The sequence below is a fragment of the Achromobacter sp. Bel genome, from assembly GCF_012928505.1.
Taxonomy (GTDB): Bacteria; Pseudomonadota; Gammaproteobacteria; order Burkholderiales; family Burkholderiaceae_B; genus Achromobacter.
In genome coordinates, this window is record NZ_JABBJN010000004.1 from 56,106 (window position 1) to 112,983 (window position 56,878).

Annotated in this window: 50 protein-coding genes and 1 pseudogene (2 of these 51 only partly in view); 21 read left to right on the forward strand and 30 right to left on the reverse strand. The window is 64.8% G+C overall.

The window, feature by feature from the left end:
• From HG262_RS03900 to HG262_RS03915, 4 genes are all read right to left on the reverse strand, one after another.
• Positions 1–711, reverse strand: partial view of an ATP-binding protein gene (locus tag HG262_RS03900; RefSeq protein ID WP_169269796.1) — the 5' end (the start) only. The gene continues 726 nt to the left of window position 1, outside the view; the window shows 711 of its 1,437 coding nt (coding positions 1–711); it begins with the start codon at positions 709–711; its stop codon lies off the left edge, out of view.
• Between the two features lie 57 nt (positions 712–768).
• Positions 769–1,932: an HPP family protein gene (locus tag HG262_RS03905; protein ID WP_169269797.1), complete on the reverse strand. Its 1,164-nt coding sequence runs from the start codon at positions 1,930–1,932 to the stop codon at positions 769–771.
• Between the two features lie 87 nt (positions 1,933–2,019).
• The gene (locus tag HG262_RS03910) at positions 2,020–2,460 is read right to left on the reverse strand and encodes a MarR family winged helix-turn-helix transcriptional regulator (protein ID WP_169269798.1); all 441 of its coding nucleotides are present in this window, start codon (positions 2,458–2,460) and stop codon (positions 2,020–2,022) included.
• A 175-nt stretch (positions 2,461–2,635) separates the two neighbouring features.
• A complete protein-coding gene (locus HG262_RS03915; RefSeq protein WP_169269799.1) occupies positions 2,636–3,532 on the reverse strand; it encodes a LysR family transcriptional regulator in 897 nt (298 codons plus the stop codon).
• Between the two features lie 136 nt (positions 3,533–3,668).
• Between HG262_RS03915 and argC the strand changes: the two genes are divergently transcribed.
• The gene (gene argC, locus HG262_RS03920) at positions 3,669–4,601 is read left to right on the forward strand and encodes an N-acetyl-gamma-glutamyl-phosphate reductase (RefSeq protein WP_169269800.1); all 933 of its coding nucleotides are present in this window, start codon (positions 3,669–3,671) and stop codon (positions 4,599–4,601) included.
• A gap of 52 nt (positions 4,602–4,653) precedes the next feature.
• Here the strand turns inward: argC and HG262_RS03925 are convergent, their stop codons facing one another.
• Both HG262_RS03925 and HG262_RS03930 read right to left on the reverse strand, forming a co-directional pair.
• Positions 4,654–5,538: an MBL fold metallo-hydrolase gene (locus HG262_RS03925; protein ID WP_169269801.1), complete on the reverse strand. Its 885-nt coding sequence runs from the start codon at positions 5,536–5,538 to the stop codon at positions 4,654–4,656.
• Between the two features lie 111 nt (positions 5,539–5,649).
• Complete coding sequence (locus HG262_RS03930; protein ID WP_348984359.1) at positions 5,650–6,555, reverse strand: LysR family transcriptional regulator; 906 nt, start codon at positions 6,553–6,555, stop codon at positions 5,650–5,652.
• A gap of 132 nt (positions 6,556–6,687) precedes the next feature.
• On the opposite strand from HG262_RS03930, the pseudogene HG262_RS03935 reads away from it, so the two are divergent.
• The 4 genes and pseudogenes from HG262_RS03935 to HG262_RS03950 form a co-directional block, all read left to right on the forward strand.
• Positions 6,688–8,283, forward strand: a pseudogene (locus tag HG262_RS03935) (ATP-dependent acyl-CoA ligase); the annotation flags it as partial.
• A 54-nt stretch (positions 8,284–8,337) separates the two neighbouring features.
• The gene (locus HG262_RS03940; RefSeq protein WP_169269803.1) at positions 8,338–9,651 is read left to right on the forward strand and encodes an MFS transporter; all 1,314 of its coding nucleotides are present in this window, start codon (positions 8,338–8,340) and stop codon (positions 9,649–9,651) included.
• Positions 9,648–10,796 (forward strand): thiolase family protein, encoded by a 1,149-nt coding sequence (locus HG262_RS03945; protein WP_169269804.1) that lies wholly within the window; start codon positions 9,648–9,650, stop codon positions 10,794–10,796. The genes HG262_RS03940 and HG262_RS03945 overlap by 4 nt, the downstream gene beginning before the upstream one ends.
• Positions 10,793–11,116 carry a hypothetical protein gene (locus tag HG262_RS03950; protein WP_169269805.1) on the forward strand — a complete coding sequence of 108 codons (324 nt, stop codon included), beginning with the start codon at positions 10,793–10,795 and terminating at the stop codon, positions 11,114–11,116. Before HG262_RS03945 ends, HG262_RS03950 begins: the two co-directional genes overlap by 4 nt.
• A gap of 7 nt (positions 11,117–11,123) precedes the next feature.
• On the opposite strand, the gene HG262_RS03955 is transcribed toward HG262_RS03950, so the two are convergent.
• Genes HG262_RS03955 through HG262_RS03990 form a run of 8 tightly spaced genes read right to left on the reverse strand, consistent with a single transcriptional unit; the run spans position 11,124 to position 16,723 of the window.
• On the reverse strand, positions 11,124–11,951 hold the full coding sequence (locus tag HG262_RS03955; RefSeq protein WP_169269806.1) for a TlpA disulfide reductase family protein: 828 nt from the start codon (positions 11,949–11,951) through the stop codon (positions 11,124–11,126).
• A complete protein-coding gene (locus tag HG262_RS03960) occupies positions 11,948–12,274 on the reverse strand; it encodes a hypothetical protein (RefSeq protein WP_169269807.1) in 327 nt (108 codons plus the stop codon). The genes HG262_RS03955 and HG262_RS03960 overlap by 4 nt, the downstream gene beginning before the upstream one ends.
• 55 nt (positions 12,275–12,329) lie before the next feature.
• Positions 12,330–12,740 (reverse strand): RidA family protein, encoded by a 411-nt coding sequence (locus HG262_RS03965; protein ID WP_006223047.1) that lies wholly within the window; start codon positions 12,738–12,740, stop codon positions 12,330–12,332.
• 47 nt (positions 12,741–12,787) lie between these two features.
• A complete protein-coding gene (locus HG262_RS03970; RefSeq protein ID WP_169269915.1) occupies positions 12,788–13,513 on the reverse strand; it encodes an amino acid ABC transporter ATP-binding protein in 726 nt (241 codons plus the stop codon).
• A gap of 14 nt (positions 13,514–13,527) precedes the next feature.
• On the reverse strand, positions 13,528–14,487 hold the full coding sequence (locus tag HG262_RS03975) for an agmatinase (RefSeq protein ID WP_169269808.1): 960 nt from the start codon (positions 14,485–14,487) through the stop codon (positions 13,528–13,530).
• Between the two features lie 32 nt (positions 14,488–14,519).
• Positions 14,520–15,191 (reverse strand): amino acid ABC transporter permease, encoded by a 672-nt coding sequence (locus HG262_RS03980; protein ID WP_169269809.1) that lies wholly within the window; start codon positions 15,189–15,191, stop codon positions 14,520–14,522.
• Positions 15,181–15,861 (reverse strand): amino acid ABC transporter permease, encoded by a 681-nt coding sequence (locus tag HG262_RS03985; RefSeq protein ID WP_169269810.1) that lies wholly within the window; start codon positions 15,859–15,861, stop codon positions 15,181–15,183. The genes HG262_RS03980 and HG262_RS03985 overlap by 11 nt, the downstream gene beginning before the upstream one ends.
• A gap of 10 nt (positions 15,862–15,871) precedes the next feature.
• Positions 15,872–16,723: a transporter substrate-binding domain-containing protein gene (locus HG262_RS03990; protein ID WP_169269811.1), complete on the reverse strand. Its 852-nt coding sequence runs from the start codon at positions 16,721–16,723 to the stop codon at positions 15,872–15,874.
• 148 nt (positions 16,724–16,871) lie between these two features.
• Between HG262_RS03990 and HG262_RS03995 the strand changes: the two genes are divergently transcribed.
• The 10 genes from HG262_RS03995 (at position 16,872) to HG262_RS04040 (ending at position 32,831) form a co-directional block, all read left to right on the forward strand.
• Positions 16,872–17,783: a LysR family transcriptional regulator gene (locus HG262_RS03995; RefSeq protein ID WP_169269812.1), complete on the forward strand. Its 912-nt coding sequence runs from the start codon at positions 16,872–16,874 to the stop codon at positions 17,781–17,783.
• Positions 17,784–17,932: 149 nt separating this feature from the next.
• Positions 17,933–18,724, forward strand: a complete 792-nt coding sequence (locus HG262_RS04000) for an amino acid ABC transporter substrate-binding protein (RefSeq protein WP_169269813.1) — start codon at positions 17,933–17,935, stop codon at positions 18,722–18,724.
• 24 nt (positions 18,725–18,748) lie between these two features.
• Entirely contained in the window at positions 18,749–19,402 is a 654-nt protein-coding gene (locus HG262_RS04005; RefSeq protein ID WP_006223039.1) for an amino acid ABC transporter permease, read from the forward strand.
• 37 nt (positions 19,403–19,439) lie between these two features.
• Positions 19,440–20,192: an amino acid ABC transporter ATP-binding protein gene (locus HG262_RS04010; RefSeq protein WP_169269916.1), complete on the forward strand. Its 753-nt coding sequence runs from the start codon at positions 19,440–19,442 to the stop codon at positions 20,190–20,192.
• 895 nt (positions 20,193–21,087) lie between these two features.
• Positions 21,088–27,390, forward strand: a complete 6,303-nt coding sequence (gene avs3a, locus HG262_RS04015) for an AVAST type 3 anti-phage nuclease/ATPase Avs3a (protein WP_348984363.1) — start codon at positions 21,088–21,090, stop codon at positions 27,388–27,390.
• A complete protein-coding gene (avs3b, locus tag HG262_RS04020; RefSeq protein WP_169269815.1) occupies positions 27,356–28,051 on the forward strand; it encodes an AVAST type 3 anti-phage proein Avs3b in 696 nt (231 codons plus the stop codon). The genes avs3a and avs3b overlap by 35 nt, the downstream gene beginning before the upstream one ends.
• 663 nt (positions 28,052–28,714) lie before the next feature.
• Positions 28,715–29,638 carry a LysR substrate-binding domain-containing protein gene (locus tag HG262_RS04025; protein ID WP_169269816.1) on the forward strand — a complete coding sequence of 308 codons (924 nt, stop codon included), beginning with the start codon at positions 28,715–28,717 and terminating at the stop codon, positions 29,636–29,638.
• Complete coding sequence (locus tag HG262_RS04030) at positions 29,631–30,245, forward strand: ABC transporter ATP-binding protein (RefSeq protein WP_211186949.1); 615 nt, start codon at positions 29,631–29,633, stop codon at positions 30,243–30,245. The genes HG262_RS04025 and HG262_RS04030 overlap by 8 nt, the downstream gene beginning before the upstream one ends.
• Positions 30,236–31,063 carry an iron export ABC transporter permease subunit FetB gene (gene fetB, locus HG262_RS04035; RefSeq protein ID WP_169269817.1) on the forward strand — a complete coding sequence of 276 codons (828 nt, stop codon included), beginning with the start codon at positions 30,236–30,238 and terminating at the stop codon, positions 31,061–31,063. The genes HG262_RS04030 and fetB overlap by 10 nt, the downstream gene beginning before the upstream one ends.
• A gap of 193 nt (positions 31,064–31,256) precedes the next feature.
• A complete protein-coding gene (locus HG262_RS04040; RefSeq protein ID WP_169269918.1) occupies positions 31,257–32,831 on the forward strand; it encodes a glycosyltransferase family 39 protein in 1,575 nt (524 codons plus the stop codon).
• A gap of 39 nt (positions 32,832–32,870) precedes the next feature.
• On the opposite strand, the gene HG262_RS04045 is transcribed toward HG262_RS04040, so the two are convergent.
• Entirely contained in the window at positions 32,871–33,740 is an 870-nt protein-coding gene (locus tag HG262_RS04045; RefSeq protein WP_169269818.1) for a LysR family transcriptional regulator, read from the reverse strand.
• Positions 33,741–33,878: 138 nt separating this feature from the next.
• Here HG262_RS04045 and HG262_RS04050 point away from each other — a divergent pair, with 138 nt between their 5' ends.
• Positions 33,879–35,054: a multidrug effflux MFS transporter gene (locus tag HG262_RS04050; protein WP_169269819.1), complete on the forward strand. Its 1,176-nt coding sequence runs from the start codon at positions 33,879–33,881 to the stop codon at positions 35,052–35,054.
• Between the two features lie 116 nt (positions 35,055–35,170).
• On the opposite strand, the gene HG262_RS04055 is transcribed toward HG262_RS04050, so the two are convergent.
• Positions 35,171–37,399: an NADP-dependent isocitrate dehydrogenase gene (locus tag HG262_RS04055; protein ID WP_169269820.1), complete on the reverse strand. Its 2,229-nt coding sequence runs from the start codon at positions 37,397–37,399 to the stop codon at positions 35,171–35,173.
• A 644-nt stretch (positions 37,400–38,043) separates the two neighbouring features.
• Here HG262_RS04055 and ilvA point away from each other — a divergent pair.
• Positions 38,044–39,639, forward strand: coding sequence for a threonine ammonia-lyase, biosynthetic (ilvA, locus tag HG262_RS04060; protein ID WP_211186950.1), 1,596 nt, complete (start codon positions 38,044–38,046; stop codon positions 39,637–39,639).
• 27 nt (positions 39,640–39,666) lie between these two features.
• On the opposite strand, the gene HG262_RS04065 is transcribed toward ilvA, so the two are convergent.
• From HG262_RS04065 to HG262_RS04085, 5 genes are all read right to left on the reverse strand, one after another.
• Positions 39,667–40,581, reverse strand: a complete 915-nt coding sequence (locus HG262_RS04065) for a hypothetical protein (RefSeq protein ID WP_248293230.1) — start codon at positions 40,579–40,581, stop codon at positions 39,667–39,669.
• A 75-nt stretch (positions 40,582–40,656) separates the two neighbouring features.
• A complete protein-coding gene (locus HG262_RS04070) occupies positions 40,657–41,439 on the reverse strand; it encodes an ABC transporter ATP-binding protein (protein ID WP_169269822.1) in 783 nt (260 codons plus the stop codon).
• Positions 41,440–41,441: 2 nt separating this feature from the next.
• Positions 41,442–41,897: an azurin gene (gene azu, locus HG262_RS04075; protein WP_169269823.1), complete on the reverse strand. Its 456-nt coding sequence runs from the start codon at positions 41,895–41,897 to the stop codon at positions 41,442–41,444.
• Between the two features lie 31 nt (positions 41,898–41,928).
• Positions 41,929–43,020, reverse strand: coding sequence for an iron ABC transporter permease (locus tag HG262_RS04080; protein ID WP_169269824.1), 1,092 nt, complete (start codon positions 43,018–43,020; stop codon positions 41,929–41,931).
• A gap of 7 nt (positions 43,021–43,027) precedes the next feature.
• Positions 43,028–44,176 carry an ABC transporter substrate-binding protein gene (locus HG262_RS04085; protein ID WP_169269825.1) on the reverse strand — a complete coding sequence of 383 codons (1,149 nt, stop codon included), beginning with the start codon at positions 44,174–44,176 and terminating at the stop codon, positions 43,028–43,030.
• A gap of 208 nt (positions 44,177–44,384) precedes the next feature.
• Here HG262_RS04085 and HG262_RS04090 point away from each other — a divergent pair, with 208 nt between their 5' ends.
• The 4 genes from HG262_RS04090 to HG262_RS04105 all read left to right on the forward strand — a co-directional run bounded on the left by HG262_RS04090 (position 44,385) and on the right by HG262_RS04105 (position 48,748).
• A complete protein-coding gene (locus HG262_RS04090; protein WP_169269826.1) occupies positions 44,385–45,068 on the forward strand; it encodes a response regulator transcription factor in 684 nt (227 codons plus the stop codon).
• Positions 45,061–46,353, forward strand: coding sequence for a HAMP domain-containing sensor histidine kinase (locus HG262_RS04095; RefSeq protein WP_169269827.1), 1,293 nt, complete (start codon positions 45,061–45,063; stop codon positions 46,351–46,353). The genes HG262_RS04090 and HG262_RS04095 overlap by 8 nt, the downstream gene beginning before the upstream one ends.
• A 131-nt stretch (positions 46,354–46,484) precedes the next feature.
• Positions 46,485–47,657 (forward strand): heparan-alpha-glucosaminide N-acetyltransferase domain-containing protein, encoded by a 1,173-nt coding sequence (locus HG262_RS04100; RefSeq protein WP_169269828.1) that lies wholly within the window; start codon positions 46,485–46,487, stop codon positions 47,655–47,657.
• 8 nt (positions 47,658–47,665) lie between these two features.
• Positions 47,666–48,748 carry a porin gene (locus tag HG262_RS04105; protein ID WP_169269829.1) on the forward strand — a complete coding sequence of 361 codons (1,083 nt, stop codon included), beginning with the start codon at positions 47,666–47,668 and terminating at the stop codon, positions 48,746–48,748.
• A gap of 8 nt (positions 48,749–48,756) precedes the next feature.
• Here HG262_RS04105 and HG262_RS04110 read toward each other — a convergent pair whose 3' ends face one another.
• The 9 genes from HG262_RS04110 to HG262_RS04150 form a co-directional block, all read right to left on the reverse strand.
• A complete protein-coding gene (locus tag HG262_RS04110) occupies positions 48,757–49,728 on the reverse strand; it encodes an ABC transporter substrate-binding protein (RefSeq protein ID WP_169269830.1) in 972 nt (323 codons plus the stop codon).
• 28 nt (positions 49,729–49,756) lie between these two features.
• A complete protein-coding gene (locus tag HG262_RS04115) occupies positions 49,757–50,605 on the reverse strand; it encodes an ABC transporter permease (RefSeq protein WP_169269831.1) in 849 nt (282 codons plus the stop codon).
• Complete coding sequence (locus tag HG262_RS04120) at positions 50,602–51,438, reverse strand: ABC transporter ATP-binding protein (protein ID WP_248293231.1); 837 nt, start codon at positions 51,436–51,438, stop codon at positions 50,602–50,604. The genes HG262_RS04115 and HG262_RS04120 overlap by 4 nt, the downstream gene beginning before the upstream one ends.
• Complete coding sequence (locus HG262_RS04125; protein WP_169269832.1) at positions 51,413–51,982, reverse strand: carboxymuconolactone decarboxylase family protein; 570 nt, start codon at positions 51,980–51,982, stop codon at positions 51,413–51,415. The genes HG262_RS04120 and HG262_RS04125 overlap by 26 nt, the downstream gene beginning before the upstream one ends.
• 163 nt (positions 51,983–52,145) lie before the next feature.
• Positions 52,146–52,886, reverse strand: a complete 741-nt coding sequence (locus HG262_RS04130) for an amino acid ABC transporter ATP-binding protein (protein WP_169269833.1) — start codon at positions 52,884–52,886, stop codon at positions 52,146–52,148.
• Positions 52,887–52,923: 37 nt separating this feature from the next.
• The gene (locus HG262_RS04135) at positions 52,924–54,027 is read right to left on the reverse strand and encodes an amino acid ABC transporter permease (RefSeq protein WP_169269834.1); all 1,104 of its coding nucleotides are present in this window, start codon (positions 54,025–54,027) and stop codon (positions 52,924–52,926) included.
• A gap of 1 nt (position 54,028) precedes the next feature.
• Positions 54,029–55,192 (reverse strand): amino acid ABC transporter permease, encoded by a 1,164-nt coding sequence (locus tag HG262_RS04140; RefSeq protein WP_348984364.1) that lies wholly within the window; start codon positions 55,190–55,192, stop codon positions 54,029–54,031.
• Between the two features lie 30 nt (positions 55,193–55,222).
• Complete coding sequence (locus tag HG262_RS04145) at positions 55,223–56,431, reverse strand: aminotransferase class I/II-fold pyridoxal phosphate-dependent enzyme (RefSeq protein WP_169269836.1); 1,209 nt, start codon at positions 56,429–56,431, stop codon at positions 55,223–55,225.
• A gap of 2 nt (positions 56,432–56,433) precedes the next feature.
• Positions 56,434–56,878: the 3' portion of an amino acid ABC transporter substrate-binding protein gene (locus tag HG262_RS04150; RefSeq protein ID WP_169269837.1), read on the reverse strand. It continues 572 nt past the right edge of the window; only the last 445 of its 1,017 coding nucleotides appear in the window; its start codon lies beyond the right edge, outside the window; its stop codon occupies positions 56,434–56,436.

A 56,878-nucleotide genomic window follows, 5' to 3' on the forward strand; every position in this document is an offset into this window, starting at 1 on the left:
CGCGTCGGCGCGCGACCGTTGCCACGCTACCGCCCCGGCCACGAGCAGCCCACTGGCCACGGCCCATGCCAGCCACGCCATCCAGGGCCACGCATCCGGTGTCAGCGTGCGCGTGCTGCGCATCGGGAAAGGCTGGCTGGCCGCGCCCAGCGGCTTTTGCAGCGTCATCGTCAGGCCCGGCGCATCCCCCGGCTGCTTGTCCAACAGCGGCAATGGCGCGCGGTCTACCGTCAGGCTCAGGTTGGCCAAACCAGGCGGAAAGTCGGCGGCAGGCACCAGTTGACGGGCGTCCAGCAGCAGGCTCCAGCTGGATGGCGCGATCAACCAGTAGCGTGCGGGGTCTACCGGCAAGGTGACGGGCCGCCCCAGCTGGCGCGCGCGCTCCAGCGCAGCGGACAGGCCCGGCGGCGCGGCCAGGCTGCCGGCCCAGGCGCCGTCGGCCAGATAGCCCAGGCCCAGTAACTGTGGCAAGGCCGGTTGCAGGCTGGGGTACAGGCGTTCAGGCGCGGGCGGGTGCGACAGCGCCGCCAACGTGGCCAGCACGGCTTCGTGTTGCACCGTTTTCTGGCTCAGCATGCGTTGGGCGATGCTGGTGCTTTGGAAAAAGCGGTCGTACTGGTCGACGTATTCCTGGCGGGCGATCCAGGCGGCGCCCAGGCAGAACAGCAATAGCCAGCAGAAGAGGGCGCGCGTGCGCGATAAAGGGTTCACGCCTGAAATTATGCCTTGCGGCCAGTGCGGACAGGAATCCGTAGGGCTACGGAGGGCTCAGGCGACGCGCTTGCCCGCGTCCGCGCCCGCAGCCGCCTGCGAACTGGCCGACACCGCCATCTGGTACAGGGCCGCCACCAGGTCGGACTGGGTAATCAGGCCATGCAAGTTGCGCGACGCGTCCAGCACCGGCACGCAGTGCAGGCTGTCCGACATGGGGCGCGCCAGTTCGATCACGGGCAGCCCCGGCGTGGCGAAAGGCACTTCGCTGCGCATGCAGTCGGCCACCAGCAGGTCGGAGGCGGGAACGCCGTCGACGGTGGCGGTCACGAGCCGGCTCTTGCGCGCCAGCACGTCTCCCTGCGCCAGCATGCCGGCGTAGCGGCCGGCCGAATCCAGCACCGGCAGCGCCTGCAGCCGGTGCTTGTCGAATAGCCGGATCGCATAGTCCAACGGATCCTGCTCTTGCACGGTGACGACGTCGCGCGACATGATGTCGGCGCAGGACACGTCGCCGAAGCGGCGCAGGCTGGCGCGCAGTTCGGCGGCCAGCACGATGTCTTCCAGGTCTTCCTTGCTGATGTCCAGCAGTTCGCCGCGTTGGGACAGGGCTTCGTCCAGGTCGGCGCGGCTGAAGCCCAGCCGCGCGCTGGGAGCGGCGTCGCGGGTGTGGTGGCCCGGGGCCGGATCCGCGTGGCGGCGTGGGTAGTTGCGCTTGAGTGCGCCATTGAATGCCACGGCGATGCACAGGAGGATCAGGGAGTTCAACCCGACCGGCCACAGTACGAAGCCGTAGCTCAGGCTGGCGACGGAAGGTCCGCCCAATACCGCGGTCAACGCCACGGCGCCGCTGGGCGGGTGCAGGCACCGCAGGCTGAACATGGCGCCGATGGCCAGCGCCACGGCGACGGCGGCGGCCACGCCCGGCACCGGAATCATCTGCGCGCAGAAAACGCCGATCACGGCAGACACCAGGTTGCCCGCCAGGATGGACCACGGCTGGGCCAGCGGGCTGGCGGGGGCGGCGAACAGCAACACGGCGGACGCGCCCATCGGGGCGATGAACCACGGGTTGGCGCTGCCCAGCGCATGGCGGCCCACCCATTCCGTGCAGAACAGCCCGACAAGCGCGCCCAGGACGCCGTACAGCTTCTCGCGCCGGTTGACGCCGACGGGCGCCGGCGCGAACGCGCTCAGCCAGCGCTTGATTGCCACACCCAAAACGATCTCCTCGCGTGCTTCAAATATGTCGGGGGACGACAATTTATCACGTGGCGGCGGTGCGCCGCGAAACGCCAGCGAGGGACTTCAGGCGGGGTCGCCGCCGATGCGCGTCAGCAAGCGCGCCAGCAAGGGCCGCATGGCGCGCAGTTCCTCCAGGTGCGAAGCGGACAGGTCTTCCAGCACGCGTTCGGCTTTCGGGGTCAGCACGACCTCGACGCGGCGGCCGTCTTCAGGGTCGGCCTCCCGGCTGACGAGGTCAAGGCGGGCAAGCCGGCCGACCAGTTCGGCCGCCGTGTGCGGGCGGATCAGCAGGCGGTCGGCAATTTCACCCACGTACAGGCCGCGCCGTCCCGAGGGGCTTTTGCGCGTGCCTTTGATGGCCAACAAGGTCTGGTGCTGCTGCGGGGTCAATGCCAATGCCGCGGCGGCGCCTTCACTGAAGGCGGCGAACGTGCGCAATGCGTAGCGGAAGTCGGCCAGCAGTTCGTAATCGGCGGGCGACAGCGGAGTGGGGGACGGAGACATTTTCACATGCCGATTCTAATATATATCGTTAGGCGATATAAATGACCCGGCGCAAACCCGGGTGCACTCCTTCTGCTGTTTCCTTGATATCCCGCATCCACATGTCTACCTATCCTGCGTCAGCGCCGGCTGAGTCCGCGTCGACCCCCGTGCCGGCGGCCTCCCGCCTGGGCCCTTATCCGCCGCCGCTTGCCGCCCGTAGTTCCCACAGCACGTCCAGTACGTGCCGGGTCGCCTGTTCCACCTTCTCGGCGCGGTGCGCGATGCCAAGCGGGCGCCATAGCGCGGGCCGCAGCGGGCGCATGGCGATGCGCGGATCGGGTTGCGGCGCGGTCGCTTCGTGCGGCAGCAGCGTGGCCCCGTAGCCGGCGGCCACCAGGCTCTTGATCGCGTCGTTGTAGTTCAGCTGGATACGGGCGCGCGGGTTCAAGCCGGCGCCGGCGAACCATTCGCCGGTCTGGCGCGACAGCCGCGTGGTGGCGTCGTTCAGGATCAGCGGCCGGTCCGCCAGCCAGGCCGGGGTGACGCGCGCGGGCGCCGGCCAGCCGGCGGGCAGGAACGCCATGACGGGGTCGCGGCGCCAGGGCTTGAGCACCAGGCCATCGATCGGCGGCTGCGGCAACGCCACCAGCCCCACATCCAGCGTGCCGTCATGCAGGCGCTGCAAGGTTTCCTGAGAGGTCAGTACCGCGACCTGCACATCGATACCGGGGTGATGGCGGCCCAGCGACTCCAGCGCTTGCGGCAGCAGATGGGCGATGGCGCCGGTGGACGCGCCCAACCGCACGCGACCGGACAGGCCCTGCACCTGCCGTTGCACGTCGTCCAGGGCCTGGTCGGCCTCGGCCAGGAGGCGGCGCGCGCGTTCCAGCAGCGTTTCGCCGATGGTGGTCGGCCGCACCTGGCCGCGTTTGCGGGTCAAGAGCGGTGCGCCGATGCGGGCCTCAAGATCGGCCACGTGCAGGCTGACAGTGGGGGGCGCCAGGTGCAGGGCGCGGGCGGCATCCGCGAAAGAGCCCAGGTCGGCAATGGCCACCAGGGTGCGCAAGCGGTCAAGGCTGATTTCGCGCATGGGCGTTTCATTCAGAAAAGATGAATTCAACGGTCATGATATTCGACTTTTCTTATGTTCGGCGCAGATCGATGATACGAACTCGGTAGTACCCCTCAGCCACAACCCCCACCTCCCGACCGGGACGGAGCACGTCATGACCCATCCTCTTGTCTTTATCGACGGCGACCAAGGCACCACCGGCCTGCAGATCCACGAACGCCTGAACGGCCGGACCGATCTGCGCTTGCTGACGTTGCCCGAGGCCGAACGCAAGGATCCGCAGCGCCGCGCCGAAGCCATCAACGCCAGCGACGTGGCCATCCTGTGCCTGCCGGATGAGCCGGCCCGCCAGGCGGCGGCGTCCGTCGTGAACCCGAAGGTGCGAGTGATCGACGCCAGTTCGGCGCACCGTACGACGGCGGGCTGGGTGTACGGCTTTCCTGAAATGGAAGCGGGGCAGGCGGACAAGATCGCCCATGCCAAGCGCGTCAGCAACCCGGGCTGCTATCCGACGGGGGCCATTGCCTTGCTGCGCCCCTTGATCCAGGCCGGCCTGGTGCCTGCCGACTACCCGGCCGTGGTGCACGCGGTGTCGGGCTATTCGGGCGGTGGCCGCGCCAGCGTGGACGCCTATGAAGGGGCGGATGGCGCGAAAGGCCCGGCGTTCCAGCTGTACGGGCTGGGCCTGGCGCACAAGCACACGCCCGAAATCGAAGCGCATGCCGGGCTGACGCAACGGCCCGCGTTCGTGCCGGCGTATGGCGCGTTCCGCCAAGGCATCGTGTTGACGATTCCGCTGCATCTGCGTCTGTTGCCGGCGGGCGTGACCCGTCAGCAATTGCATGACTGCCTGCAGCGGCACTATGCCGGCACGACGCATGTGCAGGTGGTGGACCGTGAGGAAGCTGGAGGCCACACGCATTTGGATCCGCAGGCGCTCAACGGCACCAACGATTTGCGTCTGGCGGTCTATGGCAACGACCAGCATGGCCAGGTGCTCTTGACCGCGGTGTTCGACAACCTGGGCAAGGGCGCCTCCGGCGCGGCGGTGCAGAACCTGGACCTGATGCTGGCGGCAATGGGGTAGCGTATAGCAGGAGCAGGCGGCAAAGGGCTCCCCTAGCCACCTGCGCTGCCTGTCACCACTTCATTTCGCCCTTGGCGACTTTGGCGCTGAGGTCCAGCGACGCGGCCGCGCCCGCTTTGGGGTACTGCGCCGTCATGGCGGCGATCAGTGCGGCGCTGTCGGCGGCCTTGGCGGCTTGCGTGTCGAAGGCGCGGATGTAGCCTTGCGTGTAGCGGACGGATTCCAGGTTCAGCGGGGCGCCCGGGGCATAGTGGCCGGGAATGACGGTGACGGGGGCCAGCTTTTCAATGCGCGCCAGCGTGGCCAGCCAGTCCTTGTGCGATTGCGGCGTTTGCGTGTCGGCCATCCACACGTGCAGGTTGCCGAATACCACCACGCCGCCCACCACGGCCTTGAGCGACGGGATCCACACGAAGCTGCGGTCCGGCTGCGGGCCGTCCAGTCCGGTGATTTCCAGCGTCTTGCCTTCGAGCGTCAGCGTGCGGCCTTGCAGCACCTGCGGGATGACGGCCTTGGTGGGGGCATCGGCGCCCAGCTTCGGGCCCCAGAACGCGATCTTGCCGTCCACGGTTTCTTTGATGTGCCGCACGGTCGGCTCGGTGGCCACGACGCGGGCATCGGGGAAGGCCGCCAGCACCGTGTCCAGGCCGAAGTAGAAGTCGGGATCGCCGTGGCTGATGTAGATGGTGGTCAGCTTCTTGCCGCTGGCGCGCACCATGTCAACCACCTTTTCGGCTTGCGATTTGCCGAACTGGGCATCGATCAGGATGGCTTCGCGCTGGCCGCTGACCAGCACCGAAGACACTTGGAAAATGGCGTCGTTGCCCGGATTGAAATGGGTCAGCGCAAGGTCGGTGCCGGCGGCGTGGACCGGGGCGATCATCATGGCAAGCGCGGCGGTCTGCAGCAGGCGGCGCAGGGAAGGAAGAAGAGACATGGCGGGCTCCTGGACGGAATAGCTGGAAGGGAAAGTGGAGCCAGTCTAGTTGCATGAACCGCGCGGATCTATCCCTGTGCATGCCAGAGTCTTTTGCATAAATCGATCTAATTACGTCGGCTTCCGGTCGGCCAGGGTCGCTTCGACAAGATTGCGCAGCCACATCGTGCCGGGGTCGCTTTCGAACCGCGCATGCCAGTGCACCGTGACGCACAAGGGCGGCAGCGTGATGGGCAAGGGGCGGACCTCGAAGGCGTTGTCGCGGTTGAACCAGATGGCCGCCCGGTGGGGCAGGGTGACCGTGAGGTCGGTGCGGCGCACGATCTCGGCGGCGGCGGAAAAATGCGGCAGCGTCAGATAGGGCTGGCGGTGCAGGCCGGCTTCGCCCAGCACGTCGTCCAACAGGCGGTGCGCGCTCGCGCGCGCGGCCACCAGGATATGGTCCAGGCGCTTGAACTGGCCGCGCGTCAGCCCGGCCGACAGCACCGGGTGGCCGCGCCGGCCCATGCAAGCGTAGCGCTCGCTGAACAGGTCGGCGTGACGGGTGTGGCGGCCCAGTCCCGCCAGGTTGCCGATCGCCAGGTCGACCTCGCCATCCTTCAGCGCCTGCGGCAGTTGCTCCAGCGGGATCTCAAGCACTTCGACCTGCAAGCGCGGGGCCAGCGCATGCACGCGTTCCATCAGCAGGGGCAGGAAGACCATTTCACCGATGTCGGACATCGACAGCCGGAAACGGCGGGTGCTGGTGGCGGGATCGAACCGCTGTCGCAGGTTGACGGCTTCAGCAAAGCTGTTCATGCCGCGTTCGATGGGGCCGGCCAGCGCAAAGGCGATCGGCGTGGGCTGCATGCCCGTGGCGGTTCGCACGAACAGCGGGTCGTCGAAACGCTCGCGCAACCGGGCCAGCGCATAGCTGACGGCGGGCTGCGTCAGATTCAGGCGCTGCGCCGCGCGGGTGACGCTGCGTTCATGCAGAACCGTCAGGAAAACCCGCATGAGATTCAGGTCGAAGTCCACGCATGCCCTTGATATCAGTCTGATTTATAAGATAAATAATACCCATAAATTTGACACATAAATAGTTGATTCCTAGACTAATTCCACAGAGCCGCGCCCCTTGAGCAGCGGCCGCACAACTGGGGAAGCGTCGCCATGCATGCGTTGACATTGCCGTCGTTGTTGGTGGAGCAGGGCGCCCGTCTGGGCGACCGCCTGTGGGTGCAGGCGCCGGGCGGCGCCTTGCGCTTCGGCGAGGCGCCGGCGCATGCCGCAAGCTGGGCCGCGCGGCTGGCGTCGGCCGGCGTGGGGCGCGGCGACCGCGTGGGCCTGATGGCGGGCAACCGGCACGAGTTCCTGTCCGTGGTGCTGGGTTGCGGCTGGCTGGGCGCGGTCGTGGTGCCCATCAACACCGCGTCACGCGGCATGCAGCTTCGGCATATCCTGGCCAATAGCGGCTGCGTGCTGCTGGTGGCGGACGCGGCGTCCTGTCCGGCGCTATCGGCCCTGGCTGCGCTGTCCGCCACGGAACCGGCTGCCGGCCTGGCGTTGCGCGCCATCTGGTTGCTGGACGAGGCTGCGCCGGTCGACGGTCTGCCCGCGCCCGCCGGTCCGCCGCCGCCGCCACCCGATGCGCCGCTGCCCCCGGCGGCGGACATCCGCCCCGGCGACATGCTGGCCATCCTGTACACCTCCGGCACATCGGGCCTGTCCAAAGGCGTTTGCTGCCCGCATGCCCAGTTCTATTGGTGGGGGGCAATCGCGGCGCGCAATCTGGAAATCTCCGATGCCGACGTGCTCTACACCAGCCTGCCGCTGTTCCATACCAATGCGTTGAACGCTTGTTTCCAGGCGCTGGTGACGGGCGCTTCCATCGTTTGCGACGAGCGCTTTTCGGCCAGCCGGTACTTCGATCGTCTGGAGGCCACCGGCGCCACCGTGACCTATCTGTTGGGCGCGATGGTGCCGATGCTGCTGGCGCAGGCGCCCGCCGCGGCGGAACGCCGGCACCGCACGCGCATCGCCTTGGCGCCCGGCGTGCCCGAACGTTTCCATGCCGCCTTCACGGAACGCACCGGCATCGCGCTGCTGGAGGGCTACGGGTCCACAGAAACCAATTTCGCCCTGGGCGGGACCCTGGCCGAACAACGGGCCGGCACGATGGGCCGCGTGGCGCCCGAGTTCGACGCGATGGTGGCCGACGAGCACGACGCGCCCGTGCCGGATGGAGAACCGGGCGAACTGCTGCTGCGCGCGACCCCGCCGTTCGCGGTGGCGACCGGCTACTTCGGCATGGACGACAAGACGGTCGAAGCTTGGCGCAACCTGTGGTTTCACACAGGCGACCGCGTGGTCCGCGATGCCGACGGCTATTTCAGGTTCCTGGATCGCATGAAGGACGCCATCCGCCGCCGCGGCGAGAACATCTCGTCCTATGAGGTGGAACAGGTGCTGCTGGCGCATCCGGCCGTGGCCGTCGTGGCGGTCTATGCGGTGTGCTCCGAACTGGCCGAAGACGAAGTGATGGCGGCGGTGGTCTACAAGCCCGGGCAGTCGTTGACGCATGCGGCCCTGCTGGATTTCTGCCAGCCCCGCATGCCGTATTTCGCGGTGCCGCGCTATCTGCGCGTGCTGGACGATCTGCCGCGCACCGAGAACGGCAAAGTCCGCAAGTTCCGCTTGCGGGAAGAAGGCATCACCGGCGACACCTGGGACCGGGACGCCGCCGGCTATCGCGTGGCGCGATAGCGTGAACCGGCGCTTCTCGCGCCATTAATCCATTCGATAATTCAAGGGGCGGCAATGACGATGGCATACAAGGGGGCGGCGTTGTCCGCCGGCGACGAGGCGAATAGAAAGCGGACTCGGCGCGTGGTGATGGCCTCGGTCGCGGGCAACGCGATGGAGTGGTACGACTTCTTCATCTACGGCACGGCCGCGGCGCTGGTGTTCGGCGAGCTCTTCTTTCCCAAGGGTACCGACCCGCTGCTGGGAACAATGGGCGCCTTCGCCGGTTTCGCCGTGGGCTTTCTGGCGCGCCCGTTGGGCGGGGTGGTCTTCGGACACATCGGCGACCGCTATGGCCGCAAGCTGGCGCTGGAATGGACGCTGGGGCTGATGGGCGCAGCCACGTTCCTGATCGGCCTGTTGCCGACATACGATCAGGTCGGTTTCTGGGCGCCGGTGGCAATGGTGGTGCTGCGCATCTTGCAGGGCGCGGCCGCGGGCGGGGAATGGGGCGGCGGCGTATTGCTGATCAGCGAGGCCGTGGGCGGCAAGCGGCGCGGGTATTTCTCGTCGTTCAGCCAATTGGGCGTGGCGGGCGGATTCGTGTTGTCGTCGGCCGTCTTCATGCTGGCCCAGCAACTGCCGCAGGAGGCATTCATGAGCTGGGGCTGGCGTTTGCCGTTCCTGCTTAGCGTGCTGATCTTCGGCGTGGGCCTGTACATCCGCAAGCACATCCCTGAAAGCGAAGAATTCGTGCAGGCCAAGAAGACGGCCAAGCGCGGCATGCCCGCCGTGGAGGTCTTGCGCCGCTATCCGCGCCAGGTGCTGACCGCGATGGGCCTGCGCGTGGCCGAGAACGGCGGCTCGTACATTTTCCTGGCGTTCGCGCTGGCCTACGGAAAATTCCTGGGTATTCCCAATGACGTCATGCTGGGCGGCGTGCTGGCGTCGATGTTCATCGAATTGGGCACGCTGGTGTGGTTCGGGCACCTGTCCGACCGCATCGGGCGCCGCGCGGTGTACCTGATCGGTTCGGCCGGCCTGGTGCTGGTGGCGTTCCCGTTTTTCTGGCTGGTGCAGACGAAGGAGCCGGTCTGGATCTTCCTGGCCTTCTTCCTGGGCAACACGGTCTGCCATGCCGCCATGATCGGCACGCAACCCGCGTACTTCGCCGAACTGTTCCCGGCCGAAGTCCGCTATACCGGCCTGGCGCTGGGGCATGAGCTGGCGTCGGTGTTCGCGGGCGGCTTGTCGCCGTTGATTGCGATGGCGCTGCTGCGCAAGTATGAATCCGCCACGCCGGTCGCGTGGTTCCTGGTGGGCATGGCCACCATCACGGTGATCACCTTGCTGCTGACGCGCGAGCCGCCGCGCGAGGACACGGAATGAACGTGGACCGCCGCCCGGGCATTGTCAGCGTGGGGGAAACGCCGGCGCTGCGGCATCCCGACGCGTCGTGCAGCACCGCCGGGTTGATGGCACAGGCCGTCGGCCAGGCCCTGCGCGGGGCCGGCTTGGCGCCCGCGCAGGTGGATGGGCTGGGCGTGGCGTCGTTCACGCTGCGGCCGGACCGCGCCATCGATCTGGCTTGGCGCCTGGGCCTGCGGCTGAATTGGTGCATGCAGGACGAAATGGGCGGCGCCAGCGCGATCAACCTGCTGCGCCAGGCGTGGTTGGCGCTGGAGGCGGGGCAGGCCGACACCATCGTGCTGGTCTCGGGCGACCACTTTACCGGCGCGGATTTCGCCGGGCTGGTGCGTGGCTACAACCGCAGCGCGCAAGAATATCTGAGCCCCCTGGGCTGCGAAGGGCCGAATCCCTTGTTCGCCATGCTGACTCAGCGGCAAATGGCGCACACCGGCCTGCGACGCGAAGATTATGGGGCGTTGTGCGTGGCGCAACGGCAATGGGCGGCGGACAATCCGAACGCGGCCTATCGCCAGCCGCTGACGCTGGCGCAATACCTGGACGCGCCCGTCGTGGCGCCGCCGCTGGGCCGGCTGGACTGTGTGCCTGTCGTCAGCGGGGCCAGCGCGCTGGTGCTGCGGGCGCGGCCGCAAGGCGCCAGCGTGCGCTTGATCGCCAGCGAGGCCCGCTACAACGACGACCAGCAGGAAGGCGACGGGTTGGTGACCGGCATCGCGGCCGTTGCGCCGGCGCTGTGGCGCCGGGCGGGGGTGGGGCCCGATGACATGGACGTGATCAGCGTGTACGACGATTACCCGGCGATGGCGTTGGCGCAATTGTGCGATCTGGGCGTCGCCCGTGCAGATGACCTGCCGGGTTTCATTGCCCGCCGCATCGCGACAAGGGCTTTGCCCGTCAATACGGCCGGCGGCCAACTGTCGGCGGGACAGGCGGGCACGGCGGGCGGCATGCATGGGCTGGTCGAGGTCACGCGGCAATTGCTGGGCCAGGCGGGCGCGCGCCAGTTGCACGGGTTGCGGCATGGGGTCGTCACCGGCTATGGCATGGTGCAGCTGCGCTACGGCATGTGCGCCAATGCGGCGGTGCTGACGGCGGAGGGCGCATGAGCGTGAACGTTTTTCAATGCCATGCCTGCGGCCACCGGGTCTATCCGGCGCGTCTGTGGTGCCCGGTGTGCGGGCAGGATCAGGGCCCGGCGCGGCAAGTCGCGGTGGAAGATGCCGAGGTGCTGGCGTGGACCGCGATGCCCGCCAAGCCTGGACAGGCGGGGCCGGCCGTTGTCGCCACCGTGCGCGCCTTGCCCGACGGTCCGATGATGGTGGTGCGCCTGGAGGCGCCGCCGACCCATGTCGGCCAGCGGCTGCATCTCTTTGAACGGACGATGCAGGGGCTGGCCTTGCCGTGGGCAAGCGCCGCGCCACACTGATGATGCGTTAGCCGCCGTCCGCTTCCTGGATGGCTTCCAGGCGCTGCGCCAGCGACGCCGTGGACAGTTCGCCCACGCGCAGGTCGACCAGACGGCCCTGCGCGTCCAGGAACAGCGTGGCCGGCAGGCCGCGGTTGCTGAGCGTGCGTGAGGCCTCGCCTGCCGGGTCCAGCAAGACATTGCGCAGGGAGGGCGCATGCTGCTCCAGGAATTTCGCAACCTGGGGTGGGGCCTCGCCCTGGTTCAGGAAGACGAAATTCACGTCGGGATTCGCCGCCTGCGCGTTGGCGAAAGCCGGCATCTCGCGCCGGCACGGCGGGCACCAACTGGCCCACAGATTGATGACGGTGGGCTTGCCGTGGAACGCGGACAACGCGGCGGGCGCGCCGTCGATGCGCTGAACGGCCAGGGCGGCCAGTTCGGGCTGCGCCTGCGGCGTAGGCGCGAGCCAGCGGCCGCCACCGAACCAGACGAGGCTTGCCAGCGCCACGGCGCCTAGCAAGGCGGTGCGCGGCGCGTGGCGCCGGACCACTGCGAACAACACGTACACCCAAGCGGCGGCAAGACCCACCAGCCCCGCCCAGCCGCCGTCGCGCAAATCCAGTATCTTGATCGGGTCGGGCAGATAGTGCTCGCGGTATTGCCAGACGAAACCCAGCCGGGCCACCAGCAGGCCGATCAGCATCGCGCGCCACAAGGCCGTGCCCAGGACATTGGCCTCGCTGCGTTGGCGGTTCAACAGGCGCGCGGCCAGCAGGCCGACGGCCGCCGCGACGATCAGTACGGCGAATTCGGAGGGGATGACCAGGGGCCCGATGCGGATGGCCGGCGTCATGCGTCGGCCTTCTCGCCAGCGGGCGGCTTCAAGCGAAAACTGACGCCGTGGCTCGTGATCGCCAGGGCTTCAAGGGGCGCACTGGTGGGCAGCGGCAAGGGGCCTTCGGCACGGAAGCCGTGGCCGTCGATGTCCCGTCGCAAGCGGTCAGCCTCTTGCCCGGTGGCGTCAGTGGCAGCCTGTTCCAAGGCGAGGAACAGGGGCGCGTAAGGAGCGAACTGCGGGGTGGGGGCAAAGCTGCCCGCCATCAGCGCGTTCGTGCCGGTCTGCACATCCGCCACGCCGATGCGTTGGCCCTTGCGGTCCTTGATGTTGAATTGCATGCTGGTTTCCCGGGTTAACGGGAAAGCCTAGCATGCCGCGGCAATGGTCCGATATTCAACCGGGGATGACGGCCGTCACGTCGATCTCGACCAGCCATTCCGGCCGGGCCAGCGCCGACACGACGATGCCGGTGGACACCGGGAACACGCCCTTGAGCCAGCGCCCCATGACGCGGTAGACGGTTTCGCGGTAGCGCACGTCGACAAGATAGACGGTCAGCTTGCAGATGTGCGAGAGCTCGCTGCCGCATTCTTCAAGCAGCATGGCCACGTTGGCCATCGCCTTCTCGGCCTGCGCGGCCACGTCGCCCACGCCGACCGATTCGCGGGAATCCAGGTCCTGGCCGATCTGGCCCCGCAGGAACACCAGGTTTCCTGCCACGACGGCCTGGCAAAGGTCGTTGTCCAACTGCTGTTCGGGATACGTGTCGCGGGTATTGAATTTACGGATGCGGGTGTGCGCCATGATGGGTGTCTTGTCGTAAGGCCGGCGCGCCCGGGCGCCGGGCCGGGTCAGTGGGGAAGGATCTTGGAAAGGAAGCGCTGGGCCTGCGGGCTGGCGGCGTCGCGGAAGAAACGGTCGGTGGGGCTGTCTTCAATGATGGCGCCATCTTCCATGAAGACCACGCGATTGGCCACGCGCCGGGCAAAGCCCATTTCGTGCGTCACGACCATCATCGTCATGCCTTCTTCCGCCAACTCCACCATCACGTCCAGCACCTCGTTGACCATTTCAGGGTCCAGCGCCGACGTCGGTTCGTCAAACAGCATGGCCATCGGGTCCATCGACAGGGCGCGGGCGATCGCCACCCGCTGCTGCTGCCCGCCGGACAACTGGCCGGGATGCTTGTGGGCATGCGCCGACAGGCCCACGCGCGCCAGCAATGCGGCGGCCTTGGCGCGGGCGGTGTCGATGTCGCGCCCCAGCACGATCTGCTGGGCCAGCGTCAGGTTGCGCGTGATGTCCAGGTGCGGGAACAGCTCGAAGTGCTGGAACACCATCCCGACCTTGGTCCGCAGCTTGGGCAGGTCGCGGGACGCGGTGACCGAATCGCCGTCGATCAGGATGTCGCCCTTCTGGATGGGTTCCAGTGCGTTGACGGTCTTGATCAGGGTGGACTTGCCCGAACCGGACGGCCCGCAGACCACCACGATCTCGCCCTTGGCGACGCGGGTGGAGCACTGCTTGAGCACGTGGTGGCTGCCGTAGTACTTGTCCACCCCGCGGATTTCGATGATGGGTGCGGTAGTGTTCATTTGTCGTAGTGCCCCGCGCGGATCGAGGCGCCGATCAGGTTCAGGATCAGACGGCCGGCGGTGATGCAGGAGATCTGGTTCAGGTCTTTCTCCGGCTGGATCTCGACGATGTCCATGCCGACCACGCGGCCCTTGCGCACCAGCCCATGGATCAGCTTGCGGGCCTGCACGAAGGTGACGCCGCCAGGCGCGGGGCCGGCGACGGCGGGCATGGTGGCCGGGTCCATGCCGTCGGCATCGATGGTCAGGTAGTAGTTGCCGCCGTCGGGAATGCGTTCCAGCACGGCGTCCATGCCCACATCGTGCAGCTCGTAGGCGGTGACGAGCTCGGCGCCATAGGCGCGGGCGGCCACCAGTTCTTCCGGCCGGCCGCTGCCCTGGGCGCGCAGGCCGATCTGGATGATGCGGTCCACGTGCGCCATTTCGGAGGCGCGGCGGATGGGGCTGGACAAGCCGTCGCGCACGCCGTTGACGTCGTCGCGCCAGTCCAGGTGGGCATCGATGTGCACCAGCGTGATCGGGCCTTTCTGGTCCAGGCCGCGCAGGATGGGCGTGGTGATGCCATGGTCGCCGCCCAGCACGATGGGCACGGCGCCGGCGGCGGCGATTCGGCGCACGGCGGCTTCGGCGCGCTCATAGTGTTCGCCGCGCGGTTTGGACAGGTCGGGGATGATGTCGCCGCAGTCGACGAAGCGAATGTCATCGCGGCCCTGAAGCAGCGGGCCGTCGATGTCGAAGTCGTAGTGCCCCGGGCGGCGCACGACGCGGTCGGTGGCCTGGCGGATGGCGGTGGGCGCGTTCGTCTGGTCGTTGCTGAAGTCGGCGGCGGAATAGGGCGACCCGTAGGGCATGCCCAGGACCGCGATGTCGGCCTGGAGGTTGTCCAGGTCCAGCGCCAGCGTCGAATACAGCAAGGTCGGGTGGCCGGTGCGGGGAGGGACGGTATAGGTGCTCATGTCTGGATTCCTTCAAAAGGCGGTTAAGGGGATCAGGCCTGGGCCTTCGACGAGGCTCGGCGCCGCGCCACGGATTCCAGGCGGCGGCCGATGCTGGCCATCAGCACGCTGCACAGCCAATAGATCAGCGCGGTCGTGCCCAGCACTTCCAGGTACGCAAAGGTGTTGGCCGTCAGCAGATTGCTCTGGTAAGTCATTTCGGGCAGGCTCATCACCGAGAAGATCGCCGAGTCCTTGAACATCATGATGACCAGGCTGGTGGTGGGCGGAATCAGGTAACCGAACAGCTGCGGCACGACGATGTGGCGCTGCGTCTGCCAGTACGTCATGCCCAGCGACAGCGACGCGCTGGTCTGCCCGCGCGGCACGCTTTGCAGGGCGGCGCGCAGGATTTCGCAGAAGTAGCCGCCCGTGTAGAACGCCGTGCAGCCGATGGCGACCGACATGGCGGAAGCCGGCACGCCCAGCTTGGGCAGCCCGAAGAACGACAGGTATACGAGGATCAGGTACGGAATGTTGCGCACCAGCTCCACGTAGCCCAGCGCCAGCGGGCGCAAGGGCGTGCGCGACTGCGCCGCGTAGGCGGCCAGGGTGCCGATCAGCATGCCCAGGGGGATGCCGATCACGCTGACCAGCGCGGTGATCCGCAGACCCTTGAGCAGCACGGGGATGGATTCCCCGACGATGGACAGGTCAATGGGCATGGGGCAGCATCCTCGATACGCGCCGCTCGCACAGCCTTGAGACGGCCGACAGGCAGAACAGAATGATGAAATAGACCACCGCCGTCACCGTGAACACCTGCAGGGGCAGGTCGCTTTGCAGCGTGGCGTTGCGCGCGACCGTGGCCAGTTCAGGCACCGCGATGATGGACATCAGCGACGACGCTTTCAGCAGAATGGTGAGTTCGCTGGTCAGCGGCGGGATGGCGCGATAGAACACCTGGGGCAGCAGCACATAGCGCCAGATCTGCCGGTGCCGCATCCCCAGGGCGCGGGCGGCGGCCACCTGTCCGCCGGACAGCGTGCCCAGCGCGCCGCGAAGGATCTCGACGATGTAGGCGCTGGTGTTACAGGCCAGCGCGCCGATTCCCGCCGCGATGGGGGACACCGAGATGCCCAGCAGCGGCGGCACCACGTAGTAGGCGATCAGCATGTGGATCAGCGCGGGCGTGCCCCGGATGGCGCTGACCCACAGCATGACCAGGCCGCGCAAGGGCGCATAGGGCGACATCCGCGCCAGCAGCAGCACGACGCCAAGCACGATGCCGATGGCGAAGGCCGCCGCCGATGCCGCGAGGGTGATGGCCGTGCCCGAGACGACGCCGTCCAGGAACGGCGCCAGCGCGCCGTTCTGATTCAACCATTCCAGCATGGCGGCGCGCTCAGATGGCGCCGGCGGGCAGGTAGTTGGCGCGCGGAATGTCCATCGGCGCCCCGAACCACTTCTTTTGCAGTTCCAGCAGCTGGCTGGATGCGCGCAGTTCATCGAATGTGTCGTTGACGAACTGGCGGATCTCCAGGTCCTGCGGATTGGCGACCCAGGCCAGCAGCTTGGCTTGCCCGATTTCGCCTGCGATGCGGAACGCGCCCGGCTGTTTGCGCATTTGCACGGCGGCGATGTTGGAAGGCATCAGCGCCACGTCGACGGTCTTGTTGGCCAACGCGTTGGACACGTCCGGGTAGGCCTGGAACAGTTTGGTGTCGGCATAGCCCTTGGCGCCGGACTCCTTCAGGCGCTTTTCGAATTCCTCGGCCACCGGCTGCGACGACGACCCCATCTGGGTGCCGATGATCTTGCCCGCGATGTCCTTGTCCTGCTTGATCGACGCGTCGTCCGCCCGCACCATCAACACGGACCGGACCACGCCCACCGGCTGGGTGAACGCGAAGCGCTTGGCGCGTTCCGGCGTGATGCCCACACTGGTCGCCACCAGGTCGAACTTGCGCGACATCAGCCCTGGCAGCAGGCCCTGGAAGGGCAGGTTCATCTGTTCCAGCTGCACGCCCAGCTTGGCGGCCATCAGTTGCAGCACGTCGTGGCCATAGCCCACGACCTTGCCGTTTTCAACGAATTCGAACGGTTCGTACGCCGCCTCGGTGCCCACGGTCAGCTTGCCGCGCTTCTTGATGTCGGCCAGTGAGCCGCCCTCGGCAAACGACAGCGCGGGCAGGGCCAACACGGCCCCGGCCGCGAGGGTGGTCGTGACAAAGCGCCTTCTGGACAGGTTCTGCATGATTTTTCCCTTGAAATATCGTGATGTTCCGGCCGCCGGGCTGGCGGCCCCGGATCGGGTCGCCGCGGGAATCTGCGCTCCCTGGCGCCAGCGGTTGAAGAAACTGTATTCCCCCGCATCGGTCATGAAAAATGATTTTTTTAGTGGTATGGTTTCAAAATTCGATACCTTTCAAAATGGAACACCCGTGGCCCGTCCGGCGTTCACCGAGCGCGATCTGCGCTCCCTGCGCATCTTTTGCGCGGTTGCCCAGGCCAACGGCTTCGCCGCGGCGGAAAAGCAGCTGAATATGTCCAAGGCCTCGATCAGCCGCCATGTGCGCGAGGTCGAGGAAACCCTGGGCGTGCGCCTGTGCGACCGGGGGCCGTCCGGCTTCGAACTGACCCAGGCGGGAAAGGTGGCGCTGGAACTGGCCCGCGACGCGTTGAAATCGCTGGCGCGCATCCGGCCAGAGATCGACGCGGTGCGCGGCGTCCTGTCGGGCACGCTGTCCATCGGCATGGTGGAACACGTCATCACCGACGCCGACTGCCAGATCCCGCTGGCGCTGGCCGCCATGCGGGAGGCGGCGCCCGACGTCAAGGTGGAACTGACCGTGATGACCTTCAACGATCTGGACCAGGCGCTGCGCGAGCGGCGCGTGCAGATCGCGGTGCGGGGGATGTACCGCCGCGAAAGCGGATTCCATTACCAGCGGCTGTTCGTGGAACGGCACCGCCTGTTCGTGGCGCGCGGCAGCCTGGACCGCGCCCGCGACCTGCCGCTGGTGTATCGCTCGCACCCGTTCGTGCACGATGCGCTGGGCGAATACGGGTTCGCGCGCGGGCCGGAGGCCACGGGGCTGGAGGCCATCGCCATGCTGGTGTCGTCCGGCCATTACCTGGGGATGCTGCCCCAGCACTATGCCGATTCGGTGTCCCGGCGGCACGCCTTGACGCCGTTGCCGGACGGGCCGGTCTATGAAAACACCATCAGCGCGATTACCGAGGTGTCGCGGCCGGGCACGCGAGCGGTCGAACTGTTCCTGCGCTTGCTGGAACGCTTCCATCCCGCGCAGTAGCGGGTGATTTTCCTGGCTGGGCGGGCAGGCGGCAGGGGGCGGAACGGCCTTCCGTGGGCCGGTTGCGCAGTGACGCTAAAATGGCGGCTCGCGGCTGATTGTCCAGCCACTCCGGCTTCTTCATTCCTGCGCCCGGCGCACCCATAACTATGAAAAAACTGACTGCTGTTTTCCTCGTGTCCGCAACCACGATGCTGACCGCTTGCGGCCCCAGCGACAACGCGCCGGCCGCCAGCACGCAAGCGCCGGCCGCCGCCAAGAAGGTCGTGGTGGGCCTGGACGACAATTTCCCGCCGATGGGTTTTCGTGACGCGAGCAATCAGATCGTCGGTTTCGACATCGACATGGCCAAGGAAGCCAGCAAGCGCCTCGGGATCGAAGTGGAATTCAAGCCGATCGACTGGAGCGCCAAGGAAGCCGAGCTTAACGGCAAGCGCGTCGACGTCTTGTGGAACGGCCTGACCATCACCGAAGAGCGCAAGAAGAACATCAGCTTCACCGCGCCGTACATGGCCAACCACCAGATCATCATCGTCGGTACCGCGTCGCCGGTGAAGGCGAAGGCCGATCTGGCCGGCAAGACCGTGGGCGCGCAGGACGGCAGCAGCGCCACCGACGCCATCGCCAAGGACCCGGTTGCCGCCCAGATCAAGGAAGTGAAGAAGTTTGGCGACAACGTCACGGCCTTGATGGACCTGGCCGCCGGCCGCCTGGACGCCATCGTCGTGGACGAAGTGGTGGGCCGCTACCTGATCAGCAAGCGCGCAGGCGAGTACCGCGTGCTGGAAGAGAACTTCGGCACCGAAGACTACGGCGTCGGCGTGCGCCGTGACGACACCGAGCTGCTGGGCAAGCTGGACAAGACGCTGGACTCGATGAAGCAGGACGGCACCGCCGGCCGCATCGCGACCCAGTGGTTCGGCGCCAACATCATCAAGTAATCGGCAAGCGGCGCGATTTACTGAATGGATTACGTACTCTCCCTGTTGGGGCCCATGGCGGAAGGCGCGAAAGTGACCTTGACGCTGTTTTTCATCACCCTGGCCCTGGCCGTGCCCCTGGGGCTGGTGCTGGCGCTGGCGCGCATTTCGAAATGGCCGCTGCTCAGCAGCCTGGTCAACGGCTACATCTGGCTGATGCGCGGCACGCCGCTGATGCTCCAGATGCTGTTCATCTATTTCGCGCTGCCGTTCGTGCCGGTGGTGGGCGTGCGCTTGCCGGACTTTCCGGCGGCCGTGGTGGCGTTCGCGCTGAACTACGCGGCGTACTTCGCCGAGATCTTCCGCGCGGGCATCCAGTCGGTGGACCGCGGCCAGTACGAAGGCAGCAAGGTGCTGGGCATGACCTATCTGCAGACGCTGCGCCGCATCGTGCTGCCGCAGATGGTGCAGCGCGTGCTGCCGCCGATGAGTAACGAGACCATCACGCTGGTGAAGGACACGTCGCTGATCTACGTGCTGGCGCTCAACGACATCCTGCGGACGGCGCGCGGGATCGTGCAACGCGACTTCACGACCACGCCGTTCCTGGTCGCCGCCGCCTTCTATCTCCTCATGACGCTGGTATTGACGTGGTTCTTCCAGCACATGGAAAAGCGCTATGCCAAATATGACCAGTAACCCGGCGCCGGGCGCCGACGCGGCCGTGCGCCCCGTCATGATCCAGGCCCGCGGCATCACCAAGTCGTTCGGCGTTAATCGCGTGCTGGACCAGGTGTCGCTGACGCTGGGCCAGGGCGAGGTCGTGGCGGTGATCGGGCCGTCGGGGTCGGGCAAGAGCACGTTCCTGCGTTGCCTGAACCATCTTGAGACCATCGACGAAGGCAGCATCGACGTCGAAGGCGAGACCATGGCCCGCGCCGTCGACGGCGGCCGCAGCCAGTACGCCAGCGATGCCGATGTGCGGCGCATCTGCCGCAAGATGGGCATGGTGTTCCAGTCGTTCAACCTGTTCCCGCACATGACGGTGCTGCAAAACATCATCGAAGCGCCGCTGACGGTCAAGGGCATGTCGAAGGCGCAGATCGTCCCGAAAGCGGAAGAGCTGCTGCGCAAGGTCGGCCTGCTGAACAAGCGCGACAACTATCCCACGCGCCTGTCGGGCGGCCAGAAGCAGCGCGTGGCGATCGCCCGCGCGCTGGCGATGGAACCCGACATCATGCTGTTCGACGAACCCACGTCCGCGCTGGACCCCGAACTGACGGGCGAGGTATTGCGCACGATGAAGCAGTTGGCCGACGAGCGCATGACCATGCTGGTCGTCACGCACGAAATGGGCTTCGCCCGCGAAGTGGCGCACCGCGTCATTTTCATGGACGAAGGCCGCATCGTGGAAGAAGCGCCGTCCGCGGACTTCTTCCGGGCGCCGCAGCATGCGCGCAGCCGGGAATTCCTGGCGCATATGCTGTGATTGCTGTCGAAGTTCATTTGAGGTGGAAGCTCGGCGCCCTGGAAATCAACGACTTAGTGAATTGTGGTTCATTCACTCAGTCCGCAATGGTTCATTGAACTTGGCATTCTTCCCCAGAAAGTTCATTGACCTTGGATGCTGACCTAGTCCATCGCATCACTATGCTCTTCAGTCCCAGGCCCCTCGCGTCCCCTAAAACGGCGGTGAGCTAGACCTGGCCGACGAACGACCACTACCGGCCACGAGCGGTCGCCTAGAAAGCTTCGCTGAATGCCCGCTTCAGGCTGGTAGCGGTCACCAAAGCCTGAGGCGTCGACGGCTGCTATCGATGCATCGCGGACGTCGGATTACTGTGCCTGTTTGGCCATTTTTACTAGTGGATCCACCGTTCAACCCACCCACGCTGCCCCAGCGACGGCCAACAAACTGCATTGCAAGCTCCAACAGTCGAGACTGTGCAGCCCAACTTCGATCCTCGCTAGACAGCCCCTTGGCGGGAGCACCGCCTTCTCCTCTGCGGGCCGGTATGGTGCGTCGACAGTTAAGCCGGGCGGAGATTTGGGTGGCGTCTGCGAAATGACGGCTTGTATGGCTTGTACAGTGGCAAAATGACTGTATAAAAATGTAGCGTCAGCCGATAATCCTAACGTCGACACCGGAGCGTGCGCTAAGTCGGATTTGGTGGAAGCTGTAAACAGCAGCCGTTTCAAGGTTGAGCTGGCTCAATTAGTGAACTGCGGTTGAGCAAGTCTCGCGGACGTACATATAGGTCCCGACCGAACAGCGGGAAGCCGGTGGCACTGCGTCGTGACGCTCCGAAAGCAATCTTTCAGTCCTCATGAACTCAAAAACAACTACAGTTGGCGCCACAACCACCGACTCCGACTTGGTGCGAATGAGCAGAGACGGAGACCAGTTCCATTACCACTGGGCCGCGCGCCACTGCCTTTCGCTCTTGCCCGGAGTGAGCGACTTGGTCGCCATCTCTATTGAGGGCGCATCCGCTGCCGAAGGCCCAGGCTCAGCCAACGAAGGCGATGAACTCATCGACGTGGGGTTCTACTTTGGCAGCGAGTCCCTGAAGGACGCCCGCCTAGTTCGCTATGTGCAGCTGAAGCATTCCACGCAACGTGTGCAGAAGCCCTGGACAGCCAGCGGGCTAAAAAACACGCTTGAAGGCTTCTCCGAGCGGTTTGCGAAACTGCGTAAGACGTTCACCTGGAAGGAGCTTAAGGACAAGTTGCGCTTTACCTTCACGACGAACCGTCCTATCGATGAAAAAGTGGCTGAGTCGCTGGAGGACCTTGCAGAGGGGAAGCCAGCGAGACATTCGTCAGTCGCGAAGACGCTACTTGGTTATGTTAAGGGGCTCGACAGCGAAACTGCAAACTTCTTAGCTCTCTTCTCCGTTGAAGCAGGTGAGCCCGACCTATGGAATCAACGCAATCTACTGTTCAAGGATGTAGGAAAATACTTGGCCGAGGCAGACTCGGACGCACCACTTCAGCTCAAAGAATTGGTTACTAAGAAGGCCACCTCAGAGCACGCCTCAAACCCGTCCATTCGTCGCCTCGATGTTCTGCGAGCACTTGGGGCCGACGAGGCGGACCTCTGGCCTGCAAAGTGTCTGATTGCTGAGCCTACCGACGGTGCATTTCCTCGCGAGCAGGAGCGAGAGATTCGCACGATTCTGGAGTCCACCACTCAACCTGTCGTCCTTCATGCCGAAGGAGGAGTTGGAAAGTCCATCCTCGCGTGGCAACTTTCCAAGTCTTTCCCTGAAGGTTCCGTAGCGGTGCTCTATGACTGCTTTGGCGACGGACTGTACAGAAGCTCCCAACACTTCCGGCATCGACAAAAAGACGCCCTCCCGCAGATTGCAAATGAGCTCGCTGCTCAAGGGCTATGCAATCCTTTGATTCCAATCCGCGGAACGGATAGCAAGCAGTACATGCGTGCGTTCCTTGCAAGACTGACTCAGGCCGTCGGTCTGCTCCGGGCCAAAACGCCCTTTGCCAATCTCTATTTGATAGTCGACGCTGCCGACAATGCCGTTATGGCAGCTACTGAGTTCAATGATGCGGCCTTCGTGCCTGACCTCATTCGCACGGAGATGCCAGACGGCGTCAAACTGGTCTTTACTTGTCGGACCCATCGGCGAGACCATCTGCGAGCTCCGCCCGACGCGACGCACGTTGAACTGCGCCCGTTTAGCCGTTTGGAGACAGCAAAGCACCTCAAAAAGTACTACCCGAACGCGACTGACAAAGATGTCGCCGACTTCGATTTCTTAAGCAGCTCCAACCCACGAGTTCAGGCGCTAGCACTCAGCCGAAAACTGCCGTTAGAATGCATGTTGAAGGCGCTCGGACCATCACCCTCCACAGTTGAGCGGGCAATTGCCGAACTGCTGGAGCGCGCAGTCGAAAAGCTCAAGTTTCGAGAAGGCTCTATCGAAGCAGAACAGATTAACCAAATCTGCCAGGGCTTGGCCGTGCTGCGACCGCTCGTTCCAATCGCGGTGCTAGCTGAGATTTCGGGAACTACTGAAAGTGCGGTACGAAGTTTCGCCTATGACTTAGGACGACCGCTGCTGGTCAAAGGTGGCAGTCTTCACTTCCTGGATGAGCCTTCCGAGACCTGGTTCCGCGAGCGTTTTTGGCCAAACAAGGCAAAGTTGGCGACGTTTCTGGACCGATTGAAACCCCAAGCTGCCACCAGCTCCTACGTCGCATCAACAATTCCTCAACTGCTTCTTGCCGCGGGGCGAATGGATGAGTTGGTTGACCTGGCCCTTTCTGCTGATGGCCTACCTACGTCGAACCCACTCGAGCGCCGTGATGTGGAGGTCCAGCGCCTGACCTTTGCGCTAAAGGCCTGCCTGCAAGAGAAACGCTACGCCCCGGCGGCGAAGCTCGCACTTAAGGTGGCAGGCGAACTTGCCGGTGTCGAGCGACAGAATGACCTGATACAGGGGAACACGGACATCGCCTCTGCACTTCTTTCTCCAGACCGCATCGACGAACTGGTGTCTCGACGTACATTCGGAGGAAGCTGGACAGGCGCACATCATGCCTATGAAGCAGGCCTGCTGGCGGGCCGTCCGGAATTCATTGCTGAAGCACGAAGCCGCCTAAGAATGGCGACAGATTGGCTGTATTCCTGGGCGAGGATGGCGCATGAAGAGCATGAGGAAAAAAACGAGCGCGTCGAAACTAGCGATATGGCCGAACTCGCAATGGCCAAATTGCTTGCGGAAGGACCGGAGCACGCAGTCAGTTTTCTTAGAGGGTGGACGCCTAGGTCTCTCTCGATGGCCGCCGGAGGCATCTTGGCGCGTCGGCTTGTGGACCTTGGTCGATACGACCTTCTTGACCAACTTGCGGAACACGGTGCGCAAGATGTATGGCTGATGCTAGGCCTGGCAGCGGAAGCGTGCGACGGCGGACACTCACTGCCTTCCAAGCCTGTGGCAAAGCTCATGCGTGCATTGAGTTCCCGTCGCATTCAACTGCAAGAACCAGGTGGTCATAGCGCTAAATGGAGCGTACTAAATGGTGTCACGTCCGCTGTTCTACAAGCGCTGAGAGTGCTGCCACGTGATGACGCGACGTGGGCAAATGTCATACGCCGTTACTTACCGGACCATCCCCCCCGAGACCTGGCGGAGCGGTATGCGTCCGACAGGTCTACGCTGCTGAGAGCGTACACGCTTGAGGCTGCCTTGTTGGGCAAGCAACTCGCGCTCATCGACTTGGCTCCAAAGGAAATCCGAGAAGAGCTGGAAAAGAAGCAGAGTCATTACAGCGTAAGTTCTGATGCCGAAGCGTTTAACAGGGGGACGGGCGGTGTCTTCGCTTGGTACCGACTGAGCGCGGAAATTGCCTGCGGCAGAACCACGGCAGATTTCAGCGAGGCCGCACAGGAAGCACTCAAGGCAACGAACGCAGCTAGGTCCAAGGACTACAGCAACGTCTTCAATCTAGACCAAGTCGCTGCACTGGAATGGATAAGGGCGCTACGCGATGCGTCAATTTCTGACGTCACGTCACTGGCTCCATATCGGGCCTGGTTTGAAGAGAAGGCGAAAGCTATCTGGCCCGCCACCATGGCAGGCGTCTGTCGCTTGGCCGCCCGTACAAAGGTACTCGAGAGCTTTGCGCTCGAGGTGTCCGTCAAGGCCTACGAAGCTATAGAACAAAATCGCGAGCACGCTGAGTCCAGAGTCGAGTCCTACCAAATTCTGGCGCGTGCCGTTTTTCCGGCCAGCATAGCGGAGGCCCGCAACTACTTTGAGCGGGCAGTGGAGATGTCGAACCGCGTTGGGCAAGAGAACTTGGCCCGATGGGGCGCGCTCATTTGCCTGGCCGAAGCGAGCGGAAGAGACAGTCCCCCCCGGCCCGAGTCCGCCTACCGCCTGGCACGAGGCACGGAGCTGGCGTACGAATATGTGGAAAGAGACAAGCACTTCGATTGGGGACGCACAATTGATGGATTGTTGAGCTTGTGCCCAGCCTCGACAATCGCCTCTCTCAGTCGCTGGAGAGACCGCAGGTTCGGTTATGCAGACAAGCTTCTAAAAATTGCAACCGACCGCCTTGTAAAGCGCGGCTTGCTTCCGCGCATCGCGCCTATTGCGCTATGCCCGATTGGCGAAGAATGGGCGCGCGCCGAAGACCTGGTGAAAGCGGTCGAACACGAATCGAATATGGAAGTACAGCGGAAAACGCTCAGCGTTGGCTATCGCTACCTAAGGGTCAGTTCGCCGTCGCTGGAGGAACTTGAAAGGGTTTCTGAGCTGGCACGCACTTGTAACTTCGTGGCTCCAGACATCGACAGGCTTCTCGCCCAAGCGAGGGTGCCTAAGCGTGAGGGTGGGAACTCCGCTCGGCAATACGCACCGGAGACGCCAAAGAAACGAAGCGACCCAGACTGGAATGTCCTATTCAAGGGGGTCGACCTAACAAGCTCCGCGGAACTACGTGCGGCGTATCTGCACCTTAGGACTTTCGACCCGCCTTATAAAACTGACGAGTTCTACCAAGAAGCACTACAACGATGCGGTTTAGGCCGAGCGGCCGAATTCTGTCTTGCTATTTCGCAGTGGCCAGAATTTGGGAGCTATGAGCTCAGGCAAATTTTCGGCGTGCTCGGAAAACAAAACATCAAGCCGGTTTCTCTGCGCAAAGCGATGACAGAAGTGGTGCTATCCGTATGCCGAACAAATCCTGAATCGGCTAGGAGAAAAGGATGGTGGAGCTCGTTTCCGTACAGTGAGATTATTGACGAGGGCATTGTTAGCGACGGCCAGATTGTGGACGCAGTGCTTGAGGGGTTTCTAGCCAAGGTCACAGTGCTAACAGCCGGCGAGCTCTTCCAGATGTTGGAGCCGTTGGCCTCTCGTTTGACAAACGATGAGGCGGACGACGCACTGCATTTTGGGTTATCTCTCCTCGAAAGTGACCTTCATCCTGACGATGGCGATGGACCCTGGAATGAGGGCATGAAGCCGCTCGACAGCTGCGAGGCTGCACTGGCTGGTTACCTCTGGGCAGGGTTAGGTTCACCAACCACTTCTGTACGTTGGGAGGCCGCACACGCCGTTCGAACGACTATCGAGCTTGGCTGGAAACCGGTTGTGAATGCGCTTGCGAAGTTCGCAGTCGTCGGTTCACCCGGAGCGTTCGTCGACAAACGGTTTGTCTTCTACGAATGGCATTCCCGTCTGTGGCTCACCTTAGCGCTAGCTCGGTGTGCGGCCGAGCACCGAATCATGGTGAGCATGTTTGGCGAATTCCTTTTGATGTCCGCCAAGGAGGAGCACGTACTATTGCGCCATTTCGCAGCCTGCGCTTTGCACGAACTACCTGAACTCCTAGGTGAAATGACCGCGCTGGGCTCGCCTGAGAAAATCAACGCAAGTGAACTTCCGCTCGTTGAGCATGACGCCTACAGGAGGCCCGAGGTAGAGACCCAGCCATCCAACGACTCGTCGGGCGATGGGGTAGATAAATACTACTTTGGCATTGACATTGGCCCATATTGGCTCGAACCTCTCGGTCGAGTCTTCGGCATCTCGCCGAGTGGCATTACTCGACGCGTCATCGAGGCTATCAGCGAACGTATCGGGGCTATCACCACCAAGCACTACGATGACATTCGTTATAAGAGGGGCGTGTTTCAACACGAGCAAACCAGGCACTCGCACGGAACCATGCCGAGAGTGGAAGACCTTCAGGTCTACAGCGCCTATCACGCAATGATGATAGTGGCAGCTAGGCTGCTTAAGACCCACTCAGTTGGCAAGGCGAGTTACAGCTTAGAGGATGAGTTTAGCGAGTGGCTTGAGCGTCATCTTTTGAAGTGCAAGGATGGTATGTGGGCCGCCGATAGGCGCGCCCCTCAGCTATCCAAGTCTCCACCCGTGTCCGGCCAGTATGGTGACAAGGAGTGGCGCTGGCAGGTAACTGCTGAGCACCTTGATAGTCTTCTTGAGACTGACGAAGGGCTGCTGGTTGTAGCGGGGGATTGGACAAGTGGCCCCCAGGAGTTCCAAGAGGCTATTTCCGTGACCAGCGCGCTGGTGCCGAGAGCTACCGCGACAGCGTTTCTCGCTGCGGCGCAAACTTCCTCGAACCCAAACGACTATTTCTTCCGGTACGACCAAGAACAAGGGACTCCAAACGAGGAGGACATAACATCCGAAGGAGGTCTCCCTGAGCCCACATTGAAATCGGGCTCTCATGGACAGTTCAACCTTCATCGTTGGATATCTGATCGAGGAGAATCCTACGGAATTGACGACTACGACCCATGGGGTGAACGCGTGAGCGTTCCGGGCGATGAGCCGAACGCTGCAACTATCTCGGCAATGGGCCTGACCTCAGCGGACGATGCGCGAACATGGGTGACCAAGAGTGGTGCGCACGTTCGAAGTGAGACATGGACCCATTCGGATGGGTATGGTCGTGAGAAGGAAACCATTCCTGGTACCCGCTTGAGTGCTGACAGAGCGTTTCTGAAGGAACTCCTCACCGCCAATCCAGAGCATTGGCTTGTTGTCAGTCTTAGTCTGCGTCGACGGGGCTCGCGATACAGCTCAAGTGACGAAGATTTGGGCTCGTACGTACCACCTTATGTTCGCTACTACCTGATTAAAGAAGATGGAATCGCTAGAACGCTCAAGCGCAGTAATTGACCTCGGCAAGCGGCTTGTCACCCAGTTGAAGCTTGGGGATGATGAACTTGCTCAGTGGATGGCACACGCGCTCGCTGAGCGAATCAAAGATGCAGAAAATGCCCCTCCTGAGAAACGAGTCGCAGCACAAAGCTCCTGCAAGGAACTGGTTTTTCAGCTGTGGGAGCGAAGATATAGCCTTCCCACTCAACTTCGCCCCTTGAAGAGTCTGGAGCCGCTTCTACGGACGCTCAATTCACTTGATACGACAAGCGGTCCGCGATTTCGCTTCATGCAGGAGCGGCCTGCCGACATGAAAGTCGATGAGGGTGTCGAGAAGACGCTCGACTTGGCCATGAAACTTGACGACGCAGCGCGGATTCTGGTGCAGTACTTCCTGGCCACAGCGGCAGAGCAAGCCTCAGAGGAGACGCAGCCTTGGATTCAGAGTGCCATTGACGCAGGAGCGGACGTGTCGCTAGAAGTCCGCGTTATTAGATTTGTGGATAGTGGCCTTGACCGTTCCTCTGAAGCAGCGAAGATGGCCAAGGAAGCGTTGAATGACAAGATACAGAAGCTTGAGGTTTTTGCATCTCTTGCGGCAGCCCTCGCAAAGGACTTGAGAGCAAAGCACGGCCTGCTGACCGATGAAGCGGACGACGCCGAACCAAATGATGAATGATCGGGTCCGCTGGCAATGTGGTGCGACAGGCTGAAGTCGACAGCTTTGTGGTGGTTGCGGTCATCCGTGACGCAGAAAAATACGTCTGCAATCGCTGCACAGCAGCCGTTGACCGAGGAACTCCGAGCGGCCGAAGTGGGTCTGAAGCGGTCGGCCGGCTCGGGCCACTTTCCGCCCAGATTACGGCCAACATGTGTGAGGCAAATTTCAAGTTGAATGAATTTCGACATCCCCACTACCGAGCGCACACATCTTCAATGAACTTTTTTGTTCAATTTCCAAGTTCAGTGAACCGTAATCGGCATTCATCCAACTTCAATGAACCAAAAGTCCATCCGAAAGCTCGCGCGGCGCGCCGCGCTCGCCGAGCCACTTTTGGGCAGAAATCGGCAGTCCTCTGTCACAACCCGCGCGCCGCCTCAGTCTACACACTTGTTACACGCCAACTTCAGTGAACCAAACCCCAAGTTGAATGAACTTCGACAATTGCGTCGCTGACCCGGCTAGCCATTGCCCACAACAGCCCGCTCGACAGCGGGCTGTTTTGTTTTAGTCCATCTATCCTTTGTTGTAGGAGTGGATTTGACTTTGAGTGGAATTTTTTGCGTAGGCCTGTGATACTCTGGCGCTAATTAGAAGATAGATTTTCTAAAGGGATTCGCCGTGGGAGCCGTACTGCCTCTGCTTGCCTTGCGAGCCTTTACCGAGACGGCGCGCCTGGGCAGCCTGAAAGCGGCTGCCGGCGCCTTGGGCGTGACGCCCGGCGCCGTCAGCCAGCAGATCCGCTTGCTAGAAGACCGCTTGGGGCTGGCGCTGTTCGTGCGCGAACGGCACGGCGTGCGGCTCACGCCCGCTGGCGCCAGCGCCTATCCGGGCTTGTTGCGAGCCTTCGACCAGATCGAAAAGTCGTTGTCGTTGCTGGAGTCCTACTCGGCCCCGCGCACGCTGACCGTCAGCACGGTGCCCTCATTCGCGTCCTCGTGGCTGGTGCCCCGCATCGGCAGATTCTCGGCGCTGTATCCGGATATCGAGGTCCGGGTGGAAGCGTCGTCCGCGCTGGTGGATTTCAGGCGTGACCGCATCGATGTCGCGTTGCGCCACGGCCTGGGCCATTACCCGGGCTTGTCGACTTTCAGGCTGATGACGCCCGTGCTCCTGCCGGTGGCCAGTCCGGCGCTGCTGGCGCAAGGGCCGGCCATCAGGTCAGCCGGGGATTGCCTGAAGTACCCGTTGCTGCAGGATTCCGACCGCGCCGATTGGGCGTTGTGGCTGCAGGCGCATGGCGTGGACGCCGGGGCCGATGCGCAGCGGGGGCCCAGCTTTGAAGACGACTTGCTGTTGCTGCGCGCCGCCGGCGCCGGGCAAGGCATTGCCCTGGTGCAAGACACGCACGCGCGGGAAGATCTTGATTCGGGGCGACTTGTCCTTGCGCTGGACCGGCCCTGGCCCGCTCGCTTCGCGTACTACATCGTCAGCCGGCCGGATGCCGCGGCCCGGCCGGAAGTGCAGGCGTTCATCGACTGGGTGAAGGCCGAAGCGGCGGAGCCTGCGCAGGCCCCGGCGCACGCAGGCAGCACCCATGGCTGATACCGTTCCCGTTCTCCGGTTGCGCGGCGTCTACAGCCAGCGCCTGTCCCCGGTCAGCCTCGACCTTGCGGCAGGAGAATGCGCGGCCGTCACCGGCCCCTCCGGATCAGGAAAATCGCTCTTGCTGCGCCAGGTCGCCGATCTGGACCCGGGCCATGGCGAAGTTGAACTGGACGGCGTCCGCCGTTCGGCCATGCGCGGTTTCGAATGGCGGCGCAAGGTGGTGTATTGCCAGGCCGAAGCGGGTTGGTGGGACGACCATGTCGCGCCGCACTTCACCGACCGCGCGCAAGCCCGGGCCTTGACGCAGGCGCTGGGCCTGCCCCCCGAAAAGCTGGACGCCTTGGTGCACGAGCTTTCCACGGGCGAACGCCAGCGCTTGGGTTTGGCTCGCGCCCTGGCGCAGACGCCGCGCGTGCTGCTGCTGGACGAGCCGACGGCCGCCCTGGACCAGGCGGCGACCGCGCTTGTCGAGGCGGCGATGCAACGCTGTCTGGACGGCGGCGCGGCGATCCTGATGGTGACGCATAGCGCCGAGCAGGCGCAGCGTCTGGCGCGTCGGCGCTGGCGGATGGAAGCGGGCAGACTGGAGCCGTTATGGACGTGATCAAGTTGCAGGCGCTGGATCTCGTGATCGCGTCTTGCCTGGTGCTGCTGTGCGCCGCGATCTCCTTTGCGCTGCGGCTGAACCTGCAGCGGCAGGTCCTGTGGGCGGCGGTGCGCACGGTGGTGCAATTGCTGCTGGTGGGCCATATCCTGCGCGTGGTGTTCGCGCACGCCGCACCCTGGCTCACCGCGCTGGTCGTGGCGGTGATGATGGCATTGGCCGCCCGCGAGGTGGCGGCCCGGCCCAAGGCGCGCTTGACCGGGCATGGCAATGGTTGGGTCGGCACGCTGGCGGTGGCCGCCACCACCTTGATCACGGCGATGTTCATCCTGAATACCGCATTGCGCCCTGACCCCTGGTATGACCCGCGCTATGCGATTGCCCTGGTCGGCATCGTGCTGGGCAGCGTGCTCAATGCCGCCAGCCTGGCGCTGGACGGGGTGCTGGCGGGCGTGCGCCGGGAAAAGCTGGCGATCGAGGCCCGGCTGTCGCTGGGCGCCACGCCGCATCAGGCGTTTTCTTCGCTGTTGCGCGAATCGGTACGGCGCGGCATCGTGCCCAGCGTCAACCAGATGTCGGCGGCGGGCATTATCACGTTGCCGGGCATCATGACTGGCCAGATCATTGCGGGCATGGACCCGATCGATGCCGCCAAGTATCAGATCCTGCTGATGTTTTTGCTGTGCGGGGCCAGCGGCATGGCGGCGATGGGCGCGGCATATGGCGCGATGCGGCGGCTGACGGACGAGCGCGGCCGTTTGCGCCTGGACCGTCTGGCGGCGTCGAAGTCACTGCTTTCGCAGCCGACGGACGGCTGAAATAGGCAGGGTCGGGCACGGAATTTCATGAGAAATCGACGCGGGGCTTTCCATAATGGCCCGAGCTTTCCTTTCTTTTGAACGCTTTTCCGCCAAAACCGATGCTATTTGAGCCTTGCTTGCCCCTTCTGTCCCCGTGGGCGCGTTCCGGCGCGCCACACGCCAACGCGGAGCGCCGGGCATGAGCGCCGTCATGACGCCCGCCGCCGTCCGCCCGGCCAACCTGCAAAGGGCCGTTCCCGGCTGGCTGGTGCTGTTGTGCCTGGCCGCCTGGCTGGCCGCCCTGGCGTGGGCGCGCTGGCTGACGCTGCCGGATGAGGGGCGCTATGCCGGCGTGGCCTGGGAGATGCTGCGCAGCCATTCCCCGATGGTGCCGCTGCTGGACGGGATGCCGTATTTTCACAAGCCGCCGCTGTACTACTGGTTGGCGCAGATCAGTTTTTCGCTATTCGGCGTGAACGAGTTCAGCGCGCGCATCCCGTCGTTGATCGGCGCCTGGAGCGCCGGCGCGGGGCTCTATGCGTTTGTCTCGCGCTATCGCAACGTGGTGCAGGCGCGCTGGGCGGTCGCCATCCTGGGGCTGACGCCCTTGTTCTTTGGCGCCGCGCAATTCGCCAATATGGACATGCTGGTCGCCAGCATGATCACGCTATGCGTGCTAGCCGCCGCCGACACGGCGTTGCGGCGAGGGCAGGGGCGGCCGTTTCGCGCCATGTCGGTCGCCACCGGCGTCCTGGCGGCGCTGGCCGTGCTGGCCAAGGGATTGATCGGCCTGGCGTTGCCCGGCGCCATCGTGCTGGCCTGGCTGCTGCTGCGGCGGGATTGGCGCGGCATGCGCGCCTTGCTTTGGGTGCCGGCCTTGTTGGCGTTCGCCGTGGTGGCGGTGCCGTGGTTCTGGTTGATGCAGGTGAAGTTTCCCGGCTTCTTTCACTACTTCTTCGTCTATCAACACTTTGAGCGCTTCGCGCAAAGCGGCTTCAACAATGCGCAGCCCATCTGGTTCTATGTTCCGATCGTGCTCGGGTTGGCTCTGCCGTGGTCGATCTGGGGCGTGGCGCTGTTCACGCGCGCATTCTGGCGCGAAGCGGATCCGCACGGCTTGCGGCGGCTGATGGCGATCTGGATCGCGGTGGTGGTCGTATTCTTCTCCATCCCGCAGTCCAAGCTGATCGGCTACGTGCTGCCGGTGTTTCCGCCGTTGGCGTTACTGATCAGCGAGCGTATCGCGCCCGCCTGGGCGGCTGGCAGGCGTCGGGGCGCCGTCATCGCGGTAGCCATTGCGGCGGTCATCTGCGTGGGGGCGGTCATTGCGGCATCGACCAATCCGCGCGGCAGCGCCGGTCCGGCCATGCAGACCTTGCGCAGCGAAATGCGGCCGCAAGACGGGCAGGTGGCCTTGCATGCGCTGCCCTTTGACCTGGGGTTCTACACCCAGGCCTCGGCGCCCGCCTGGATCGTCGACAACTGGCAAGACCCCGAGATCCCCACCCGGGACAACTGGCGCAAAGAGTTGTACGACGCGGCGCAGTTCGACCCCGTCGCGGGCAAGCGGGTGCTGGTCGACAACGCCGATTTGATCGCGCGCCTGTGCGCGTCCGCCGATGGCGCGCGCTTCTGGATCTGGGGCCGGGACGACGATGCCTCGCGCTACCCCGCCATTACCGGCGTGCCTGCGCGCATCGCCGGCGAAACCAGAGCGGTGTGGCGCCTTGACATCGATGCTGCATTCCGCCGCCGGGTGTGCACGGGCACGTCCCTGTTGCGGTAGTCGCCGAAAGCCACGACGAGGCTTGCAAAAGCCTGATGTTCAATCGGTGAAAGCCGAGGCGATCGCTTCCACGACGACACGTACCCTGGCCGTGCGCGCCAGGTCTTGGTGCAACACCAGCCATGCCTCGTAGGGCTTGGTCCGATGGCGCTCGGGCCATAGCCGCACCAGCGTGGGATCGCGTCGGGCAAGGTACTCGGGTAACTCGCCGATCGCCAAGCCGGCGCGCACGAAGGTGGCGAGCATCAGGCTCGAATCCAGTTCGGCAACCACGCGTCCCTGTACCCTGGATTCGCCCGCCAGCGTGTCGTCCTGCCGGCCGGTCACACCCTCCTGGTAGAGCGCGATGTCATGGTTGGCAAAGCCGGTTCCGGGCTGCGGTTCACCATGTTTGGCCAGATAGCTTCGGGTGGCGTAAAGGCCCACCTCCCAGCAGCCGAGTTGGCGAACGATCAAGTCCGGTTGCTCTGGCCGCAAGGTACGTACCGCAATGTCTGCCTCCCGTCGCGCCAGGTCGAGCAGCCGCGTCGTGGTGCTCAGGATCACCCGCACCTCGGGATGAGCGGCGCGCAGGCGTTCAATGGCAGGAACCACGAAGTCCACCGCCAATGCGTCGGTGGTGGTCACGCGTACCTCGCCCGCCACGCGCGCGTCGGCGCCTTCGCCGCGGCGCTCGAAGGAGACGGCCATGCGTTCCATGTCCTCGGCCATGCGCAGCACTTCCTGGCCGGTGTCGGTTAGCACCAAGCCGCCCGTGGTGCGCAGGAACAACCGGCTGCCCAGCGCTCGCTCCAACCCTGTCAGACGCCGGCTCACCGTGGTCTGGTCGATGGCCAGTTGCTGCGCTGCCCCGCGCAAGGTGCCGCAGCGCTGAATGGTCAGGAATATCCGCACGTCGTCCCAATTCATCGCTGCCCCTCTTGCTTATGCTGCAAAAATGCAGCCCTTGGCTGCCAATTTATGCATTTTCACATGGAAGGAGTATCCGTAGCATGGCTCAACTTTCTGAACCCTTGATGCGCAGCCCTCCGGCTGCCGGGAACTGCCATGCCTCGCTTATCGTTCATTCTGACCGTTGCCATGCTGAGCGCCTTCGGCCTGATCGCTTCGGACGTCTATCTGCCGGCCATGCCCAACATGACCACGGAGTTCGGTGTCGCCGACTGGCAGATGCCGCAGACGATCTCCTTGTACCTGCTGGCCCTGGCCATTGCCCAGTTGGCCTACGGACCGCTGTCGGATCGCCATGGTCGCAAGCCCGTATTGCTGGCCGGCATCGCCCTTTACATCGTCGGCTCGGTGGGCTGCGCCACCGCCCATACCTACAACCAGTTTCTGGCGTGGCGCATGCTGGAGGCGGTCGGCGCGGCTGCGGGCCTTGTCATAGGGCGCGCCTTGATCGCCGATACCTGCGACAAGCGCACCTCGGCCAAGGTTTATGCGGTGATCTACCCGCTGGTGTCGCTGTCGCCGGCCCTGGCACCGGCCATCGGCGGGCACTTGGCAGCGGCCTACGGCTGGCGGGCTGATTTCCTGTTCGTCGCAGCGTTCGGTGCCGTGGCGCTGGTGATGGCGGTGACGCTGCTGCCGGAAACGCTTTCCCTCGCTGCCCGCGCCCGGACCTCTCCCTTTGCGGGCTTCAACCATGTCCTGCGTGACCGGACCTTTCGCCGCTATACCTTGGTGGTCTGCACAATCTATTGCGCCTGGTTCGTCTATTTGACCCAATCGCCGTTTCTTTTCGCGCGCCTCGGCTTGAGCGAGGAGCAGAGCGGCTGGATGTACCTGCCGCTCACGGCTGGCATTATCGGCGCCAACCTGCTGGCGAAACGCTTGCTTGATCGCTGGCCCTATGACCGCATCCTGGCGGCCGGCATTCTGTGCTTTGTGCTGGGCGGCGTGGCATTCATGGCCGTGGTGGTGCTGGGGTTGCATGGCCCGGCCGCCGTGGTGCTGCCCATGTGTCTGGTCAGTCTTGCCAATGGTTCGTCCTTGTCGCTGGCCGTGTCTGGGGCCATTGCCAGCGAGCACGGCCATGCGGCCACCGCCTCGGGATTGGTGGGGTTCTGTCAAATCGGCAGCGCCGCACTGATGGCGATGGGGGTCAGCGCGGTCTTCGGCACCGGCCTTGGCGTGCTTGGCGGCACGGTTCTGGTACTGAGCGTCGTGGCGCTGTCCGCCTGCCAGCCATGGGCGGCAAGATGCCGGACACGCGTGGTCTGAGAACCATCCCGTACGTCTCTTGATGCGGTGCCGGGGGATGGCGAAAAAAAACCGGCGGCCCTTGGGGGGCGGCGCCGGTTTTTCGTTGTGGCGGCCAGCGGCCGCCAAGTCAGGGCTTAGCCGATGGAGGCCAGCACCTGGTTCAGCGTGGCGCTGGGGCGCATGGCCTGGCTGGCGCGGGCTTCGTTCGGCTGGTAGTAGCCGCCGATGTCGACCGGCTTGCCTTGGGCCGCCTTCAGTTCTTCAACGATCTTGGCTTCGCTTTCCGCGAGCGCGCCAGCGGCGCCGGCGAACTGGGCTGCCAGTGCGCGGTCGTCGGTTTGCGCGGCCACGGCCTGGGCCCAGTACATGGCCAGGTAGAAGTGGCTGCCGCGGTTGTCCAGGCCGCCGACCTTGCGGTCGGGCGACTTGTTTTCGTCCAGGAACTTGGCGGTTGCCTGATCCAGCGTCTTGGCCAGGATCTGGGCGGTCGGGTTCTTGTACGCGCGGCCCAGGTGGTCCAGGGATTCGGCCAACGCCATGAATTCGCCCAGCGAATCCCAGCGCAGGAAGCCTTCTTCCAGGAACTGCTGCACGTGCTTCGGCGCCGAACCGCCGGCGCCCGTTTCGAACAGGCCGCCGCCGGCGACCAGCGGAACGATCGACAGCATCTTGGCGCTGGTGCCCAGTTCCATGATGGGGAACAGATCGGTCAGGTAGTCGCGCAGCACGTTGCCGGTGACCGAGATCGTGTCCAGGCCTTCGCGGATGCGCTTGACCGAGAACTTGGTGGCTTCAACCGGATCCAGGATGCGCAGGTCCAGGCCGCTGGTGTCGTGGTCGTTCAGGTACTGCTTCACCTTGGCAATGACCTGGGCGTCGTGGGCACGCTTTTCGTCCAGCCAGAAGACGGCGGGCGTCTTGCTGGCGCGGGCGCGGGCGACGGCCAGCTTGACCCAATCCTGGATCGCAGCGTCCTTGGTCTGGCACATGCGCCAGAGGTCGCCGGCTTCCACGGCTTGTTCCAGCAGGACCTTGCCCGAGGCGTCGGTGACGCGCACGGTGCCGGACGCCGGGACGACGAAGGTCTTGTTGTGCGAGCCGTATTCTTCGGCGGCTTGCGCCATCAGGCCGACGTTGGGCACGCTGCCCATCGTGACCGGATTGAAGGCGCCATTCTTCTTGCAGTCGTCGATGACGGCCTGGTAGACGCCGGCGTAGCTGCGGTCGGGGATGACGGCCTTGGTGTCTTGCAGTTGGCCTTCGGCGTTCCACATCTTGCCCGAGTCGCGAATCATGGCGGGCATGGACGCGTCGACGATGACATCGCTGGGCACGTGCAGGTTGGTGATGCCGCGGTCGGAATTCACCATGGCCAGTTGCGGCAGCGTCTTGTAGGCGGCGTCGATGTCGGCGGTGATCGCGGCTTGCTGGTCGGCGGGCAGCGACTGGATCTTGGCGTACAGGTCGCCGATACCGTTGTTGGGATCGAAGCCGGCTTGCTTGAGCACGGCGGCGTGGCGGGCCAGCACGTCCTTGTAGAACACGGACACGACGTGGCCGAAGATGATGGGGTCCGAGACCTTCATCATCGTGGCCTTCAGGTGCACCGAGAACAGCACGCCGGTGGTCTTGGCGTCGTCGATCTGGGCTTGCAGGAAGGACTTCAGCTTGGCGGTCGACAGCACGGCGGCGTCGATGATCTCGCCGGCCTTGACCGGGGTCTTTTCCTTCAGGACCGTCTTGGTGCCGTCAGTGGCGGTCAGTTCGATCTTGACGTCGCCGGCCTCGGCGATCAGCGCCGATTTTTCGGTGCCGTAGAAATCGCCCTCGGACATGTGGGCCACATGGGACTTCGAATCGGCCGACCAGGCGCCCATCTTGTGCGGGTGCTTGCGGGCGTAGTTCTTGACCGACAGCGGCGCGCGGCGGTCGGAGTTGCCTTCGCGCAGGACCGGGTTCACGGCGCTGCCCTTGACCTTGTCGTAGCGCGCTTTCACGTCGCGTTCGGTGTCGTTGGCGGGGGCGTCCGGATAGTCGGGCAGCTTGTAGCCCTGTTCCTGCAGTTCCTTGATGGCCGCCTTCAGTTGGGGCATCGAGGCGCTGATGTTGGGCAGCTTGATGATGTTGGCTTCGGGCTTGACGGCCAGCGCGCCCAGTTCGGCCAGGGCGTCCGCAAGCTTCTGGCTGTCTTCAAGGTAGTCCGGGAAGAGGGCGATGATGCGGCCGGCCAAGGAGATGTCGCGCGTCTCGACCGTGATGCCTGCGGGCTTGGCGAAAGCCTGGACGATGGGAAGCAGCGAACGGGTTGCAAGCGCCGGAGCTTCATCGGTGAGGGTATAGATAATCTTCGGAGTAAGAGACATGATCCTTGAATCTGTTCGGCTTCAGGCGCTTTTGGCGCAAACCCGAACATGCTAAGCGGCGTACGCCGGTAGATGTTATCGAGAGTGGGTTCGTATGGGCCGGCGCGGATCCAGGATCCGGATCGGTCCAAATCGGCAGGTGCCCGCTCTTTATTTGATGGCCGGTTGCCCGGCGCATTCCGAGAGGTGCGACTGCCACGAATCGAACATTGTAATACCGCGATACCCGCAACGTGCACGGAAATAGGCGCCAAAGGCCGTCTTATGGACTCGATATCGCATCAATACGGCCTCGATATGGCCCAATGACCGATTTTTCGCAACGAACGCAGGGCCGGCGATGGCGTCTGGCGCGGTAATGCGCGCCATCGCGCAGGCATTGGTGCTTAAGTCCCGGGTATTCGGCGCCAACGGCGGGTTCCGCCAATGCGCAGCGAGGGGCTGCGGGTGATTTGACAAACGGGCGCGCCGGGCGCAAGCTGCGGTTCATGACTTACCGCGCCGTCTGCATTTCGCTGATTATTACCATCATTCCTGGAATGGTGGGTTAGCGCGCGACCGCAGTCAGTCACAGCCACCCGCCCCACGAGGCGGGTTTTTTGTGGCCGCCTCTGCAGGGCAAGATCCCAAACGCAGAGAGTCCCATGCCCGCTTGCTCGTCCGCCGCCGTCCTCGCCGATACCCCCGCCGACACCCCCGCCTTCCAGGACGGTAATGCTTCGCCCATCGAATACCTGCGCCAGATCCTGACCGCCCGGGTCTACGATATCGCCCGCGAGACCGAACTGGACCTGGCGCGCGGCCTGTCGGCGCGGTTGAACAACACGGTCCATTTGAAGCGCGAAGACAACCAGCCCGTCTTTTCATTCAAGGTGCGCGGCGCCTACAACAAGATGCGCAACACGCCGCAGGCGGCGCTGGACCGCGGCGTGATTACCGCCTCGGCCGGCAACCATGCGCAGGGCGTGGCGATTTCTGCGGCGAAACTGGGCGTGCGCGCCATCATCGTCGTGCCGCAAACGGCGCCGCAGGTCAAGGTGGACGCCGTGCGCGCGCATGGCGGTCCGACCGTCACGGTGGTGCAGGCGGGAGACTCCTATAGCGACGCCTACGCCCATGCGCAAACGTTGGCACAGCAGCAGGACCTGACCTTCATCCCGGCTTTCGACGATCCCTATGTGATCGCTGGGCAGGGCACGGTCGGTATGGAGATCCTGCGCCAGCATCCCGGCGCCCTGCATGCGATTTTCGTGCCGATCGGCGGAGGCAGCCTGGCGGCGGGGGTGTCGGCCTATGTGAAGACGGTGAATCCGGGTGTGAAGGTCATTGGCGTGCAGACCGAGGATTCCTGCGCGATGGCGCAATCGATCCAGGCGGGCGAGCGCGTCAATCTGCCCGAAGTGGGGCTGTTTTCGGACGGGACGGCGGTCAAGCTGGTGGGGGAAGAAACCTTCCGCCTGTGCCGCGAGTATCTGGACGAAGTGATCCTGGTGGATACGGATGCCGTCTGCGCGGCGATCAAGGACATGTTCCTGGATACGCGCAGCGTGCTGGAGCCGGCCGGCGCGCTGGCGGTGGCGGGGCTGAAGAAATACGTGGAACGCGAAGGCGCGCAGGGCCTGTCGCTGGTGGCGGTCACGTCCGGCGCCAACATGAACTTCGACCGCATGCGCTTCGTGGCCGACCGCGCCGAAGTGGGCGAAGCGCGCGAAGCGGTGTTTGCCGTGACCGTGCCCGAAGAGCGCGGCAGCTTCCGCCGTTTCTGCCGCGTGCTGGGACCGCGCAGCGTGACCGAATTCAATTACCGCATCGCCGACGCGCGCACCGCGCACATCTTCGTCAGCATGCAGATCGCGCGCCGCGGGGACGCGGCCGACATCAAAGCCGCCCTGGAAGAACAGGGGTTCTCGGTCAACGACCTGACGAACAACGAGGTGTCCAAGCAGCACATCCGCTATATGGTGGGCGGGCGTTCGCCGTTGGCGGGCGGCGAACGCCTGTTCCGCTTCGAGTTCCCGGAGCGGCCGGGCGCGCTGATGAAGTTCTTGTCCGAAATGGCGCCCAACTGGAATATCAGCTTGTTCCACTACCGCAACCAGGGCGCGGACTTCAGTTCGGCGTTGGTAGGCATCCAGGCGCCGCTGGCCGACAGCGCGGCGCTGGACGCCTTCCTTTTGCAACTGGGCTACGCCCATTTCGAGGAAACCGGCAACGAGGCCTACCGCCAGTTCCTGATCTGAACGTGTAGTCGGACGGCGGGCCGGCCGTCAGCCCGGCCTGCAGTTGGCCTTGGACGGCAGGGACACGCCGGGCTGCAGCCGCAGCGTGGCGCGGCCCTGCGCCTGGGTCAACTGCAGGGTGCGGGCGCGCCAGGCCGGCACGTCGTCGAAAGCCACGTCGGGCCGGGTCGAAGACAAGGCCAGCGGGTCGGGCTGGTTGAATTCCAGCGCGGGCAGGCTCAGGCACGTGTCTTTGAAATCCAACCGTGCCAGTTCGCGCCCGTCGCTGACGCGCACCGCGCGGAACGCCAGCGGCGCGTCCACGAATTTCGTCACTTCGGGCACGTATTGCGAGTAGCCGTGGGCGTCCTTGACGTGGGTAGCGGGCTGCACCACCACGACGTCCCGCCCCGGCGGGATGGCCAGATAAGCCACGTCGCCATCCACGTCCAACAGCTTGCCGGGGCCCAGGTTCAGGGCCTTGAGCGGCGCGTGGCGGATCATCACCGTTTCGTTCCAGGCGGTCTCGACCCGCGTCCAACCTGGCAGCCGCGCGGCTTCAAATCGGGTGCCGTTGGGGCGGTTTCGGTCGCGCTTGTCGGACAGGGCCAGCCGGTTCACGCGCAGGGCGCCGTTGACGACCTGTAGATGGGCCAGCACGGGATCGGTGCTGGAACTGTTGAAGTAGGCCAGCACCGCGTCGGTCTCCAGCGCCTTGGCCGGGCCCGCGCAGAAGAAGGTGTTGGCGGCCGGGTCCTTGCCATCCGGATACAGCAGCCGCCCGACATCCCGGCCGCAAAGCTTGTTGCCTTGGAAGGTGATGGTCGTCGTGCGGGTGTTCTGCCGCTGTCCGGTGTTCCAGTCGCTGCGCCCGCTGGTCGTGACCTCCACCGTCAGGCCATGGTTGTCGTAGATCACGGACGCTCCCGCGGGTGCGGCAAGCATGCTGAGAAAAAAAGCCATGATGCGGCCTCTCGACATCGGTCGACTCCCTGGGAAGGCTAAGCCGTGACTATATACCGCCTTCGGAGGCGGCCTTCACGCGCCGGCAAGTCCGTCCACGTGGACTTGCGCCTGCCCCTGCGGGCAGCGCTCCACGCGAGCCCGCACGCGGTAGACGCGGCGCAACGTCGCCGGCGTGACGACCTCGCCGGGCAGGCCCTCGGCTTCGATCATGCCGCCATGCAGCAGCAGCGCGTGGTCGGCATGGCGCAGTGCGATGTTCAGGTCGTGCAGCACCACCAGCGTGATCAGCCGGTGCTGGCGGGTCTGCCGGCGCAGCACGTCCATGACGTGGAACTGGTAGTTCAGGTCCAGCGCGGACAGGGGCTCGTCCAGCAGCAGCAGGCGCGGGCGGCGCACCAGGGCTTGCGCCAGCGAGGCCAGCTGCTTTTGGCCGCCCGACAGTTCGTCCAGGTAACGGCTGGCCAGCGTGGCGATGCCCAGGTCCGCGATGACGGCCATGGCGTCGCGCATCAGATCCTGGCCGGCCGCGCCGCGCCGACCCGAGCGGGCTGCCACCAGCACGGATTCGAAGACCGTCATGTGCACGCCTTTGGGCAGCATCTGCGGCATGTACATGGCGCGTTCGGCGCGGCGCGAAGGCGCCGCGCGCGCCAGGTCTTCGCCGTCCAGCAGCAATTCGCCGCGCAGGGCCGGATTCAAGCCCGCCAGCGTCTTCAGCAGCGTCGACTTGCCGCTGCCGTTCGGGCCCAGCAGGGCGGTGACGGCGCTTTCCGCCAGCGGGCCCGCGGAAAGCCCCTGCAGCACCGGCCTGCCGCCGTAGCCGGCGGTAAGCCCGCGGATGTGCAGTTGGGCCATCGTCAGGGTTGCAGCACCAGCGTGCCGCGCATGTGCTGGGCGTGCGCGGGGAACGAGCAGTAGTAGGTATAGGACTGGCCCGCACGCAGGCGGTTGACGGGGAAGGTGACCGTCGCGGTTTCGCCGCCGCCCAGCATGGGGGTTTTGGCCAGGATGCGGGCGTCGCCCGGGGCCACGAAATCGTGCTGCGCCCCGGCCTTGATGCCGTCGACCATCACGGCGTCGATGTCTTCGGTCTTGGCCAGCACCCAGTTGTGGCCGGCTTTTTCCTTGCTGTTCTTGCCCGTGTGGATCAGGCGCACGGTGAAGTCCTGGCAGGTGGCCGGCACGACGATATGGTCGGGGCCGAACTGCTTGCCGGGACGGCCTTCGACGTCGATGGCGCACGCATCGGGGGCGGCCTGGGCGGCGCCGGCCATCAGCAGGGCGGCAAGGGTGAAGCACACGCGGGATTGCATCGGGGAAGTCTCCGTTGGGGGATGCGAGGCGTCAGGCGCGCTTGAGCGCGCGCACGACGATGGTGAGAAAAAACGGGATGCCGACCAGTGACGTCACGATGCCGACGGGAATCAGGGCGCCGGGCAGGACGGTCTTGGATGCCACCGACGCCAGCGACAGGATCAAGGCGCCCGCCAGCGCGCTGCCGGGCAGGTAGTAGCGGTGGTCTTCGCCCAGCAGCAGGCGGGCGATGTGCGGGGCGACGAGTCCCACGAAACCGATGGTGCCCACGAACGACACGGCCAGCGCCGCCAGCGCGCTGACGCGCAGCAGGCTGACCAGGCGCAGGCGGCGCACGTCGATGCCGAAGCTGGCGGCGCGCTCTTCACCCAGGCGGACCGCTGTCAGCTTCCAGGCGTCGCGCATCGAAAAGGGCGCGGCCAGCGCGATCGCGGCGGCCATGACCGCGACCGAGGTCCAGCTGGCGCGCGCCAGGCTGCCCATGGTCCAGAAGACGATGCCTTGCAAGGCTTCTTCGCTGGCGACGAACTGCAACAGCATCACCAGCGCCTGGAAGGAATACACCAGCGCAATCCCGAACAGCACCACGCCCAGCGTCGAGCCGCCGCGCCAGCGCGCCACGCGTTCCAGTATCAGCACCGAGACCAGCGTGCAGGCAAAGGCGGAGACCGACACCACCATGCCCGGCGGCAAGGCGGGCGCGTGCCAGTCCAGCGTGATGGCCAGCGACGCGCCGAAGGCGGCCGCAGCCGACACGCCCAGCGTGTAGGGGCTGGCCAGGGGGTTGTCCAGCATGGTCTGCATTTCGGCCCCGCCCAGCCCCAGCGCAACGCCGACCAGCAGCGCCATCAGGGCATAGGGCAGCCGGAATTGCCAGACGATGACGCGCGTGCCGGTGCTGGCCGTATCGGGATGCAGCAGCGTCTGTAGCAAATCGCCGGGCGAGAGCGCAGCGGGGCCGCTGGCGATGTCGGTCAGCAGGCTGGCAACAATGGCCAGCCCCAGCACGGCGGTCAGCAGCAGGCGCTTGCGGACGGCGCGCCGGTAGGCGGCGACGGGGTCTTCCTGGTTTGCGGAGGGGAGGGGCATGGCGGGGGCCGCCGCCGTGGTGGTGCGCGACATGGTGTGCTTATTGGACGGCGGAGGCTGGCAGGGCAGCATCGGCGGCCGGCGCCGTCCAATAGGTTCCCGCGTTGTCCACGTCCAGGAATTGCCGGTATAGCGCGTCCAGCGTGCCCTGCGGGTCCAGCGAGGCGGCGCGTTCCGGATAGAGCCACGTCGTCATGGCTTCGATGGCGGCCACGTTGTAGGGCGAGTTGTAGAACGCGTGCCAGATGCCGTAGGCGCGGCGCCGCTTTACAGCGTCCAGGTCGCGGATGCCGTCGCGTGCGAGCAGGGTGGACAAACTGTCCGCCGACACCCGGGCCGTGGCGCCGGGGCCGGCCAGCAGGCCGGGGCGGCCGGGTTCGGAGCGGCTGCCGGTGGCGATATAGACGTCGGGCTGGGCGTTCAGCAGGAACTCCAGGCTGACGTCGCCGATGGCGCCGGGCAGCACGGGGGCGGCCACGTTCACGCCGCCGGCGGCCTCCAGCAGTTCGCCGAAACTGCCGTTGCCAGTGGTGTGGCAGCAGGCGGGCCACACCCCTGCCAGCATTTCCACGAACACGCGCGGACGCTGCGCCTGCGGCACCGGATCGACGATCTTGCGCACGCGGGCCAGATGGTCTTCATAGAAGGCGATGTAGGCGTCGGCCTCTGCCTGCCGGTCCAGCGCCTGGCCCAGGATGCGCATGCTGGGCACGGTGTTCTCGACCGGGTGCTGGCGGAAGTCGATGAAGACGATGGGAATGCCGGCCGCCTGCAGCGTCGCGATCATGGGGTTGTTGCGGCCGGGGCCGTGGCCGCTCAGGCTGAACACCGCCACATCGGGTTGCAGCGACACGATCTTTTCGGGGCTGACGCTGGCTTCCGCCGTCTTGCCGATCAGCGGCACGTTGGCCGCCTCGGGATAGCGCTTGACCAGTTGATTCCACGAATAGGGGTCTTGTTGTTTCAGCTCGCCTTGCCATCCGACCACGCGGGCCACGGGATCCTGGCGGTCCAGGAGAGCCATCGCGAAGACGAATCGGCCTTCGCCCAGCAGCACGCGTTTGGGGTGGTCAGGCACCGTGACGACGCGGCCGGCCAGATCGGTGACCTGGCGGGCCTGGGCGCCGGGCAGGGCGCAAAACAGGGCAGTGGCGGCCACGGCCGCGCGGAAGAGCTTGATCGCACGCATCGAAAAAATCCCGGGTTGCGCCGTTGCCCGCGGGCGTGCAGGGAACGCGAACCATTCTTATCGACAGGCAGTGTCCACCAAGCCATCTCAAGAAAGCGTTAAGACGTGCAGGCGTGGCGTGCGCGCCGCAAGCGGGGAGGGCACGGGGCGTGCCAAGGAAGGCGGGCACATACAATATGAGACTGATTTCCATTCCTTGCGGGCTTGCATGCGCGTTCTAGTCATCGAAGACGACCCTGACATCCTGGCGAACATCACGCATCACCTGACGCGGCGCGGCTATATCGTCGACTGCGCGGAAGACGGGCAGCGTGGCTATGCGATGGCGGCCGCGGGCGGTTTCGACCTGATCGTGCTGGACCTGATGCTGCCGCGCCTGGACGGCTACGAACTGTGCCGCCGCCTGCGCACCGAAGCGGCGTGCGACACCCCGGTGATCATGGTGACCGCGCGCGACACGCTGGACAACCGGCTGACCGGGTTTGATGCCGGGGCCGATGACTACCTGGTGAAGCCCTTTGCATTGGCCGAGCTGGCCGCCCGGGTCAAGGCGCTGCTGCATCGCGCCAGCGGCGCTGGCGCCACGCGTGTGTTGCGCGTGGGCGACCTGACGCTGGACACGGGCACGCTGGAACTGGCGCGCGCCGGCCAGCCCCTGCGCCTGCCGCCGTCTCCCCTCCAACTGCTGACCCTGCTGATGCGCGCCAGCCCCTCGGTCGTCCACCGTGCGCGGCTGGAAGAGGCCTTGTGGCGCGATTCACCACCCGATAGCGACAGCCTGCGCACGCATATCCACCAGATCCGGCACGTGGTCGACAAGCCTCATGGCACGCCGCTCTTGCACACCGTGCACGGCATTGGCTATCAGCTGCGGGCGCCCGGCGATGCCTAGGCGGACGGGGCCGGCGGCCCGGCGCGGGCTGGCGCGCCACCTGGTGCTGACTTACGTGGTGCTGGCCTTGCTGGTGGCGGGGCTGCTGTCCTGGCTGTCGGTCTGGAGCGTGGGCAAGCTGGAAGCCCACTTGCAGCGCATCGACATGGGAATGGCGGTGGAGCGGGTGCGGGGCGATTTCCTGGCGGGCATCGATCCTGGCCGGCCCAATCGCTTCTTCCATGGAGACCCCGGCAGCGAGGCGTTTCCCGCCTGGCTGCGGCGGCTGAGTCCGGGTTTCCACAAGATCGATCGCGAAGGCCGCGTCTGGCACGTGATGGTCGACGACCAAGATGGGCAACGCTACATGCTGCTGCGTGACTACACCGACTATGAACAGAGCCAGGTGGCCTCGCATTGGACGGCGGTCAGCGGGCTGGCGGGCAGCCTGGCGCTGGCGTTCATCCTGGGCATCCTGGCCACGCGGCGTCTCTTGCGGCCCTTGTCGCGGCTGGCGGCGCAGGTCAACACGCGGGGCGCGCAGCCGCCGCAGACGCGGCTGGCCGAAGATTATCCACCGGACGAAATCGGCCAACTGGCCGCCGCCTTCGACGCGACGTACAACCAGCTGGAACAGGCGCTGCGCCGCGAACAGCTGTTCACCGCGGACGTTGGCCACGAATTGCGGACGCCGCTGATGGTGATCTCCAGTACGTGCGAACTGCTGCGCGACGAACACGCGATGGACGCCAGTGGCCAGGCCCGCCTGGCCCGCATCGAAGCGGCGGCGGCCGACATGGGCGAAAGGCTGGATACCTATCTGATGCTGGCCCGCGGCGGCGACGCCGCCGAACGCTTTGCGCGCGAAAGCGCCCAGACCGCGGCGCGCGGGCAACTGGCCGCCTGGAGCGCCGTGGCGCAGCGCCGCGATATGCGGTTGACGCTGGAGCTTGCGCAGCCCGAGGCCCCGGCGCTGGAATTTCCGGCGCCCCTTGTGCGCGCGGTGCTGTCCAACCTGATCCGCAATTCGCTGCAATATGCCGGTCCGCAAGCAAGCGTCGTGATCACGGCAGGGCCCGATTTCATGCAGGTGGCGGACGACGGCCCAGGCATCGCCGCTGAACGGCATGAGGCCATCTTCAGCCCCTTCGTGCGCGGCGAGCAGCCTGACGCCGGCAACCTGGGGCTGGGCCTGTCGCTGGTGCAACGCATCTGCGCGCACCAGGGCTGGCGCTTGGCGCTGCAATCGGCGCCGGGGCGCGGCACCGTGTTCCGTGTCGATCTTGCCGGGCCACGCACGGGATAAGGCAGCGTTGATTCAGCGAATCGTAATCGTTCTTGGGTATGTAATGTTATTACATTACAATTAGACGCGAACATTCTACCTCCCTGATTTTGGCCGCGACTGGTCACGGCCAGTTTTCCCTGCATCTCCCCATGGCATCTTCCCTATCTCCTTTTGCCCCGGCCGGCGGCGCACGCCTGCGCGCGATCGACGCTCTGCGTGGCCTTGTCATCGTCATCATGCTGTTGGACCACGTGCGCGAGACGTTCTTTTTGCATCACCAGGTCGGTGATCCCATGGACGTGCTGGCGACCGACCCAGCCCTGTTCTTTTCCCGCTTGCTCGCCCATCTGTGCGCGCCGGTGTTTGTCTTCTTGACGGGCTTGTCCGCGTGGCTCTATGGGGCCAAGGCGCGCAGCCGACTTGCCGTCTCCAGGTTCCTTGCCACCCGCGGCCTGTTCCTGGTGGTCCTGGAATTGGTGGCCGTGAACTTCGCGTGGACGTTCCAGTTCCCGCCGTCCATTGTGTACTTGCAAGTGATTTGGGTGATCGGCCTGTCCATGCTGGCCTTGGCCGCCTTGCTGTGGCTCCCGCGGGCGGCGCTGATCGTCGTGGGCGTGGTGTTGGTGGCGGGCCACAATGCACTGGACGGCATCCATTTTGCCCCGGGGCAGGCGATGCATGAGGTGTGGGCGGTGTTGCATGATCGGGGCTGGATCGAACTGGGCGACACCCTGCGTCTGCGTACGTCGTATCCGTTGCTGCCCTGGATCGGCGTGATTGCGCTGGGTTATGCGGCGGGGCCGTGGTTCCAGAAGGACACGGACGCGGCTTGGCGTCAGCGGCGGCTGTGGGCAGCAGGTTTGGCGTCGATCGCCGCCTTCGTCGCGTTGCGCGCATTCAATGGCTATGGCCAGGCCCAGCAATGGGCTGTGCAAGGCGATGCGCTGCATACGGCGATGAGCTTCCTGAATGTCACCAAGTATCCGCCATCGCTGATGTTCCTGTTGCTGACGCTGGGACTGGGCGTCTGCTTGCTGGTGCTGATTGAACGGGTGCAGGATGCCGCCTGGGTTGGCGTGCTTTGCGTGTTCGGCGCCGCGCCGATGTTCTTCTATCTCTTGCACCTGTACGTGCTGAAAGCGCTGTACCTGGCGAGTGAGCGCGTGTGGGGCTTGAACCAGGGCAAGACCGTCGGCGTGGAGAGTATTGCGGACATCTGGCTTATCTCTATGGTGCTGGCGGTGGCACTGTACTGGCCGGTGCGCGCGTTCGGCCGCCTGAAGGCGCGGCGCCGCGACATCGTTTGGCTGAAATATCTTTGAGGCCGGCAATGCGTTTTCGCAGCTTGTCGGCGGGCGTGGTCGCGCTGATGACGCCTTGGTGCGCGAAGGCCGACAGCCCCGTGACGTTGTATGGCGTAGTCGACCTCAGTCTGGCGGGTTTCTCGACGCAGGAACGCGGCACGGCGCTGAACATGCAATCGGGCGTGCAGTCGGGATCGCGCTGGGGCTTGCGCGGCAGCGAAGCGCTCGGAAACGGCATGCGCGCAAACTTCCAGGTGGAAAGCGGGATGATGGCCAACAACGGCAAGTCGGCGCAGGGCGGGCGCTTGTTCGGGCGAGCGGCCTGGGTGGGCCTGTCGGGCGAGTTCGGCGACCTCCGCCTGGGCCGGCAGACTTCGGTGTCCTCCTCCACGTTGGCGGACTATGACGCATTCCAGGCCTCCTACCTGATTACGGGTGCGCAGACGGCGCTGCTGCCTTACAACGCGAACCGTGCGGACAACGCGGTCGCGTACCGGACGCCGTCCGCGGCGGGCTTGCGCGCGGGGGCGGACATCAGCCTTGACTATGACGGCGGCGGCTTTCAGACAGCATCCACCAACAAGCTGTACAGCGCTGCGCTGATCTATGAGCACGCTGCCTATGCGGTCACGGCCACTTACGAAGGGGCACGTTGGGCGAACGGCACCGCCCAGGCAACCGCGATGGCCCAGGCTGGCGGCAAGCGTCAGCCCAACGCCTACACGCTGGCGGCGCGCGCAGCGCTAGGCGCTTTTACGCTTTACGCAGGGTGGTCGCATATGCGCGACGGGTCGACGATTCCCGCCGTGGTTTCACCGGGGCAGCGCGCCTACTTTCCCGGCAGCACGGTGAACGCAGCGATGGCCGGGGCAGCGTGGCGGTCAGGTGCCAGTACCGTCATGGCATCCTGGCAGGCAAGCCTGCCAGACGGTGGCGCGTTGGCGGCGGATGGCGCCACGCACAGCCAGCAGATCTACTCAGCCGGATATGGATACGACCTGTCCAAGCGCACCAATCTGTATGCGGTCTTTGGCTACATGCGGGGAGCCTGGACGGACGCCTCGTGGCATCAATCGCAGTATGCGGCAGGCATACGTCACCGGTACTGACTGGCGCCTCAGTACGTCTTGCCCGAGATCTGCTGGGCGTATCCCAGGTCGAGCCACTTCGGATCTTGCGGGATGCGTTCCAGGTTGCCCAAGTCGATCTGCGTTTGCAGCGCGTCTTTCAGCGCCTGCTCCGGCACGGCAACGGAATCGGCGAACACGCCGTCATCGATCAGGCGCTGCACCGACGCGCGGACCACGGCCGGATCCAGGCTGGGGAAGAGCTTGAGGCCGCTTGCCACCGCCGCTGCCGGATCCTTGCGGATTTCCTTCAAGGCTCGGTCGATGCCGGACACGAACTTCTGCGATACCTGCGGCGAAATGTCCTGCCGCGTAGAGATGGCCGAGAACGTGTAGGGGCCGATCTCGCGCGAGAACGCGGACACGACCTTGAACCCCTGGGCTTGCGCCTGCGACGCGCCCGGTTCGTAGAGCACGGCGCAGTCGGCCTTGCCCGAGCTCAAAGGGCCGATCTCGTTACCCAGCGGCAATTCCAGCAGGTCCAGGTCGCGCTTGGGGTCCAGGCCCGCGCTCTTGACCAGCTTCAGGAATGCCGACGAACTGGTCGTGGGCATGGCGCCGGTGGCGACGGTGGCGCCTTTCAGGCTCTTGAACCCGTCGAACGTAAAGCTCTGCTTGCAGGTCAGCCAGACGCCCAGGCGGTTCAGGGTGCCGCCCACCACTTTCACGGGCGCGCCGCGGCCGAATGAAATGGCGGTCCATTCGGGGCCGTGGAGGGAAAAGTCGGCGCTGCGGGAAATGACGGCGGCCAGCGCATTGGTCGACGACGAGGCCACGTCGATGCGCACGTCCAGCCCTTCGTCCTTGAAGTAGCCGTGTTCTTCCGCGAAATAGACCGGCAGGTAGAACACGGATTTGAATGCGGCCGACACGACGGCGTGGTCGTTGGCGGCAAAGGCGGTGACGGACAGCAGCGAGGCGGCGGCGGCCGTGGCCAGCCGTACGGAGAGCGTTGTTTTCATGAGCGAGGAGGCGGGCGCGAGGCCGCGGTCAAAGTTTGAATTGGGTGGCGTAGGTCTGGTCTTTCCAGCGCAGCAGGCGCTTTTCGGCAATGTCCACGCCGGCATACAGCACAAAGCCCAGCAGCATCAGCGCAAAGATGCCGACCCAGACCGTGTTCAGGTCATACAGGGACGAGGCGACGAAGATCACATGCCCCAGCCCGTACTTGGACGAGATGAATTCGCCGACGACAGTCCCCACCAGCGCAAAGCCGATGTTGATGCGGAACGTGCTGATGATGGCGGGCAACGCCGACGGCACGACGACCTTGCGGAAGATCTGCCGGCGGGTGGCGCCGAGCGACACCATCATTTTCTGGATGTCGGGGTCGGTGTCCTTGGCGGCCTGGAATGCGGCCAGCAGCGCCACGATGGACGTGAGCGACACCGACAGGGCCACCTTCGAGATGACGCCAGTGCCGAACCACAGGATGACCAGCGGGGCGAAGGCGATCTTGGGCACGCTGTTGATCGCCACCAGGAAAGGCTCGACCACGCGGGCGGCATACGGCGAATACCAGAGGGCCAGGCCGGGCACGGTGCCCAGGAAGGTCCCGGCCACGAAGCCCACGGCCGACGCCCACAAGGTGTAGTTGGCGTGTTCCCATAATTCGCCGTTCTGGATCATTTTCCAGGCAGCTTGCAGGACGCCGGCGGGCGAGCCGAACAGGAAGCCGGACACCGCGCCGGCGCGCACGCCCGCTTCCCATGTGCCGAACAGCACGGCAAGAATCAACAGCTGGGTCGCCAGCACCGGGACGCGGAACCCCGCCGGGCGGGCCGGGCGCGTGCCACCCGCGGCAAGGCGTGGGGCGGCGGAAACGGAAGGCTGGTTCATGCGTGGGTCCCGTCCTTGCGGCCGGTCTGTATGTCGAGTTCCTGGCAAAGCAGGTCGAAGTAGGCAGGAAAGCGGCCGTCGTGGCGGGCTTCCAGCGGCGAGCGCGTGCCCAGCGCGATGTCGTGCACGCTTTTCAGGCGGCCCGGGCGGGCGCTCAGCACGAAGATGCGCTCGGACAGGGCGATGGCTTCGTCGATGTCATGGGTGACCAGCACGACGGTCTTGCCTTTTTGGCTGACGGTGTCGGCCAGCATGGCTTCCAGGAACAACCGGGTCTGGTAGTCCAGGGCGGAAAACGGTTCGTCCAACAGCAGCACGTCCGGATCGGGCAACAGCGTGCGGGCCAGCGCCACGCGCTGCCGCATGCCGCCGGACAACGCCTTCGGATAGCTGTCCTGGAAGGGCAGCAGGCCGAAGGTGTTCAGATAGTCGCGCGCCAATTCCACGGATTCCGCGCGCGGCGTGCCGCGCAGTTCCAGGCCGACCAGCACGTTGTCCAATACGGTGCGCCAGGGCATGAGCAGGTCGCGCTGCAGCATGTAGCCGACGCGTCCGCGCAGGTTGGGCAGCGCCTTGCCGTCCAGGGCGATCGTGCCCGCGTCATGCTCGAGCAGGCCGGTCAGGATGTTGAACAAGGTCGACTTGCCGCAACCGGACGGGCCGATGATGCTGATGAATTCTCCGCTGGCGGCGTTCAGGCTGATGTCGTCCAGCACCTGGACGAGGCCGGTCTCGGTGACAAAGCGCTTGGAGAGATTGCGGATCTCCAGCTTTAAAGCAGGGGCAGGGTTCATGGCGGTCGAGACTTCAGGCCGCGCTAGAGGCCGGGCCATGATCCAGTTCCAGCGCCACCACGTCTTCGTGGGGCACCTCAAGCGCTTCGTTGAAGCGCTTGAAGAAGCTGCAGAGCGCGATGCGGATGGTCAGTTCCACGATCTGCTCTTCGTTGAAGAACGTTTGCAGCCGGTTGTAGAACGCGTCGCTGACCTGCGACGGGGTCAGCGTGACCAGTACCGCGTAGTCGCGCACGACCAGGTCCTTTTCGTCCAGGCCCGGCACCTCGGGTTCGAGCAGGCGGTCGATGGCCTCTTGCGAGATGCCATGCGCGGCGAGCTTGGGCGTGTGCAGCGTGACGCAATAGTGGCAGGCGTGCGCCTTGGACGCCGTCAGCAGCGCGATTTCCAGATGGCGCGGCGAGATCAAGCCGTCTTCGCGCGACTGCACCAGGTAGGAAAAGAAGTGCTTCAACGCCGGGGGCCGTGGCGCGAATGCGCTGAGCATGTTGGCGTAGGGGCCGTAGTCCTGAAGCAGTTGATTGAAGAGGGCGGCAGTAGCGGGATCCAGCTTGGCGGGATCCAGGGGGCTCAGGCGGGGCAAGGCGATTCCAGCGGAAGAGAAAGAAACAATCCGGGAATCCTAGAAGACTCGCGCCCTTCAGGAAAATACTGATATCACATATGTATATGGATATACATGCGTCTCGGGCGTAGCGGGCGTCCAGAAAAAAAACCGCCTTCATCTCGAAGGCGGCGGGTCCGCGTCAGTGCAGGATCTGGCTCAGGAAAAGCTGCGTGCGTTCATTCTGCGGGCGGTCGAAGAATTCATCGGGGCTGTTCTGTTCGATGATCTCGCCGCGGTCCATGAAAATCACGCGGTTGGCGACTTTGCGCGCGAAACCCATTTCGTGGGTCACGCAGATCATCGTCATGCCGCTTTCCTGGGCCAGCGTCACCATCACGTCCAGCACTTCCTTGACCATTTCCGGGTCCAGTGCGGAGGTCGGTTCGTCGAACAGCATGACCTTGGGGTTCATGCACAACGAACGGGCGATCGCCACGCGCTGCTGTTGGCCGCCCGAGAGCTGGCCCGGAAATTTCTTCGCCTGATCCGGGATGCGCACGCGCTCCAGGTACTTCATGGCGGTGGCTTCGGCCTGGGCGCGCGGCTGCTTCAGCACCCACATGGGCCCCAGTGTCAGGTTGTCCAGCACGGTCAGGTGCGGGAACAGGTTGAAGTGCTGGAACACCATGCCGACCTCGCGGCGGATGGTCTCGATGTGCTTCAGATCGTTGGTGAGCTCCGTGCCGTCCACGATGATCTGGCCCTGCTGATGTTCTTCCAGGCGGTTGATGCAGCGGATCATCGTGGACTTGCCCGAGCCGGACGGCCCGCACACCACGATGCGTTCGCCTGGCGCCACGTCCAGGTTGATGTTGCGCAGCACGTGGAACTGGCCATACCACTTGTTCACGCCCTGCAATCGAATAATGGAATCCGACATGCTTGGTCTCCGTAAAGGGTTACCGGGTGGCGCGGCGTTAACGCGCGTGCCCGGTGGCCAGCCGCTTTTCAAGCGCCTGGCTGTATTTGGACATGGAATAGCAGAAGGCGAAGTAGATCAGCGAGATGAAGAGGTAAGCCTCTACCCCGAATCCCCGCCATGCCGCGTCGGACAGGGCCGCCTTGGCTGCCAGCGTCAGGTCGAAGATGCCGATGATCACCACCAGCGACGTGTCCTTGAACAGGCTGATGAAGATGCCCACCAAGGGCGGAATCACGATCTTCAGCGCTTGCGGCAGGATGATCTTGCGCATCTGCTGCCAATAGTTCAGGCCGAGCGAATCCGCGCCTTCGTACTGGCCTTTCGGGATGGCCTGCAAACCGCCGCGCACGGTTTCCGCGATGTAAGCCGCCGCGAACATGATGATGGCGATCTGCGCGCGCAAGAGCTTGTCGATGGTGAACCCTTCGGGCAGGAACAGCGGCAGCATCACCGACGACATGAACAGCAGGCTGATCAGCGGCACGCCCCGGATCAGCTCGATGTACACGACGCACAGCGCCTTGATGGCGGGCATCTTCGACCGCCGGCCCAGCGCCAGCAGCACGCCGATCGGGAAGGCGAAGGCGATGCCGAATGTGGCCAGGATCAGCGTCAGCGGCAGGCCGCCCCAGCGCGAGTTCTCGACGTACGTCAGGCCGAACACGCCGCCCCACATCAGGAGCGCCACGGCGGAGAGGCCCGCCATCCAGATGAAGGCCAGCTTGCCGTTCCAGAAGCGGCGCATGCCGCTGCAGGCGATCACCGCCACGAGGATGAGCGTGGCAAGGAGAGGACGCCATTGCTCGTCGAACGGATAGGTGCCGAACAGGATCAGGCGATGCTTCTCGACGATGAACGCCCAACAGGCGCCGCCGACCGACGCCCGGCACTCCATCGCGTTGGTGGCGGTGAAGTTGGCTTTCAGGAAAGCCCATTCCGCCAGCGCCGGCAACGCCATCAGCAGGAACCACGCCAGCAGCACGGTGATCAGCAGGTTCAGCGGCGACGAGAACAGGCGGGACCGTACCCAGGCCCAGGCGCCCACCTGGGTGTCGGGCGGGGGCAGGGCTTCGGTGAAGGAGTGCGTAGTGCTGCTCATCTCAACGCTCCACCAGCGCGATGCGCTTGTTGTACCAGTTCATGAATATCGAGATCGACAGGCTGACCGTCAGGTAGGCGCCCATGATGATGAGGATGCCCTCGATCGCCTGGCCGGTCTGGTTGAGCGTGGTGTTCACCACCGACACGATGTCCGGATAGCCGATGGCGACCGCCAGCGAACTGTTCTTCAACAGGTTCAGGTATTGGCTGGTCATCGGCGGGATGATCACGCGCAAGGCTTGCGGCAACACCACCAGGCGCAGGACCTTCGCGCGCGGCAGGCCCAGCGAGCCGGCGGCTTCCCACTGGCCATTGTTCACGGCCTGGATGCCCGAACGCACCACTTCGGCGATGAACGCCGAGGTGTAGACGGTCAAGCCCAGGAACAGGGCCACGAACTCCGGGGTCAGCGTGAGGCCGCCCGTGAAGTTGAAGCCCTTCAATACCGGCATGTCCAGGGTCAGGGATGCGCCGCTTGCCAGCCAGCCCAGCGCGGGCAGCAGGACAAGCAGCCCGAGGGCCGCGCGGCCCAGCGGGAACACGCGCCCGGTGGCTTCCTGGCGCTTCGTGCCCCAGTGGCCCAGGAACAGGACAGCCATGATGGCCAGCGCCAATCCACCCAGCACCCAGTCCAGCGAAGCGCCTTCCAGCCCGGGCACTTTCAGGCCGCGGTTGGAAATGAATACGCCCGGCAGCGGATTGTGCGCCTGGCGCGGCCCCGGCATGTTCTCGGTGATCAGCGCGTACCAGAAGAACAGCTGCAGCAAGAGCGGCACGTTGCGCATCACCTCGACATATACCGAGGTGATCTTCGCCACCAGCCAGTTCTTGGACAGCCGGCCGACGCCGATCAGGACGCCCAGCAGCGTCGCGGCCACCAGCGCAAGCAGGCCCACCCGCAGCGTGTTCAGCACGCCCACGAAGATGGCTCGGCCATAGGTGTCCGCCGGTCCGTAGGCGATCACGGATTCGCCGATGGCAAATCCCGCTTCACGGTTCAGGAAGCCGAAGCCGGTGGCGATGTTGCGCATCGACAGGTTGTGGAGCGTGTTGTGCACCAGGAACCAGATGCCGGTCCCGACGAGCGTCAGGGCCAGCACCTGGTAGACCAGCGCGCGCGTGGCCGGGTCGTTCCAGGAGACCCGGTGCGGCGGCCGCCGCACCGAGGGTTGGTCTCTGTGCTTGGCCACGGTTCAGTCCGCCATCAGGGCTTTGACGGCGACGGCCAGGCGGTCCATGCCTTGTTCGATCACCTCGGTGGACGTCGCGAACGAAAACCGCACATAGGGCGACAAGCCGTACGAACCGCCGTCGATCACGGCCACGCCCGCTTCGCGCAGGAAGAACAGGCTGACGTCCAGATCGGTCTTCAATTCGCCGGCGGGACCCGTGCGTCCGATCAGGCCCTGCACGTTGGCGTACACATAGAAGGCGCCGTCAGGCATGGCGCAAGAGATGCCGGGGATGTCGTTCAGGCGGCGCACGATCAGGTCGCGGCGGGCCTTGAAGATGTCGACCATCTGCGTGACGCTGGATTGGTCGCCTTGCAGGGCGGCTTGCGCGGCGACTTGCGAGATCGCGCTGGGGCACGACGTGCTTTGCGACATGACCGTGCTCATCGCCTTGATCAGCTCGGCCGGGCCGGCGCCGTAGCCGATGCGCCAGCCGGTCATCGCGTAAGACTTGGACATGCCGTTGACGATCAGCGTGCGCGGGATCAACTGGGGCTCGACCTGCACGGGCGAAGCATGCGACTGCCCGCTGTAGCAGAAGGGCGCGTAGATCTCGTCGCTCAAGATCCAGACTTGCGGGTGGCGCAGCAGTACGTCGGTCAGGGCGCGCAGTTCAGCGGCGCTGTACACGGCGCCGCTGGGGTTGCTGGGGGAGTTCAGGATCAGCCAGCGGGTGCGCGGCGTGATGGCCGCTTCCAGCGTGGCGGCGTCTAGCTTGAAGCCCTGCGACTCCGGCCCGGTCACGACCACGGGTTTGGCGTCGTTCAGCAGTACCATGTCGGGGTACGACACCCAGTACGGCGCGCACACGATGACTTCGTCGCCCGGCTCCAGGCTGGCCGTCAGCGCGGCCCCGATGATCTGCTTGGCGCCGGCGCCCACGGTGATCTGGTCCATGCCGTAGGAAACGCCCAGGCCCAATTCGAGGCTGTTGGCGATGGCGCGGCGCAGGCCCACCGTGCCGTTGGGGCTGGTGTAGCGGATGTCGCCGCCGGCGATCGCTTCCTGGCCGGCGCGCGCAATGTGCGCGGGCGTGGGCATGTCGGGTTCGCCGAGCGTGAAGTCGGCGATTTCGCGGCCCTGGCGGCGCAGCTCGTCGACGACGATCTTGGCGGCCATGCTGGGCGAAGGTTTGATCTGTTTCAGGCGGGTGTTGACGATGTTGTTCATGATCAGCGCACCGGCCAGCCGTACATCAGGCCGCCTTGCGTCCATTGCTTGTTCAGGCCGCGTTCCAGCTTCAGCGGGCTGTCCTTGCCCATGGCGCGGTCATAGCTTTCGCCGTAGTTGCCGACCTGCTTGATGATGTTGTAGGCCCACTTGTCGTCCAGGCCCAGGTTCTTGCCCATGCCCGGCGTCACGCCCAGGATGCGCTGCACGTTGGGGTTGGTGCTCTTCTGCATCTCGTCCACGTTCTTGGACGTGATGCCGTATTCCTCGGCTTCCAGCATGACGTTCAGTGACCAGCGCACCACGTTGAACCATTGCTCGTCGCCCTGGCGGACCATCGGGCCCAACGGCTCCTTGGACAGGTTTTCGTCCAGGATTTCCCAGTCGTCCGGCTTGGCCAGGCGCGTGCGCATGTTGGCGGCGGTGTTCGACTTGTCGTTGGTGTAG

What these genes read in the sequence shown, in the direction of transcription:
- HG262_RS03910 (WP_169269798.1), bottom strand. Translation starts at nt 2,460, where the DNA reads ATGTCTCCGTCCCCCACTCCGCTGTCGCCCGCCGATTACGAACTGCTG.
- HG262_RS03915 (WP_169269799.1), bottom strand. Translation starts at nt 3,532, where the DNA reads ATGCGCGAAATCAGCCTTGACCGCTTGCGCACCCTGGTGGCCATTGCC.
- argC (WP_169269800.1), top strand. Translation starts at nt 3,669, where the DNA reads ATGACCCATCCTCTTGTCTTTATCGACGGCGACCAAGGCACCACCGGC.
- HG262_RS03925 (WP_169269801.1), bottom strand. Translation starts at nt 5,538, where the DNA reads ATGTCTCTTCTTCCTTCCCTGCGCCGCCTGCTGCAGACCGCCGCGCTT.
- HG262_RS03940 (WP_169269803.1), top strand. Translation starts at nt 8,338, where the DNA reads ATGACGATGGCATACAAGGGGGCGGCGTTGTCCGCCGGCGACGAGGCG.
- HG262_RS03945 (WP_169269804.1), top strand. Translation starts at nt 9,648, where the DNA reads ATGAACGTGGACCGCCGCCCGGGCATTGTCAGCGTGGGGGAAACGCCG.
- HG262_RS03950 (WP_169269805.1), top strand. Translation starts at nt 10,793, where the DNA reads ATGAGCGTGAACGTTTTTCAATGCCATGCCTGCGGCCACCGGGTCTAT.
- HG262_RS03955 (WP_169269806.1), bottom strand. Translation starts at nt 11,951, where the DNA reads ATGACGCCGGCCATCCGCATCGGGCCCCTGGTCATCCCCTCCGAATTC.
- HG262_RS03960 (WP_169269807.1), bottom strand. Translation starts at nt 12,274, where the DNA reads ATGCAATTCAACATCAAGGACCGCAAGGGCCAACGCATCGGCGTGGCG.
- HG262_RS03965 (WP_006223047.1), bottom strand. Translation starts at nt 12,740, where the DNA reads ATGGCGCACACCCGCATCCGTAAATTCAATACCCGCGACACGTATCCC.
- HG262_RS03975 (WP_169269808.1), bottom strand. Translation starts at nt 14,487, where the DNA reads ATGAGCACCTATACCGTCCCTCCCCGCACCGGCCACCCGACCTTGCTG.
- HG262_RS03980 (WP_169269809.1), bottom strand. Translation starts at nt 15,191, where the DNA reads ATGCCCATTGACCTGTCCATCGTCGGGGAATCCATCCCCGTGCTGCTC.
- HG262_RS03985 (WP_169269810.1), bottom strand. Translation starts at nt 15,861, where the DNA reads ATGCTGGAATGGTTGAATCAGAACGGCGCGCTGGCGCCGTTCCTGGAC.
- HG262_RS03990 (WP_169269811.1), bottom strand. Translation starts at nt 16,723, where the DNA reads ATGCAGAACCTGTCCAGAAGGCGCTTTGTCACGACCACCCTCGCGGCC.
- HG262_RS03995 (WP_169269812.1), top strand. Translation starts at nt 16,872, where the DNA reads ATGGTTTCAAAATTCGATACCTTTCAAAATGGAACACCCGTGGCCCGT.
- HG262_RS04000 (WP_169269813.1), top strand. Translation starts at nt 17,933, where the DNA reads ATGAAAAAACTGACTGCTGTTTTCCTCGTGTCCGCAACCACGATGCTG.
- HG262_RS04005 (WP_006223039.1), top strand. Translation starts at nt 18,749, where the DNA reads ATGGATTACGTACTCTCCCTGTTGGGGCCCATGGCGGAAGGCGCGAAA.
- HG262_RS04010 (WP_169269916.1), top strand. Translation starts at nt 19,440, where the DNA reads ATGATCCAGGCCCGCGGCATCACCAAGTCGTTCGGCGTTAATCGCGTG.
- avs3a (WP_348984363.1), top strand. Translation starts at nt 21,088, where the DNA reads ATGAGCAGAGACGGAGACCAGTTCCATTACCACTGGGCCGCGCGCCAC.
- avs3b (WP_169269815.1), top strand. Translation starts at nt 27,356, where the DNA reads ATGGAATCGCTAGAACGCTCAAGCGCAGTAATTGACCTCGGCAAGCGG.
- HG262_RS04030 (WP_211186949.1), top strand. Translation starts at nt 29,631, where the DNA reads ATGGCTGATACCGTTCCCGTTCTCCGGTTGCGCGGCGTCTACAGCCAG.
- fetB (WP_169269817.1), top strand. Translation starts at nt 30,236, where the DNA reads ATGGACGTGATCAAGTTGCAGGCGCTGGATCTCGTGATCGCGTCTTGC.
- HG262_RS04040 (WP_169269918.1), top strand. Translation starts at nt 31,257, where the DNA reads ATGACGCCCGCCGCCGTCCGCCCGGCCAACCTGCAAAGGGCCGTTCCC.
- HG262_RS04045 (WP_169269818.1), bottom strand. Translation starts at nt 33,740, where the DNA reads ATGAATTGGGACGACGTGCGGATATTCCTGACCATTCAGCGCTGCGGC.
- HG262_RS04050 (WP_169269819.1), top strand. Translation starts at nt 33,879, where the DNA reads ATGCCTCGCTTATCGTTCATTCTGACCGTTGCCATGCTGAGCGCCTTC.
- HG262_RS04055 (WP_169269820.1), bottom strand. Translation starts at nt 37,399, where the DNA reads ATGTCTCTTACTCCGAAGATTATCTATACCCTCACCGATGAAGCTCCG.
- ilvA (WP_211186950.1), top strand. Translation starts at nt 38,044, where the DNA reads ATGCCCGCTTGCTCGTCCGCCGCCGTCCTCGCCGATACCCCCGCCGAC.
- HG262_RS04065 (WP_248293230.1), bottom strand. Translation starts at nt 40,581, where the DNA reads ATGGCTTTTTTTCTCAGCATGCTTGCCGCACCCGCGGGAGCGTCCGTG.
- HG262_RS04070 (WP_169269822.1), bottom strand. Translation starts at nt 41,439, where the DNA reads ATGGCCCAACTGCACATCCGCGGGCTTACCGCCGGCTACGGCGGCAGG.
- azu (WP_169269823.1), bottom strand. Translation starts at nt 41,897, where the DNA reads ATGCAATCCCGCGTGTGCTTCACCCTTGCCGCCCTGCTGATGGCCGGC.
- HG262_RS04080 (WP_169269824.1), bottom strand. Translation starts at nt 43,020, where the DNA reads ATGTCGCGCACCACCACGGCGGCGGCCCCCGCCATGCCCCTCCCCTCC.
- HG262_RS04085 (WP_169269825.1), bottom strand. Translation starts at nt 44,176, where the DNA reads ATGCGTGCGATCAAGCTCTTCCGCGCGGCCGTGGCCGCCACTGCCCTG.
- HG262_RS04090 (WP_169269826.1), top strand. Translation starts at nt 44,385, where the DNA reads ATGCGCGTTCTAGTCATCGAAGACGACCCTGACATCCTGGCGAACATC.
- HG262_RS04095 (WP_169269827.1), top strand. Translation starts at nt 45,061, where the DNA reads ATGCCTAGGCGGACGGGGCCGGCGGCCCGGCGCGGGCTGGCGCGCCAC.
- HG262_RS04100 (WP_169269828.1), top strand. Translation starts at nt 46,485, where the DNA reads ATGGCATCTTCCCTATCTCCTTTTGCCCCGGCCGGCGGCGCACGCCTG.
- HG262_RS04105 (WP_169269829.1), top strand. Translation starts at nt 47,666, where the DNA reads ATGCGTTTTCGCAGCTTGTCGGCGGGCGTGGTCGCGCTGATGACGCCT.
- HG262_RS04110 (WP_169269830.1), bottom strand. Translation starts at nt 49,728, where the DNA reads ATGAAAACAACGCTCTCCGTACGGCTGGCCACGGCCGCCGCCGCCTCG.
- HG262_RS04115 (WP_169269831.1), bottom strand. Translation starts at nt 50,605, where the DNA reads ATGAACCAGCCTTCCGTTTCCGCCGCCCCACGCCTTGCCGCGGGTGGC.
- HG262_RS04120 (WP_248293231.1), bottom strand. Translation starts at nt 51,438, where the DNA reads ATGGCCCGGCCTCTAGCGCGGCCTGAAGTCTCGACCGCCATGAACCCT.
- HG262_RS04130 (WP_169269833.1), bottom strand. Translation starts at nt 52,886, where the DNA reads ATGTCGGATTCCATTATTCGATTGCAGGGCGTGAACAAGTGGTATGGC.
- HG262_RS04135 (WP_169269834.1), bottom strand. Translation starts at nt 54,027, where the DNA reads ATGAGCAGCACTACGCACTCCTTCACCGAAGCCCTGCCCCCGCCCGAC.
- HG262_RS04145 (WP_169269836.1), bottom strand. Translation starts at nt 56,431, where the DNA reads ATGAACAACATCGTCAACACCCGCCTGAAACAGATCAAACCTTCGCCC.